We start from the raw sequence: 57,671 nt of genomic DNA, 5'->3' as shown, positions 1-57,671 counted from the left end.
CGCATTTTCCGATTCAAAGGTATAGCCTAAAAGGCGAGCAGCATCGCCTTCACCCACGGTCATAATCTCTACAGGGCCCTCGATATTACTCGACAGGACAGGCACCCTGGCGACCATGGCCTCGGCTACAGTCAAGCCAAACCCTTCATACCTGGAGGGCTGAATGAACAGGTCAAAATTGCAAAGGTTGTCATAGACCCACTCTCTTGGGCGATTCCCTTCAAAAACCACTAGGTCGTCCACGCCCAAGGTCGTCGCCAATTCCTGCAGCATTTCCCTGCTAGACCCGTCTCCGACAAAATGCATCTTGAAATTTGTCGCACACAGGTTCTGTTTTCTGATTACCGCCAGGGCATTCAGCAAGATATCCTGCCCCTTCTGCTTGACATATAGCCGCGAGACTTGGACAAAATGCAACAAACCATCGTTAAAGAGCCCATTCCTTTCGCGATTGATTCTTTCGCAAGGAATTCCGTTTTCTACAAGGATGGTTTGCATCCCCGCCTGCCGCCATTCATCTTCAACGACCTTTGAAATTGCATAGCAGGCCTTAAAAAACCTCGATTCGACAAAATTGTTCGTCGTATTGTGAATCGTGCGGACCATAGTCCATTTTCCCAAGACAAGTCGGGCAATCTTGTCGTAATGGACATGGACTATTTCAGGGCGGACCTTCCTCAGATAGTAATTCAATTTCAAAAGCGGCAACGGGTTCTTGCTCTTAAGGTTCCGATGGCAACAATAGATGCGGATACGCTTGTCAAGGCGGTTCACGATAGAACTGTCAAGCATGTCATTTATGACAATCAGAGAAATATCATTCCCGTCAACCTGCTGGTTGACAATATCCACCAGCATGTTCTCTATGCCACCCGTACCGAGGCCCCACAAAAGGTGAGCGATTCTCATGATTTCTCTCTATTTCCAGTATACATTATTCAATGTATGGGGAGAAGTCCTCTCCTTGGCGGGCGGCGGTGTCATATAGTCGCCAAACATCTGCGTCAGCCACTCATCGTAAGAAGATATAATTTCAAAAGTTTCCTTTTCAAACGGAACCTTCTCGTACTTTTCAAAGACTTCCCTTGGGCAGATCGACCTATAAGAGCACGAAAGGTCCGAACTGAAGGCAAAGCCCACAAATTTTGCATTGCGGTTCGTCAAGCGGTTTACAAGAGCGTACTCCCTATCCACGATATTTTTCATGGATATCGGCAGACAGAGCAGCTTCAAGACCCTAATCAGGATCCGCTTTATAAAGGAGTTCTTTTTTCCGGGCTTAACCAGCTTTATCCGGAACAATTTTTTGAGAAAATCAAGCTTCTTGATAAAATTGATACATTCCTGCTTCGTGTCAAACAAATAATCGCACGGGAATATGTCTATGTTGACACCAATATTCTGCATCGACACGTTCTCTTCCAGAACCGTTCTCGTGTCGGCAACCTTCAAGAACGGATAGTAATACCCATTGTCTTTTCGGCAATCATAGACACGATAAAAACCGTTTTCGCTCTTATAGGATGCCACGAACTTCTCATAATCATCGCGAAGCATAGCAATGTCAATGTCGTCATCCCAAGGAATATAGCCCTTGTGTCTGACCGCCCCTAGCAAGCTACCATAAATCAAGGTATAACGAATATTGTTCTTTTCGCAAAAAAGATGCACATCCTTCAAGATGTCTACTTGAATCTGCTTCATTTCTTCTAAAGAAATCGGTTTCATGAGCAACCTTCCCGTTTACCTTCAATACTTGAATCTACGCAAAAATGTAGCAATAAATGGTAAAAAAATGCAATATTTTCCAAACACGGCCCCTCAATTTCCCTCTTTCTACGGGTCAAATCATTTGTTTTCCCCCAAAATTACTATCTTGAATTCTATTCAACATCACTGTCGGAATCTTGTTTACAAACAGCCCTATGAAAAAAACACTTTTTTGCATTCTACCCCTCCTGGGGCTGTTCCTCGGGTGCGAATCCAACTCAACCTCTTCGCAAGAATCCGAGGCGCCCCAGCCAAGAGTTGACACGCTTGTCGTCATGGACACAGTGCACCTTTCCCGAACAGATACCGTCGTCATATCTAAAAAAGATACCCTAGTTGTTTCAAAAACAGATTCCGTAGTCGTATCCAAAATTGATACTATGGTCGTATCGAAACAAGATACCGTAGTCCTATCCAAAACCGACACCATAGTCGTAATGGACACCGTCCTCACTCCCGCCGCCGACACAGGCACCGGCATATTGGACTTCTATCCCGACGCAGTCATGATTCCCATCCTGGGAAACCTCACCCATCAGAAAAGAGACGCAAACTTTACCCTCCGAGAAAAGCAGATTGTCCTTCTCCATTTTACCGACATCCATGGCCATGAAGAAAACCTGCGAAGAATAAAGGAATTCTACGACCACTATTCAAAGTATATCGACATCGTCATCCATTCCGGGGACGCCCTTTATGACAAATGGTACAATTCATTTGATTTTTGGGACAATGCGGGTGCAGAGAAATTTCTTAACGTGCTAGGGAATCACGACGTAAACTTTGTCGACAAGGACGGCAACCCGATAGAAGTGACCCAGAAGGAAGTCTACGACCGCTTTTTCGCCCCCTACTTATCAAGCTGGAATGTCATCACACCCCAGAATGCCGCCGAAAACGGCCTTATGTACTACTACAAGGACATAAACAAGGGTACAGACAAGGAACGGGCCAAATTAAGACTGGTTGTCCTTGACGAATACCATTGGGATGACGCCCAGATAGAATGGCTTCAGGGGGTTCTTGATGATGCGCTGACAAATGACTTTGCCGTGGTTATTAGCCGCCACGAAAGTTTCCCCATAAACAAATATGAAAACTGCCCGTTCGTTTCTATGGAAACGTTCAAATGCACACGCCCGATGACCGAGGCACAAATCGCCGTCAACGATTTCATGGGCAAGGGCGGAGAATTCGTGGCATGGCTCGGCGGGCACCACCACCAGGACGATATCGGCACACTTCAAGATTACCCACACCAAATCGCATTCAATGGTGATGTCGCAAGTATGAACCACATTGGATGGAGCGATTCCTGGCGAAAAATGGGGACAAGGTCCCAGGACTGCTTTACACTGATCGGGATTGACCGCTTTGAAAAGGTCATCCGGTTCGTCCGTATCGGCGCCGACACCGACCGCTATGAGCGATCAAAGAAATCCATGAGCATCAACTACTCAACAGCAAAAATGATCTATTCCGACTGATCTTCCTTTTCCCTGTAGAATTCTTGCAACTTTATCAACATCAAGCAAATGATGAAGAAATAATTGAGTTCTAGCCCGAGGAAAGTCGAGAGGCTATAGCCGCAAATAACCGCTATCGGCATAGTAATTCCACTACGGCCAAACAACTTTCTCATATGCTTGGCCATGTACACGATGCATGTAATATATGCCATGGCGCCAATAACGCCAAAATCAACCAACACCTGCAACCAGATACTTTCCGCACCAAACAGGTCAGCATCCACCGCCTTGACAAAGCTCCATGTGTAGGCATATCCATTGCCCCAAATAGGCGAATTCAAGAAAAACGGCACAATGATGGCGAATTGCATCAAACGCATCTCCAGGCTGCTCCCCGTCACGGCAGTATCCGAATGAATAACGGAATCAACAAGCACCATCACCCAACCGCCTAATAGGAAAACTCCTCCACCAATCAGCCCTATTTTCAACAAGGCAAAACGATTACCCTTTAAGGACTCATTCATAATCGGAATCATCAGAATAAACGCCGCGATAAATACCGACCTAGATCCGGTCAACCAGGGCATCAGCAGGCAGGCCACCATAAGAACATTTATAAAGAAATAATTCTTCCCTATAAATTTTCTCGCCTCGAACAGGAAATACCCAAAAACACCCATCGCAAGCCCCATTGACATCGGCGTATCAAAAATACTCTGCAATCGCTTTATTCCAAACCGGACTTCAGTATAATCAATAACATTTTCGTTGACGACATACATTTGCAAAAGCCGATCTATTATCACATTCTCGCCAAGTGCAAGTTCCACCAGTGCGTAAATAGTGCAAAAACCAAAATATGCGCAGTACGAATACAACAGCAACTTCATGTGTTTTTCTTCTTCTAGTACGCACCAAACCACAAAGGGGAAAACATAGATAGTATTCAGGACAAACACCGTACTAGGCCAATGCGGTTCAGCAAGCACATTGGTTATCGCATACGACAAGGCGACAAACACACTGGGAACAAAGAACGGATACGTCTTTATCTTTGATAAGAAATTGCACTTTAGAGGCAACAGGGCCGTCAGGCCAAGACAGCAGCAGTCTAAAATCGAAAATACCTGGCGGTCTACCACCGGGAACATATGCAAAAAAAGAGAAAGTGGTGCAAGCAGCAAAACCGCAAGGCGGTAATTCACCAGGGCAAAAGCCACATATGCACCGACCACATACGAAATCATCTTTTCTTATTCACCCCTTTCATGTCCAGGAGCCAATAGATTTTCTGAAATATGCGCCGAGCCAACAGAACCACTTTGTAAGGAGCACCGCAAGCAATGCAATACTGGAAAATTCTGTCTTTCCCGCGCACGGTGCAGTCCTTTAACGGGTTGAACCTATACGCCCGAATATGCCTCAACAGATGCGGGATTTTATCCTCAAGCGCACAATTACCGGCACTCTTGACCTTTACCAAGAAATTGTAGCTGCTAACAGCAAGCCTTGCGATAGCGACATTTTCAAGAGCAAACGCTTTGGCCGCCTCTACATTTTTTTCAAGTTCTTCTATCAGTACAAACTGGGACACATTGAGATTGGCGTTAACAATACTCCCCAACCGCTGCCGATAATGGTAGGAATCCATACCCGAAAAGGCAAGCTTTTCAACACGGGTGAGGATGTTCCTTGCAACAGGGATATCCTCAAAAGGCTGCTTGGGATAATGCAGGTATTCTATCAAGTCCTTACGGTACAACTTATTGCACGCCCATGCGGTCAAATGGCCGTTAAAGAAGTTCTTTAAAATCTCTGGCGATTCCCAGAAGGTTCTCTTGTCAGAAAAGGAGGTTCGTTCCTGCGCCCACCCGTTTTCCCAATCAATCAGCGCATTGCATACCGAAATCTGCGCATCGTATTCCAGGCATGCACCTAGCATTTCCTGGAACATATCCGGCTCACACCAGTCATCGCTATCGATAAATCCGAAGTAATCGCCCTTCGCTACGGCAATACCCGCATTACGCGCATCACCAAGGCCCCCGTTCGCCTTATGCACGACCTTGATTCGCGCATCCTTCTCGGCCCATGCATCACACATTTCGGGGCAACGGTCCGGCGAGCCGTCATCAACCAGGATGATTTCCAGATTCCTGTACGTCTGTCCGACAATGCTTTCTACGCATTGGTTCAGGTACTCCTCGACCTTATAAACAGGAACGATAACCGAAATCAAAGGCTGTGCTTGCAGCATCCTCGTTACCTATAAACAGACATCATCTGTTCCAAATAGCGATCCTTGGAAAAATGCCCGCGAATCGGTTCTACATCAAAGGAATAATCCTTATCAAGCATCATGCGAATCTTTTTTTCAAGATCTCCCGCATCGCCCATTCTAAAAAGTTCACCGGTCTTCCCGGGCTCAATCAATTCCGGAATGCCGCCAACATTAGCCCCCAACACAGGCGTTCCCAGGCAAAGTGGTTCTATCACCGAGAATGGGTTGTTCTCGTACCATTCGCTCGGCACAACACTGAACTTAGATTTGAGCAGAATAGACTTGCAAGTTTCCCAGTCGCAGTGGCCCATAAAGCGAATCTGTGCCGATTGCACATATTTCGCCTTGAGTTCCGTTTCAAGCGGCCCCGTACCCAAGACATACAACGGAATCGCGATTTTTGACGCCACCTGCAACAGTGTCTCCACGCCTTTCTCCGCCGAAAGTCGACCGACATAGCAGTAACAATTCTCTCGTTCCATATTGTCGTGCGAAAACTTGGAATCGTCGACAAAATTATGGAAGGCCACCAGCTTCAACGCATCAAAACCGCCCTGTTCCATCTTGGCCTTCATAAAATTGCTCGGGCAAATAAACATATCGACGCTGTTTTCCAAGCGCTCGCGGTTCCAGGCCACAGCCTCTTTCTCAGCAATCTTGCTAGCCAGCCAGTTGTTCTTGAGGCATTTTTTTGCAGTGCAGTTTCGCTTGTCACCGCCAATGCAGTCTTCGCAAATTTTACCATTGCAGAAACACGTATAGGCAGGGCACACCAGCTTGTAGTCGTGCAACGTCCACACCACCCTAATTCCGCGCGCATGTGCAATTTCTGCTATCACGGGCGAAAGCTGCGTATGGACGTTGTTCAGGTGCAGCACATCGGGCTTAAATTCGTCGAGCAGCGACGTAAACTTCTTTACCGTTTCTGCATCGCCGAACGGGCGGCGAAACGCCTTAAAAAAAGCGGCAATCTTCTTAGGAGAAAAAGCAACCTCACTCGGCCAATAGAAATTCCACGGGTTTTCCAGGTTTTCGGGAAAATCCATTGAAAAAAAAGCAACCTCGTACCCAGCGGCCCTCAACAGGTTTTCGAGTTCTATCGAATATACACAATCTCCGCCACGGCGGTAGTAGAACTTGTTTGCCAGCAAGACCCGCATCGCACCAGTTACCCTTCAATTCTCAGGTCGCCCTGACGCGGATCCTGGCCAACATCGAACGTCGGGAACTTGGAACAGTCGATTTCCTTGCCGAACAGGCTCTTAAGTTTCGCCGTAAGTACCCACGGGGCCACGTGCGCAATGTACTTTTTCATCACCGGAGCGGCGGTTCCCACCATCCAGCAGTTCTTGGGGCAGGTGCGCACCTTTTCGCGGACCTTCTGCGCCTGTTCGCTGAACCAGATCTCCTCGAAGTTCTTTGCATTGTGGATGTTGCCCATACTCTCCTGCCAGTAACGCGGCTCCAGGCCGTTGCAAGGGTAAACTTCGCCCCACGGATCCGTAAAGAAGTTCACGGAGCCCGCTTCGCACGGGAGCATGCGCTTGCCGCCCTGAATATACTTGATGAGTCCCAGGTTGAAGAAAGCACGGAACCACGACTTCGGGTGGTTCTCCTTGAGCAGACGGTTCACCAACTTGCCAATATTTTCGCAGAGTTCTTCCTTGTTGCTAATCTGGTTGTCTTCCTTGTGGAAGTAGTAACTGTTGTGGAAGGCCGCCGTCGCAAACTCGAAATTCATCGAGAGCGCAAGCTCGTAAAGCGGAATTAAGTCGTTACTATTCCAGTTGCTGAGCGTCTGACCAAAGCCGATATCCTTCACGCCCATTTCATGGAGCGTCTTGAGCGTCTTCATGCCGCGTTCAAAGCCGTCGTCGCGGCCGCGCAAGAAGTTGTTCGTCCCTTCGAGGCCTTCGATACTCACGCGGATGCCGATGTTCGGGAACCGCTCGGCAAGTTTGATCACGCGGTCCACCCACCAGCCGCTCGTGCTAATCACAATGCGCGGGGCCTTAGTGAAAAGGACTTCAACAATGTCTTCCAAATCCTGACGGATAAACGGTTCGCCGCCGGTTACGTTCGCAAACTTGAGTTGCGGAAGGATTTCCAAGTCCTTCGCCTGGATTTCTTCGCTCTTCTTGGTCGGGTTCTTCCAGATGTTGCACATCTTGCAGCGCATCTGGCAACGATACGTCGTAATCACCGACACGTCGGTAGGCATCTGAATTTTACTAGAGCCGCAATTACAATTCGCGCAACCCATAACAACTTCCTCTATATCCTATTTCAGCAGACTCTTGTACAAGTCCATTGTCTGGTCAGCAATTTTATCCCAGTCATAATGTTCCTTGACAATCTGCCTGAAATCACACTTTACCGGGTTTTCCATGAAGTGGCGCATTTTCTTCGCCAGTTCATCGACATCACCCAGTTCATAAAAGCATTCCTCGGGCAAGGGAACTTCCATATTAGCGGGAATATCGCTCGCCACCACATTCCTGTTGTAGCCGAGAGCCTCAAGCAACACTATCGGTAGGCCTTCATGGTAACTCGGAATCACGAACAGAGAAGCGTTTTCAAAAAGCACCTGCAGTTCCTCGCCATGAATAAATCCCGGAAGAATCGCGCCAACCTCAGCAGCATCCGCCTTCATCTTGTTCACGTACTCAGATTCAAAATCCTCCGCACCAGCAATGACAAGCGACACGTCCTTGAGTTCCATCTTCTTGTACGCGGCAATCAAGTCATGGAAGCCCTTTTCCTTGACAAAGCGCCCGAGCGCAAAGATATAGCGCTTGCCCACAAGGCCGTACTTGCCGAGCCACTGCTGACGTTTGTCTTCGGAGAGCGTCGGCAACAAGGTCACACCATTGTTAATCCTGGCGGTCTTGTTGCAATGGTATTTCTTCTGGAGCCAACGTTCCAGGAGGTCCGAAATCACAATAACGCGATTAGAAAACTTTGTCCCTACGTATTCGCTCAAGCGAAGAATAGACTTGGCCAGCAAGCCCCACTTGGCCCGGTTGTAATCCTGACCATGGTGGGTATAGACCGCCTTCAAGCCGAAAAGTCTGAACAGGGGTGCAACAAACGAAGGGCCAATGGCATGCAAATGTACAATGTCCGGCTTCCAGGCGACCACCTTGAGGAAGCACCGGAACGTATGGACAATGGTCTCAATACCCGAAATCTTGGGAGCATAGACCGGGACCACTTGCACACCCTTATATTCGTAAGGGTCCTTCTGAGGCGTATAGGCCTTTCTCGCAAAAACGACAACCCTCGCCCCTCGTTCCACAATCCGCGGATACAACTGCTGACAATGGGTTTCAATTCCACCCATGATATCAGGAATACCGCGTGTACCAACTACTGCTATTTTCAAAACCCTTACTCCGCCTTGCCCTTACCGATGCTCGAAACCTCGAAGCCGATCTTCCTCAGGGCGTCGGCATCCAGGATGTTTCGTCCATCAAAGACAAATGCGGGCTTCGCCATGCCCTTGTAGATGCGGTTCCAGTCGAGTTCGGCAAAGCACTTCCATTCGGTGCACACGACCACGGCATGGGCGCCTTCGGCGGCCTTGTACGGGTCCTCTTCGAACTGTACCTGGTCAAGCACGTCCTTCAAATCGCGCTTGGCATCGGGAATTGCCTTCGGGTCAGTCACGACCGGCTGTGCATGTTCGGCGAGCAAGTCGCGCACCACGAGGTTCGCGGGGCTTTCGCGGGTATCGCCGGTGTTCGCCTTGAAGGCAAACCCGAACACGGCAATCTTCTTCCCTGCAATCGTGTTGAACATGGTCTCGAGCATGCGGTCCACCACGCGGTGGGTCTGCCACTCGTTGATCTTCACGACGCTTTCCCAGTAGGCGGCGACTTCGGGGAGGCCATAGTAACCGCACAGGTACACGAGGTTCAAAATATCCTTCTTGAAGCAGGAGCCGCCAAAACCGATGGATGCCTTCAGGAACTTGGGCCCGATGCGGCGGTCCTTGCCCATCACGTAGGCGACTTCGTCCACGTCGGCGCCGGTCTTTTCGCAGAGAGCGCTGATGGAGTTGATGGAGCTGATGCGCTGCGCGAGGAACGCGTTCGCGGTAAGCTTCGTGAGTTCGGAACTCCAGAGGTTCGTCGTGAGGATGCGGTCACGCGGCACCCAGTGGGCATACACGTCCACGAGCTTCTGGCAGGCGGCGAGACCCGATTCCGTCTGGTGACTACCGATGAGCACGCGGTCCGGTTCGAACAGGTCGTTGATGGCGGTACCTTCGGCGAGGAATTCGGGGTTGCTGAGCACCTCGAAGTGCAGGCCCTTGTCGTTAGAATTCAGGATGCGTTCCATCGCGGCGGCCGTACGCACCGGGAGGGTCGACTTCTCGACGATAATCTTGCCTTCGTCGGCAATTTCCAGAATGTTACGCGCGGTCTTTTCCCAGTACTGCAGGTCGGATGCCTTACCGGCACCGTGACCGAAGGTCTTGGTCGGGGTATTCACCGAAACGAAGATGATGTCCGCTTCCTTGATGGCAGCCGGAATATCGGTGCTAAAGAAGAGATTACGGCCACGGGCGCGCTTCACCACGTCGTCGAGGCCGGGTTCAAAAATCGGGAGATTGTCGCTGTTCCAGGCATCGATTCGGGCCTGGTTGATATCGACTACGGTAACCTTCACGTCGGGACACTTGTCGGCAATAACAGTCATAGTGGGGCCGCCAACATAGCCCGCGCCAATGCAAAGAATCTTGGTATTGTAGTTCATGATTTTACAAATTTAGCAATTCACGAACTGCGGGGAACGCACCATTTCAAAACATGTACACAAAGGCCCGAAATAGCAAAGGAAAAATACTGCACTTAAGTGCAGCAAATGTTATCCAAATCACACCATTTTGAACAAGGTGTTTTCAGGCCCAATCTGCCTACTTGAAATTCGCCGTCAGGGCGTCGATTTCACCAGGCATAATCGTGCGCGTCACATCCGTCACGCCGTCGCTCCAGCCGGTAAATACACCGCCGTTCACCCCTTCCGCAGAAACAATCACTGGGGTTCCCTTGAAGAATGTCGCCTTTACCGCGGGCCTGTCGAGCGGGAGCCCCTCGACAAGCACGCGACCGCTCCCGCTTGCCGCAAACGTCACGGGAACGAACTCACCCAAGGCAAAAAATTCCTGCATGTCAAAGAGGATTTCGGACTCGCGGCTCTCTGCGAAATACTTCATATCGTCAAGAACCTGATCCATCCACTTCGCGCTATGCCCCCAGCGTTTCTGGTCACGCGCCACTTCGGCAGAAATCTCGCCCATCATGGCATCGATGCGCGCAAGCACACGCGTCTTTTCGAAGTTCGTGGCCAGGAGCGTCGACATGCGGTTCACAAACTTGTTCGTGAACGACTTGTTTTCCAGCAACTTGCGGAACAGGAACGTAGACTTGGGTCCGTTCGGCCAGTCCGGGCCATCCTCGGCAGCGGCAAACTCGAATATGTTGTTCGTATATTCGCTCATGTCGTTACCGAAGCCGAAATCCATGTCGTACAGGAACCATCTCCAGGGCGTCGCCGGGTTGCGCACTCGCCACTTTTTCAGGTTGTTCGAGGGCCAGTCGCGGTTGTTCGCGTAAATTTCCGTCTGCTGGTAGTTTATGAAGTTGTCCACGTCGATTTTCGTCGCCACGTACCGGTAGTTTTCATCGCTATCGAGCGGGTGCGATTCCAGCCAGTCCAGAAGTTCCACGTAATCCGAAGATTCCCCGCTGCTCACCGAATTGTCCGCCTTCAGCAAGTCAATTTCGTCCGGGTCATAGCCGTAGTGCGTCTCGAAGTAGTAGCGGTTCGAACGCTCGCGGATGTTCTGGATTCCATAGTACTCGCCGTTATAAAAGACGATTGCGGGCCTGCTGCGCTGGTAATCCACGCCGAGGCCTTCGGAGAGCGAGCTCGCGAGGTCGTCGTGAATGTAGTCCTGTCCGAAATTCCCTACGCGAAGGATAAATCCCTTGAACGTCGTCAGCTGCGGGAACGCGGGGAACAGCGGGTATTTCAGGCGGTTATCGCCGTACTTTTCACGGAACACGATAGCGACAGACTTCTTGTCGTTCGCCCTGCTGTAGTTCCCGAAAATCTGGAAGCCTGCGTCCTTCGCGAATGCGGGCGAGTTTACTCCCGGCTCAAACAGCTCGACAGTCACGGGGAGTTCGCGGTCGGACCAGTAGTTCGCACCGTAATGCGGAATCTTTTCCTGGGCATCGGGGCCGTCCATGTAGAGGCCCGTATCCGGGTCAAAGAGCGAGAGCGGGTTTGCGGTAATGAACACGCTGGCAATAGTCGGCTGTTCCTCGAACACGTAGGTGCGGGTTTCCACGTCGCCCGGGTACATTCCCGGCACGAAGGAGGCGCAGCGCAAGACCGTAGTCGAAGAAACCGTCAGTGACTGAGCCTCGGGCGCATTCCCGTCGGGCAGCGCACCGCCCTGCACGCAACGCACATGCGCGTCCGCATCGAAAGCGACGGTGAAGGGTTCCTTGTAGAATCCCGAGGGAGGCAGTTTGTCCGTAATTGCGGGTGAGCGTTCGGAATATACGACCGACATGAAGGCGCCGCCGTAAGGGCTCGGGTCCGCAAACCCGTATGTCGCCGCACCCTCGGGCGATACACCGAAGGACCACGTCTTGCCCACAGGCATTGCGGGGTACGCGATGGAATCCACAATCGCGCCATCCTCATTCATCAGGTAGAGGCTTCCCCCCTTGTGGTGCAGCTTGAAATTCGCGTGAGGTTCGTGCCCGCGGTTGCGCGCGATAAACGAGGTCACCTTCATATCCACCTCCTTCATCTCGTTCGACTCTGGGCTGAACCTCGTACCGTATATATTCTGCAAATCCGGAAGTCTTGTCCCCTGCGGAAGCCCAATGGCATACGTGGTATTTGAATCGCCCGTACCCTCGATAACGGCTTCCCACCCGAGCCAGTCGTCCACATCGGGTTGCGCCAGGCGGAAAGCAAGCTTACGGCCCGCAGTCACGTACCCTGTCAGGAGAATCTCGTTCGCTGCGGAAATATCGACCACGTCGTCCTTCGAAGAGGAACCCGTCCCCACGAACACGGCAATCGATGTCCAGCCAAGTTCCTCGTTCTCGCCAAACTGCATACGGCTACCGAAAGCACGACTGCCGTTCTCGGTAAAGCACACCTTCGATTTTCCCGGAAGATTGTCCGCACGGCTCTCGCCCGCCACGGGTTCGCTCTGTGCGTCGGTCCATTTCCAGCAGCCGGGCCCAATCAGGTCCGTTGAGTCGTGAGGAGCCTCGTAGTCGGGAAGGTCCTTGCCCGAAAGGTACAGCACCATGAATCCCTGCGCCGGCACGGGCACATTCCCGAACGCCCACTTCCTGGGTTGCGAGAGGTCATCGGTCAAGTAGAGTCCAGACAAGTTCACAGGTGTTTCCGCCGGGTTAAAAAACTCGACCCATCCCGCATCGCCACCCTCGTGGTCCTTGAACGAGATGTTTACCGGGTCGATTTCCGTCACGACCACCGGGGAACCGCCTACATACGGAACTGTAACTTCGCCCGACGCGGAGCTGGCGGGCACTTCAACCGACGCACCCGAACCGCTGTCATCGGAACACGACAGCACCAGCGCGGAAAGGACTGCCAGGGGGAAAAGGGATTTACGCCTACACACCATATCCCGAATATATATAAAACGAAAATATAAAGATGCGGATTACCCAGCCAATAGTTACCGGAAACCATCTTCACACCGGAAAGTGTGATTTGCATTACGGATTGGCAGAAGATTGACCGGACTTGCGACGGGGCCTACGGACCACGAAGAGGGCGGCACCGGTAAGCACGAGCGACACCGAGACAATCTTCCCGACGGGGAAGGCCTCGGAAAACACCAGGGCACCCGCAAGCGTAGGGACGGCAGCCCCCACGGCAGCACTGAACGGGACAATGAACAGCGCACGACCGCGCGAAAAGGAAATCTGCGAATAGAGGAACGCTATGCCGTATGTCGCGATGTAACCCAGCGTGCGGAAATCGAGCAACAGGCTCGCTACCGAGGAAATCTCGATATGGTCAAGGTCGAAGTCCATCGCGAGGCTCTTGTAGAATGCCGCAGAGAGCCCGAAGCCCACGCCCATGATGAACGAATCCACCATCTCGCGGTCCTTTACAAACAAGTGAGCAAAGAGTGTCACCGCGCACAGGCCGCCCGCATAGGCCCAGAGCATCCCGATATTCTGCACGGCGGTCGATTCTCCCAGACTTTCGACCGAATACAGGAGGCCCGCCACCACAAAGCAGATGGCGACCACTATGCGCTTCGTGAGCGCTTCCTTCAATATGCAAAAGCCCATGAGCGCCGTAAGGACCGGATTTAAGACCATCATCGGCTGCACCTGCGAGAGGTCGTAGCGGGCCATCGCGATGTAGTACCCGAGAGTCGCAAGGCCCGAACAGCAGATGCCCAGCCACCAGAACTTGTTCGTAACGACTCCCTTGAAAAACTCCCAGGGGCGCGACGTTCCGCCGGTGCGCTTGCCGACCGTAGACACGCCCGACTTCTCGAGGATGTTTCCGCAGGCGAACAGGAATGCCGGAGTAATTGTGAGCAACAGGAAGAGCATAGTTAATTAGGAATTAGGAATTAGGAATTAGGAATTTGAATTTCTAGATGTTTTAATCTGTGATTTTATAGTTTTTGTAATAGAAACTAAAATTTTTACAAGTTCCTCACTATCTGAAAACAAACCCTTAAAATCATTTTCGTTTATATATCCTGTTTTACTCATCAATTCAAGCCAATACTGTGTTTCATCAGCTTCTTTTAATGCAATTGATAGTTTTGATAAAAAATCAGGTTTTGACTGAGCTCTTTTCGCTTCTCGTACATTTGCACCTATACTAGTGCCACATTTAAGCATTTGTTTTGACATAACAAACTCATGTCTATCGCTGCAAAGCGATTGATACAAATTCACTATTTTCACAGAAAAATCCATACATTTTTCTTGCAAAATGTTCTTTTCCGTGTTCTTTAAAGCCGTTTCAAGCCCCATTATCCAATTCCTAATTCATAATTCAAAAATCTGAACTATCATAGATTTCCTGATAAATCCAGTAGTTGCCCATCACGCGTTTCACGTAGTCGCGGGTTTCCCAATAGCTGATTTCCTCGGCGCGGATGTCCCAGTTCTTGCCTTCCCCGGCAGCCTGCCAGCGTTTCGTGGGCTTCGGGCCCGCATTGTAGTTCCCGAGCACGTACATGTAGTCATCCTTGTACTGAGCCTTCAAGTCCACGAGGTAACGGATGCCGAGGCGGATGTTCATGTACGGGTTATACAACTGCGACGGGTCGAAGGAATCCATGTATTCCTGCTTCGCGAGCATCTTGCCCGTCGCGGGCATAATCTGCAACAGCCCGCACGCGCCCGCAGGCGATGTAATCTGGTAGTCGAATATGGATTCCTGGCGCATCACGCTATAAACGAAAAACGGGTCTATGCGCGTTCCGGAATGGAACTTCACCTGGTCCTTGTAGGGCAGCGGGAACAGATAATGCAGTACTTCTATCGGGGCGTCGGCAAGCACGCGACGGTCGATATTCGCCTGGAACTGGCGCGCGAGCCTGTAACCCGCGGCAACCTCCCCCATGTCGTAGAACAGCTTGCCATATTCGTACAGGAAGTCGAGCCTCTTCGCATTCTTCCTGCGGGCCTCGTCATACAGGGCAAAGGCCTCGTCGCTAAACCCGTACTGGAACAGCGTCTTGATGCGGTTGTAGCGTTCCGGAGTGTAGGTCGGGTCCTTCGCTCCCTTCTGCAGGTTCTTCACCCAGGCAAGCGTCGCCTCGGGAGTCATAGGCACGCCGCGTGCGTACGGCACCTCGAACTTTTCGAGCAGTTCGTATTCCACAAGTTTCATGCGGCTACGGTGCGCGTAGTAACCCAGCGGGAAATCGCGGATGCAGTCGAGGAAAGCCTCACGCGCAAGGGAATCCTTGTTCTGCTTCATGTACGATTCGGCAAGGAAGTACCTCGCCCCGCTACCGCTCCACAGGAATGGTTCCTTCGCGGCATCGATAAACGCCTTCTCGGCATCGGCAAAACGTTCCTGCTTGAAGTAGATGAACCCGATGCGGAACTTTGCCCACTGGCGTTTCTGGTTGTTCCCGAACCGCCTGTCGGCAAGTTTCTCGAAGGTCACCACAGCGCTGTCGTAGTTCTCTTTCTGCTCGTACTCGAATCCCTTCACCCACAGGCTGTTCGCATTTTCCTTGCTGTACTTGTTAGCGCTCTGCAGCATGGAATCGAGCCTGCGGATTTCCTTCGTGTTCTTTGGGGCAAAACTCCTGAGAAGGCGGAGCGCCGCCTGGATCCACACGGGGCGAGCCTCCACGGAATCCACCAGGAACTTGTACTGCGCAATCGCCTCGTCACTGCGGCCCACCGCCTTGAGCGCCTCGCCGCGCTTGCTCCACAGCACAATGCGCGTGTTCAGGTCGAGCGTGCTCCTGAAAAGTTTCTGTTGCAGCGAATCTTCGGACGGCGCCACCGCCGATTCCGGGTGTTCCGCCACCAAGCCCTCATCAAGAATCCGTATGGAATCGAGAAGCCCGAGGCATGCCCCCGCTTCTTCCTTTGCGCAGGCCATCTTCGCGTATGCCACCTTCTCTGCGAGCGATTCCGGGAAGGCCTGCACCTTGCGGAGCCGCCTGATTGCCGCAAATGCGGAATCCCTGTACGGGGTCGATGTCGCGAGCAGTTGCATGTAGTAGCGCTTCGCCTGCTTTTCCTGCTTGTCCTGTTCCAGGTAAGACGCGTAGCGGTACTTGAGGGCGGCGGCATCGTCGCCCTTCGGGAACTTCTCGAGGAAAGCCTTCAGGGAATCCGCCTGCATTTTTTCCGAAAGCGTCGAGTCGGCAAGCGCCGCCTCCACGCGGAGCCTTGCCGCCGTGCGCGCGAAAGACTCGTTCTTCGAGAGTTTCGCCCCCAGGTTCAGGGCGGCACGCATCCCAGCAAAATCGCCCTGCCGGGATTTCGCCTTTGCCATGCGCAAGACTACTTCCGCTTCCAGTTTCGGGTCGCGCCCCCTCAGGGAATCGTAGGTCGTGTACGCGCTATCCCACTTTTCGGTGTAGTAATAATACGCGGCGCGGGCATAGTCGCGCACATTGCGGGCAAGCGAAGTATCTTCCATGCTACGCTTCGCGCGGTCGGCACGGATTACGCGGTTATGGAAATCGTCCGAAGGAATCTGCTCGAGTGCGGCATACGGGTCCAGCGGGATATCGTTCTCGGCTGCGGCGGCTTCGCCCACATTCGCGCTGTCCGCCTTGCCGTCGCCTTTTTCACCCGAAGCTTCGCACGCGACAATCAGCAATAGAACAGGAAAGAACCGGCGAAAGAACACCGAACCACTAAGTATCACCATGCACCTCGTTTCCAACTTGGCCAATAAAGCTCGATATCCCGAGGTCGGTAATGGTCTGCGCGTACTTCCTGTACATGTAGCCGTTCACGCTGTTCGTGTCGTCCATCTGCAGCACGGCAAGCGCACTCTCGCGGACATCCTCGAAGTTTATCGAGCGTATAATCTTCTTTGTCGCCATCACGCTCCAGGGCGTCATGGAAAGTTCATCGACTCCAAGCCCCACGAGCAACAGGACGCTCATCGGGTCGGAGCCCATTTCTCCGCAGACCGCAACCGGGATGCCTTCCCTGTGGGCAGCATTCACCGTATGGTAAATCATGTTCAGCACCGCGGGGTGGTGCGGCTGGAACATGTCGGTAATGAGTTCGTTCGTGCGGTCCACGGCGAGCGTAAACTGGATAAGGTCGTTTGTACCGATGCTGAAAAAGTCGGCCTCCTTCGCCAGCAGGTCTACAAGTACCACCGCGGCAGGCACTTCAATCATGATGCCCACCTTCACCGTAGCGCACTTGATTCCTTCCGCCTCCAGTTCCTCGGAACAGCGGCGGATGCACGCCTTCGCACGGCGCAGTTCCTCGAGTCCCGAAATCATCGGGAGCAATATGCGCAAGTTACCCTTGGTATTCGCCTTGAGGAGCGCCTTCAGCTGCGTGCAGAAAATATCCTCGCGGTCGAGGCACACGCGGATGGAGCGCCAGCCCATGAAGGGGTTCGCCTCGTTGGTCGCAGTAATGCCCGAGACTAGTTTATCGCCACCCGCGTCGAGCGTACGGATGGTCACCGGGCAAGGAGCCATCGTGTCGAGAATCTGCCTGTAAGCTTCGGTCTGTTCTTCCTCGGTCGGGGCGCTGTACTGCAAGAACAGGAACTCGGAACGGTATAGCCCGACGCCCGTCGCGCCGTAATCCATCACCTTCTCCGCCTCGGTAGGCAGTTCTATGTTTGCATGTAAAGTAATGTACTTGCCATCGCGGGTCATCGGCTCAAGCCTGCGCATGGTAAACAGTTCCCTGCGCTGGCGTTCGAACACCTCCACACGTTCACGGAACCTGCGGATGTCGTCCTCGTTCGGGTTTACGATGACAAGGCCGCCCGAGCCGTCCACGATAATCGTGTCGTCGGGCTTCACCGCCGTGACAACGTTGCGCAGGCCCGACACAGCCGGTATCTGCAGGGAGCGCGCAAGAATCGCCACGTGGCTCGTACGGCCACCGGTATCCATCAAAAGCGCGCGGGCCTGGCCCGGCTTGAGCGCCATCAGGAAGCTCGGCAGAATCTCGTGCGCGACAATCACCGCGCCGTCCTCGCCAGACACTTCCTCCAAGGCCGGTTCGGCCTCGTCCATCGTCGACATGAGCCTGTTGTACAGGTCGCGCAGGTCGGCCGCCTTGTCGCGCATCGCGGGCGAATCGATTTTCTCGAACTTGTCGATGTAGTCCCCGAGCACCACGTGCACCGCCCAGCGGGCATTTTTGTGGCCTTCGCGAATCATCTTCAGGACACCGTTCATGAGGCCCGGGTCCTGCAATATCATCAGGTGCGTCGAGAATATGAGGCTATCGTGCACGCCCGTGCGCGTCTCGGAAATTTCCTTGATCTGCGAAATTTCCTTGGAGGTGCGGGTCACCGCCCTGCGGAACAACTGTTCTTCCGCCTGCACGCGCGACTCGGGAATGTCCTCCTCGACGACGGTAATCTCGCGGCTCGCCACCTGGAACGCACGGCCCATGACGAGGCCGGGAGATGCGGGAATACCCACAAGGACCTGACGTGCAGGCCTTGTCCCGAAAGACTTCTCCGTGCCGGTATCAGCCGGGTTCTTCGTTGAAATTGTCATGGAAAAGCGTTTCCAACCTTTGCACGACTTCCTGCTCGTCCTCGCCGTCCACCTCGAAGCGGACTTCGGAACCCATCGGGATAGCGAGCATCATCACGTTCAAGATGCTCTTGGCGTTCGCCCTAGAGCCCTCGAACATAATGAACACGTCGCTCTTCGCGGGGCCGGTAATGTCGACAATCATGCCGGCGGGCCTCGCGTGTATCCCGAGCTTATTCGTGACTGTAAGAACCTTCTCTATCATCGTTTCCTCAGAAAATATCCACGTTCACGTCCAGACCGTCATGCAGGATCACGCGGAACAGGCTGTCTGCCGAATGGACCGTCTTGACCAGGTCGTCGTGCAGTTTCCTATCAGAAAGGAGTATGCCCACAGTATTGTCCTTGGACTGCACCTTCGCGATCAGGTCGTCGAGATGCTTGGTTACGCCTTCCAGCTGGCCAACCAGCGCATCGGCATGGCCTATAGTCTTATCGGCGTTGGCAAAGAGATTGTCAATAGGCGGCTTCACGCCGTCAACAAGCGCGTCTACCTTGCCCATGACCTCGTTCAGGCTGGCGAGACTCTTCTTCAACTGCGGGTCGGTCGTGTTGACCATGGTCATCAGGCGGTCTTCCAGGTTTTCGGCCTTCGTGAGAAGCGTCCTGAAACGTTCCTGGAAATCGGGATTCGCAATCGTGCCGTTGAGTGCCGACTTCACGGATTCAAGAAGCACCTTCGTGCTGTCGCAGACCTCGCCCGCAAGGCCGAGCGCTTCGGCAATACCGGCGTCGAACTGGCCGTTGATGGTATCGCCCGGGGCAAAATAGGCTTCCTCGTCGCCGAGAATCATGCCAATCTGGCGTTCACCCATGATACCGATGTTCTGCACGCGGATTTCGGAATCCTTCGGAATCTTCACGTCGGTACGGAGGCGTATACGCACCACCACGCGGTGGCCGGCAAGGCTAATGTCCTCTACCTTGCCCATCTTGACGCCATTCACCTTCACGGGGTCATCGAGCACAAGCGTACTCACCTGCGTAAAGCGGAGATAGAATGTATTGAAAGTTTCGCGAGGATCCTTTTCGTTCAAGAAGAACATTCCGAACACAAGAATCACGATAGCCAAGAGGACAACGAGGCCAACGGAGAAGTATAGAGCGGAATTCTTTTTCATTTAACGTTCAATCTAGCATATTTTTGTACGCACATGTGCCGGAATCGCCACAAACAGGGCAAAAACTACCCGTCCACGTGCGTAATCGGGCTATTGTTCTCGATGCCGTTCACGTGACGGTCGAGCCAGTCGTAAAGGAGCGCGTCACGTTCCTCCTTCGGGAGCAGGAACTTCTCGCGGCCTTCCTTCTGCATGTACACGTCGAGGTAGGTCATGAGCACGCCACCCGCGACCGAGACGTTCATCGATTCGGTAATGCCGTACTGCGGCAGCTTGAACTCGTAGTCGGCATGCGCGAGCGTATCGGGGTGGTTCCCGTGGAACTCGCTCCCGAGGTAGAATGCCGTAGGCTGGCTCAAATCCAGGTCAAGCACGGAATTCGTGGTGTTGGTGCTCGCGACCGCAATCTTGTAGCCCTTCGCGCGCAGCTTCTCCATGCAGAGCATGCGCTTCTTGTACAGGTACAGGCTCATCCACTTGTAGCTGCCCTTGAGGATAGACTTGTTCACGCTGTAGGCGTTGTCCTCCTCGATAATGTGCACGTCCTGCAGGCCGAACACTTCCGCGGTACGGATAACGGCAGAAATGTTGTGCGGGTCGAACAGGTCTTCCAGCACCATGCAAAAATGCCTCGTGCGGCGGTCCACCACGGAGGTCAGCAGTTCCTTGCGGCGGTCAGTCACGCGCGCCAGGAGGGATTCCAGACTTTCTTTCTCTTTTTCGCTCATTTTGCCTGAGTCCTTGTATCTTCAAATATTATGGGAACGCTCTCGCGTTTCTGCTTCTCGCGTTCACGCTTCAGCCTTTCGAAGTCGCCCAGTTTCCACGGGGCTCCGTTCACCACGTTCTCGAAATCTATCACGTACTGCACGTTATCGAACGACTTGAGTTTCGCGCTGTTCAGCATGGGTTCCTTGTCACCCCCGAAGTAGCGGCCCGAAGCCTTCTTGATATCCTTCACGATATGGTCTATCTTGTCGTTCACCACGCTCTTGAACACCTGCATCTGCATGATGGAATTCAGCACGGAATTGCCCGGGAAAACGATGGCCGTCAGCTTGTACCTGATTTCGTTTTTCGAAATCTCGTCCATGTCGAGATACGCAATTGCGGTTCCGTGCAGCGACCACCGAAGCACCTTCGCGTGCCCGTACCCGAAAAAGAGGTTGCGCATGCCGAGCTTCTGCCCCGCGCTATCTTGCAGGGCCCAGTAGAACTCGCCCGAAAGGCTGCGGCCGTTACTGCCGTTAAAATACCTGCGGTTCTTGCTCGTATATTCGAGAGTGTAGTTCGTGCCCAGGTATGCATTGATGAGGTCTGCCGTAAAGGGCATGTTGTCGAACAGGTAACTGATGACGTTCTGGCCCAGCGGGAGCGTGCCCTTGTTCTCGTAGATGGCGCGGTACCTGCGGCCAAGCCTCGCATAGACTTCGGGGACCATCGGTGCACCCGGAGTGGGGGCAAACCCTCGCTTCGTTACCTCGTGGTACGGTGCGCAGAATTCTTCGTTGTACTTGAGATGCGGCCAGGGGTGCTTATCGCCGGCGGAACAACCGGGATAGTCGATGTTGAGGCAAGTCTTGAGACCGGAGCAGAGCGAGCGCAGGTCGTCCTCGTTACCGAGCTGTTTCAGGAGTCTGTTGCGGACAACCGAATCCGCCCCGAGCATGTTGTCGGAACCCGCAGCATGGGAGCATACGCCCGCAAGCATCACGAGCAGTGTCGCGACAGTCAGACGGGAAAGATATTCCGAAACGACCCTGAACATAGACTACCTGATATCGAGACTATCGAGCGGGACAACCGTAAAGGGCTTCAGGGCCTCAAGCTTTGCGACCGGACCCACTACAGATATCGTCATCTTGTCCTTGGCGTAGTACTTCGCAATCATCGCCTTCACCTGGTCGGCGGTCACGGCATTGATTTCCTTCACGTAGTCGAGGTAATGGTCCGGACTCTTGCCCAGCAGTTCATCGCCCGCAAAAATTGCCGCCGTCGATGACGGGGAATCGAACAGGCCGGGAAGGCTTTCCACGAGAGTCTTCTTCGCCATCGCGAGTTCCTCTTCCGTGGGGCCATCCTTCGCAAGTTTCTCGATTTCCTCGAACACGAGCTTCAGCGCGAACGCGGCGGATTCCACCTTCGTCTGCAGGCTGATCGAAATCATCGCCGTATCGCGGTAGTCGTTGCCCGCACGGCTGCTGATGTGGTAGGCAAGGCCCTCGTCGCTACGTACGCGCGTCATGAGGCGCGAGGCAAAACTGCCGCCACCGAGAATGAAGTTCGCGACAGCCGTCGGGTAGTAATCCGGATGCGGTCGCTTCACGAAGGGCTGGTTCATCGAGATATTCGCCTGCGTGATATCCTTGTCCACCACGTAGGTGCCCGGCTTGTTCAGGAACACGAGCGGCTGCGGGGCACTGTAGGGAGAAGGCTTCGCCTTCGCATCGGCCGACTTGCGAAGCGTCGCGAAGAATTCCTTGAGCATGGCAACCGCGGAGTCGCGTTTCACGTCACCCGACAGCGCGAACACGATGTGCTTGGACGCGAAGGTAGATACCGAAAGGCGCTTCATGTCGTTAACGGAAACCTTCTTGTATTCTTCGAGAGTTGGGTCCCACAGCCTCGGGTTCGGGGCATAGTTGACCTTGGTCCTCAAGGCCGAAAGCACCTTCGCGGGAGTGTCGTAACGCTGTTCGTGGGAGGTCACGTAGTTCGTCTTCACGATTTCAAGCTGCTTCGCGTCGAATGCGGGAGAAGAAATTACCTTCCCCGCCATATCCAGCATGGAAGCGAAGTCCTTCGAAAGGCAATCTATCGAGAAACTGGAAATCCAGGTACCGGAGCTTGTAGAAAGGCCCGCACTGATAAACTCGAGCGTATCGTCGAGGGCGTGCGCCGATATGTGCGTACTGCCACCACGGCGGAACATGGCGCCTACCATCCCGGAGGCGGCAGCATCCTTGATGGTCGAAGCGACTTCCGGATTATCGAAATACACGGAGAGGTTCACCAGCGGGAGGCTAGAATCGGCAACGATGTAACCGGAAATGCCTTCGGCAATTTCTACGCGGTAGTCCTTCGGGTAGGGCGCCACGTACTTGTATTCCGGGTAGACAATATCCTTGTAGGATGCCGGCAGCGTGGGCCCCTTCTCGGTATCCGCAGGTGCGGCGGCCGCTTGCACGGGTGCTGATTCCACGGCCGGGGCGGGCGCGGGCTGCGCCACGGGTTCGGCGGACGGTTCCGGTGCCGAGGAGCACGCCACAATGCAGGCGACCCCACTCACCAGGCCAAACAATGAACTATAAACTTTTCGCATTGTCTATAATATAGATTTTAATGCCTGCGGGAGTGGCTTCTTCCAAGTTGGAGTATTGATTTTCGCGTCGACCCGCCCTTTTTTAGAAAAAGGCGTTATATTACTTATTGAGCCCCTCCGGTGGATATCAACTCGGTGTCGCAAACGCGAGCCGCCCGTCTCCAAGAGAGACAAATCCACCCGAAGGGCTTTTCTCTATTCTCCTTAAAACCAAGGGACGGCACGTGGTGTGCCGCCCCTTTGGTTTTAAGTTTTACGAGACCGTTCGTTCGTCGTTTCAGGTTTTGAAACCTACGGTTCCTCACTCACTTTCGCCTGCGACGACTCGTTAAATAAACCTAAGCCGAGTGCAGCAGAAACAAGTTTACTTGTTTCTATTGTTGAGGCGCCGGTTTATGCGATAACATCGCAATACGAGTCGCCTACGGCTCACGAACCAAGGGACGGCTCGTGGTGTGCCGCCCCTTTGGTTTTAAGACTTACAAAAGAGCGTGCGAGTCTCGTCCGAAGCCAACATAAATAAGAGAGAGCGTCGCCACAGGCCCTTAGCTGAAACGGCCGGCGAGTTGCTTGCGGTGGCGGCCGCGCTCCGACACGACAGCCTCTATCAGGAACAGGAGGGCGGCTAGCCCGAGGAAAATCTGGTAGCGGTCCTGATAGTTTTCCATGCGGTCGGACGCCTGTTCCTTCTTCTCCATGCCCGCAATCTCGGTCAACACCTTCTGCAACTGGAACTCGCCCGGGCTCGCGTAGAAATACAGCGCACCGGTCACACTCGCAATCTCCTGGAGCGTCCCTTCCTCAAGGCGCGTCGTCACGATATTCCCCTGCATGTCCTTCTTGTAGGCGACATCGCCATTGCGCGACTTCACCGGTATGGGCACGCCCTCGCGACTGCCGATACCGATGGTATAAATCTTGATACCCATCTCTGCCGCTTCCTTCGCGGCATTCACGGCGGCATCCTCGAGTTCCTCGCCGTCACTCATCAATATCATCACGGAGTACTTGCCCGCCCCGCCAGAATTCCTGAACAGGCTCATCCCCTTGCGGATGGCATTTTCCAGGTTCGTACCCGGCATGAGCCAGCCCGGATTCAGCTCCCGGAGCATCATCTGCACAGTTCCATAGTCAAGCGTCAATGGCACCATCACCTGCGCCTCGCCGCTGAACGCGACCAGGCCCACGCGGTCACCCGAAAGACTTTCCAGGAACGACGAAATCTCGTGGCGACTGCGCACCAAGCGGTTCGGCTTCACGTCCTCGGCCAGCATCGAGAGCGAAATATCCTGCAGAAGCACAAGGTCGAGACCCCTGCGCTCGATATGCTCCATCTTGCGGCCCCACTGCGGGCGGGCAAGAGCCACGAACAGGAAGGCAAGCGCCAGCAGGAGCAAGAAAACCTTCACGAGCCTGCGCCACGGCGATACGCTCGTCGAGAGTTTCGGGAGCATCGAGAGCGAGACAAACCTTGCGGCAAGTTTCTTGCGACGGCGGTAGGCATAGTAGAACAGCAGCGCAAATAGCGGGAGCGTAAACAGGCACCACAAGAAGTTCGGTTCAGCAAAACGCATCAAATCCTCCGGAATCGGAAAACTGCGGGCACGCGTCCCGCGACACCCTGAATATACAAAAAACAGCCTTTTTTGCCCCGTTTTTTGCATTATTTTGCCCAATAATCACAAAAAAATGCTTTTTTCGAATAAATTGTTATTATTGTTAAGCAAAAGATATATTTTACTTATCGGACAGTGATTATGGGAATAGACGCTTTTAGAATCGAAATCGACATTATCAGCGTTATCGTGTACCTGATGATATGGTACGGCAACAGGGAACGTGCTGTCCTGGAGAAATCGGCACGCGCATTCCAGTGCCTTGTAGAAACATCCATCCTATTCAGCGTGATGAACTCGCTCGGGCTACTCGTTCCCGAATCAAACATTCCCATTATCAGGCTTATCAATAGTTTCAAGATCATCGCCTGTATCTGCATGGGCTGCTGCTGGTTCCTTTCCGTTTTCTACTCGACATCGGCAAATACCTACACGTTGCGCAAGTGGCTCATCCCCATCATAGGCCCGAGCGTCATCGTCAGCGCAATCGCCCTCGTCGACGCGCTGATGCACCTGACGGATGGACCAACCGACATGAATCCCTACCTATGGGCCTTGCTGAACATGCTTTCCATCCTCTACATTGCAGCGGCATCCGGACTCTGCCTAAAAAAGGCAAGCAAATGCACCAACAAGCTCCATAGGCGGTGTTTCTACATAATCGCAATCGTCATGCTCATCCCGCTACTCACCCTGATCCTGCAGGCGAAATTCTACGAGCTCCCCATAACCTCGACAGTATTCGTCCTCGTTACCCTGTTTATCCACATGTACCGCACCCGACAGCATATTACCGTAGACCTAACAACAAGGCTCAACAACACGAACAAGCTGTCGTCGTACCTGGAATCCATCACGCAGAGCCAGGACCCGGCCAAGAGGCTATTCCTTCTCAAGATAGAGATAGACAATTTCAAGGCAAGGAAAAAGAAGCACGGCAAAAAGGCCTGCGTGGTCGCCCTCCAGAAACTTGCGACATTCCTGCGCGAGCAGAGCGTCCAGCGCGGCACGTTTATCGCCCGCTACGGCAAGGCGACCTTCGCGATTGTTACCGAATGCAGCGACTTCGCAGAAATCGAGGCATTTGCAAACAAGCTGATTGCAGCAAGCGCATCGAGTACGGAACTCCTGCAGGGTCCGTGGCCCATCACGTTCAGCATACACTGGTCAGAATACGGCACGTCCGAGACTCGCACAATAGACACGTTCCTCGAGAAAGCCGAAAGCAACTGCATCAAGCCCGCGACACCGCTATAATTACGGAATGCGCACGAAGCGCGTATTCGCGAGCAGCAGCTCCAGCAGAATCAGGAAGGCTCCCGCCAGGAGCCACGGGTAGAACTTCTCGGCATACCGCGCGTAGGCGACCGTCTCGATTTCGGTCTTCTCGAGCTGGTCAATTTCCGAGTAGATTTCCTCGAGCTGTTCCTTGTTCTCGGCGCGGTAGAACTTGCCTCCCGTCTTTGCGGCGACTTCCTTGAGGGTAGATTCGTCAACCTCCTCTTCGGGAGTGATGTCGCGTTCGCCCCACGAGATTTCGCCCGTCCAAGGGTTCTGCTGGAAGGCGAGAATCTTGCCCCTCCTCTTGCCTACGCCCACGGTATAGACCTTCACGCCCAGCGACTGCGCCACATCCGCGGCACGGACCGGCGAAATCACGCTCGCATTGTCGCGCCCGTCAGTCAGGAGCACCACCACCTTCGATTTTGCCTCGGACTTCTGCAGGCGTGCAAGCGCGTTCATCAGGCCATCGCCAATCGCCGTGCGACCCGCGATAATGGAATCCTTCGCAAGCTCGTCCGTTGCCTTCAATATCTCGAGCAGGCTCCCGTAATCGAGCGTAAGCGGGCACTGCGTCACGGCACGGCTACCGAAGGCAGAAAGCCCAATACGGTCGCTGTGGCGCTTCTGGATAAAGTCCGCAATCACCCCCTGCGCGTAACCCATACGGCTATATTTCCAGTATTCACCGGAATTGAGGATGCGTTCGGCGTTCATCACTCCGAGCTTCGCCTGCTCCGCGCGGGTCAGCATGTCGAGCGTGCCCATGGAACCCGAAACGTCGAGTGCGAGCATGATATCCACACCATCTGTATTTGTGTATTCCACTTCCATCGCATTCTGCGGGCGGGCAAGCGCCACCACGAAGCAGCAGAGGGCCGCAAGGCGCAACGCGGGCACAATGTGGCGCAGACGCACACGACGGCTCGGAACAGCCCGCTTCGCTATGGAAAGGGCAGGAAACTTGATGGTTCTCTTACGTTTGCGCTGGCGATACACGTACAGGGCTATAAGTACAGGAACAAAAACGAGCAGCCAGAAGGCTTCGGGATTCTGAAAATGAAGTGCACCAATATCCATTCTAAACTCCAAAAAAGCCGGGATTCAAGTCCCGCGACAAAGAATATACAAAAGCCGAGAGTCGCGGGCAAGTTCATACAATTATGCCTACAAAAAAACCGCAGCCTTGCGGGCCACGGTTCTCTTAAAAGAGTCTGCTAGTGAATTACTTCACGGTCACGGAGTGGATCTTGCCGTCGACGCGCACGAGGAACGTGCCCCTGTTGGCGACAGAGATGCCCTGCGTTGCACCGGAGATCTTGCCGGCCTTCACGACCTTGCCCTGCATGTTGAACACGGCGTAGTCGGAACCGACCTTGGCGCCAAGCACCTGGATCTGGGAACCAGAAGCGATGACCTTCGCGCTCGGGGTGAGAGAACGGAACACGAATGCATCCGTACCCGGGTTGGTGCCGCACTGGGTGGCAGGAACCGTAATACCGGTAATCAAGACCGGGTCAATCACCTGCTTATTGGCATCGAGGAATTCAATCGCCTTGATGGAGACAGAACCGAAACCACCCTTGGCGTCCTTGACTTCCCACTTGAGGCCCTTGACCACCTTGATGATATCTTCACCCGAGGGAGCGGTGGAAACATTGACCCAGTCAAGAATATCGATAGACTGGCTGTTGGTACCCTTGAAACCGAACTGGTCCGGAGTAAGGTCATAAGTCACGGCCGTGTAATCGTCCGTAGGATCCACATAAATGCCAGGTTCAGCCCCCGCTTCGGCAGTTGCCTCGTTGAGGATTGCCATACGGATGGGGCCCTTGGTCTTGGCGGTCACACGGACATACTTGACTTTCAAAGCATCGAGGTTAACGCCCTTCTTGTCATTAGAGAGGAACGACATGGCGATACCGGCGCTCGGGTACTTGAGTTCGCACTGAGCCGGAGTATTCTTGCACACATCAGCCTTGGCCTGCGTCCATTCCGGTTCCGGACCGATTTCCATGGTGGCCTCTGCAGTAATTTCGCAGCCGGTCTTGTAGAGCGGAGACGTACCCGAATCCGGAGACATCACGGTACCGATACCGAGCTTGTCGTGGTATGCACCCCAGTTCCAGAATCCGGAAACACCGACCGTAGAATCCCTGGAAGCCTGCTGCACGCCTTCGGCAGTAGAAACACCGCTGGCGAGGCTCGGGTCCGGAGTGAACTGGGTAAAGCCCGTCATGTCGTAGAAGTTGGGCATGTTACCCGTGATGAGGAGGAGGTAGAGGATGTTGAGAGTGGAGGGGTAGTACTTTTCACCGGAATTGCTGCCTTCTCCACAGCCGCTAGCAGTTTTGCAGCTCTTCAGGTTGGAAAGTGTCTTGTACACCGATTCCATGAAGTCCTTGGAAGCAGCGTCGTCAAAGGAAGACGCAGCCATGCCCATACCACCCGAGAAGGTAGAAGAGACGAAGTTGCGCTTTTCGGAGGTCACTGCCTGACCGCTTACAAAATAGCCGGAGTTGATGCCGCTAGCCGTACGGGCAGTCGGAATCATCCAGTCGTTAATCTTCTTGTTGAAGGCCTGTGCCTTGGTATCACCGTACCAGTAGTAAGCCCAAGCCATGCGCCACGGAGTACGGGCAGCATCGTCGAAGAAGCCCGGATCTTCGTCCTGCGCAACAGATGCACTTGTTTTGGTCGGCTTATGGTCTCCCCAAGAGCACCAGTCAGGCACGAGGCCGGACTTACTGTTCTGGCAAGCGTTCAGGTCGGTATAGGCTTGAGAAATCACGTTATTCCAGGAACCGCCTGCCACGTCCTGGAAAAGTTTGAAGTTGGCTGTAGTGGCATAGCTGGGGTTGAATGCATCGTTCCAGGCGTTACCCGGCTTGATCTGGCTGCCATTGATATCGTTCGAGGCAATCCAGCTGATAAGCGACTTGGCATTGTTGAGGTAATTACCGCCCCACTGCTTGGAAGCCATGATAAGGGCGAGGGCCGCATCGAAGTCAGCGTCAGATGCAGAACCTGTTCCGCCACTACAACCGATACGCCAGTTCATACCGCCGTTTCCATTCACGGCATTGTTTGTCCAGGTTTTGTAGAGCTTGTCAAACATGCCCTGTTCATCCATATACACGGTAATCAACATGCCGTAGGCAATAGCTTCAGAAACCGTAGAGCAGGTACCTTCGGGAGCAAGCACCCAGGCACTTCCATCGCCCTTATCCTGGTACCAGGCCTGCTTCCACAGATTGAAGTGGTCCTTGATGACCTGGGTATCCGCGAACGGGATCGTGTAGCCGTGAGGGCTCTTCATGTTCTGCGGGAACGGGAACGAGCCCGCCATGGCAGAAGTTGCGGCCAGGGCGGCCACGCACACTGTTGCTTTAAAGAAGTTTTTCATCAACATCCTCTTTTTTTGTTGTTATTCCCACCCATCTAAAATATAATTTGATTGAACAAAAACCGCCACCCCAATCATGTAATAAATAACTTGCACTCGGCGACAAAAAGTTCCGTTTTTTCGCAAAAACAGGCAAGTACGGTAAAGATTTTTAAACCTTCGCAGAGAGATGTGAGCGGGAGCACACCGGGGCAGGACTATTTTGCCTGCTCAAGGCGCTTCTTGCGCTTCTTGTTCCAGACCTTGAACTCCATGTAGAGCGTGCTCACCGTGTAGACGAACAGCATAAAGAGGAGCGTGTTCTTGGGAGTGTTCAGGTTGCATATACCCCAAGCAATCGTGATGAGCGGCAGGTGGATTAGGTAAGGGTAGAAACTCGCGCGGCCCACCTTGCGCACGATGCCGATGCAGAAGAACCGCGCCATGAATCCCTTGCTAGAAAGGAGCGAGAGCACGAACAGCCCGTAGATGAACACGGCGACGCTATGGTGGATAAAGTAGTTCACGCCGGGATTGAACGAGGGCGACATGAGGAACAGGCTCCCGTAGAGGGCGGCAAGGAGCAACGCCTGAACGATTCCGCTCACGTAGTCCTTCTTGAGGAACTCGAAGAAGCCTTCCTTGTACAGGCGGAAGATGACCATGCCGAAGATGTACTCGAACACGCGCACGGGCGCGAACATGTGGAAGAACCTGTACTTTTCATCGTAACTGTCGAACCAGAGGTTGCCCGAAAGCCCGAAAGTCACCGCCCACGCGATGCCCGGGACGAACACCGCGAAGAAGAGAATCCAGAGGGTGCGGCGATTCTGCCTAAAGAGCCAGCGGCTGAACCACGGCGTGATGGCATAGCACATGAAGAAACTCGTGAGCGACCAGCTGGGTTCGTTGAGTTTCATACCTAGGTCGGGAACGATGGACCACGTGAGCGAAAGATGCAGGAGCAGGCTACGCCAGGGGTGGAACATCTTCGCGAGCCCCGCCGAGGCGCAATCGACGATTTCGCCTGGGCCGGGCAAGTGCGTGTAGCCGCTGAACTTGAACACGAGCACCACGAACATGAGGAGGGTCATGAAGAAGTGGAGCCGGTATAGCTTCGCTATACGGGCGAACATGAACGGGATTACCGGTATGCGGCGTTCCGGGTCGCTGAACTTGCTTGCAAAGAGGAACCCCGCGAACACGTAGAATATGCCTGCCGCAAATGCCGGGGCGGTAAAGACGGGCATGAGCCAGGTGTTGTTTGCCATGTAGGCGAGCGCATTCGAGCTCCCCAGATGGAGCATCACGATGTTTATGCTCGCGAGAAGGCGCAGGCCATCAATCGCCGGAAAGTAATCCGGCTTTTTCGCACCTGTGTTCAGGGAATTCTCTGCCATCGTGCGCTAAATTTAGAAAAAAAACAGTAATGCACACCGAAGGTGTGCCCGTGCGCTTAATCGCCTCCACCCTAAAATACCTACCCTATCCTAGGCGATTATGCGCGCGTCGGGAGGGTCTTAGGGAGGGGGAGTAGTACGGACCCTCCCTAGTCTCTTACTTCACCATAATCTTCTGCACGGCGATCTCGCGCCCGACAACCGCGCGCAATACGTAGAGCCCGAGCACCGGCCTCTCGAGGCTTACCTCGTTACGCCCGTTTTCGGCCTTGAAACTTGCGGTATTCACGACGTGGCCCTTCGTATCCACAAGGTCCACGCGCGCATTCGCACCCGCAAGGCCCTCGCCCACATCGAATCCCACCTGCAGTGCAGAGCCCAGATCATGAGCGCGCAAGCCCTGCAAAGTGCTCGCGACAACCTTCCTTGCAGACTTCGCCACACGGATGTTCGCGGACTTCGCCGTCGTGGAGAGCATCACCTGCAGTTTTTCGCCGTCGTGCATTTCGGTAGTCACGCCATCGACCGTCACGAACACGCGAAGCCCGCTCGCGAGAATTCCGTCGATACCCGCAAACTTCAGGTAACCTGCACGCGCGCTTGTCGCCGAAAGTTCCACGTTCCATTCGTATGCGTCTTCGCCCAAAGCCTTCACGCTCTTTGCCAGGCGCCTGCCCGCATCCACGATGCTGAGGTTCACGCGGTTGCCCATGCCGGCAGGCGGTTCTTCGGAATCCCACGCAGCCTTGCCCGCGCCGAGCATGTTCCAGCTGTCCATCTTGCCGTTCGCATCGGAAAGTTCCACCTGCAACGCCCAGCCGTCGGCGCCGGCCGCCTTCGCAAGCACGCCCTTCTTGTTGAGTGACTTCACATGAACTATTTCGCCATCCTCGTTCACGAAATCGACAAAGGCCGGCGTTGCCGGAAGACTCCAATCCATCTCCGGACCGCGATTGAGTTTTACCCACACAGCCTCGTAAGGCTCAAGTTCCTCCACAGCTTCAGGCGGGTCGTACTGACCGGTTTGCTTGTTCCAGCGCCAGAATTCCAACTCAGGCTTTTCTTCCCGATTTTCCTGGCCAGCAACGCCAATCTTCATCTTCCAGCCATAGGGGTTGGCCACCATGTTCCAGCCGGTATTCACGCTATCGAGATGCCACACGGCCTCGCCGGTAAAGGCTTCGTCCTTGAGCACAAGCGGACGGCCTTCAAGCGAGTGATACCAATACCCCCTCACGTGTTCCGGGGAGTCCTTCTTCGTAAACTCCTTGTACTGCCAGTACTTGCCATAAATAGCGAATTCGTCCCACCAGTAGAACACCTCATTGTCATTCCACTCGTATTTCTCGAAATCGACATTCGAAAGCGCAACCATCTGCCAGCAGTCACCACAATCGTTCTCGATTACGTCTTTCACCTCGAAAGTCCATTCGCGCACGTCCGGATTGTCGCCCTTCCCGTTGTATATCTTTGCGACTACATGGTACATGCCCGCGGCAAGCGGGTACTTTTCCCACGTGAACACCTCGGGCCAACCGCCGTTCGGGAATTCCATCAGGGTATCCAGCAGCGGTTCGTCGCTCAAGTTCTCAAGCATCACGCTCACGAAGGGCGCTCCCTCCTCGTTCACGAAATCGTCCGTCTTCACGGCTAGCTGGATAGCGTTACCCGACCAGAACAGCGCCGGGTAGACAACCTCGACTTCCTCCTGTTTTTCGCCATCATCATCCACGCCGTTTACATCCTCGAAGCCCGCGGGGAATATGGCAAGCGCAATCGAACGACTTTCTGTAAGGGCATTGGCATTCTCACCCAAAGCCTTTTCAAACCGGGCATTAAGCGATTCCCAGTTCTCGCCCAAGCTAAAGTATCCATCGCCATCCACGGGAATGTCCATACCCGCAAAAGCAATCTTCTTCAGTTCAGTTTCGTTGGTTGTAAACGTCATCTCGGCGCGGACCTTCCAGCCCTTGAAATCGCTACCGTCCGTAGTCACGGGGTTGCGCGAGAAAATCTGCATCACCTTGCCCGCCCGGAGCGAAATGGGCTGGCTTCCGCCGGAGTAACTCATCATGTCGATTTGTGAGCCCTTATTCTCGACTGTTTCGCCATCGTAACTGATAAGTTCTATGATGGTCTGGTCGTAATCGATTCCCTTCCCGAAGAACGCATAGGCAAACTCTTCGGTCGTTTCCTCCTGCGCCTCGCCCGGCATAAGCTTAAAGACGTAGTCGCCGTCGTACGCCTCGTCCGCAGAGAACTTCTTGTACGGACCGTTGTCGTTCGAACTTTCCCAATGAACAGGGTCGCGGTCAGCATTCGGCTGTTCTAGACTAGCCGCAAATTCGAGCCACGCCGTATTCGTGATTGCTCCAGATTCATCCGTCACGAACTCGAACTCGTTAGTACCCATCCGGTAATTATTAAACTGTCCAAGCATGCGCTCCTCGCTTTCGGTAAGGCATCCCGACTCGATGCAGTCAAGCATGAACACAATCCTGTGCACGTTGGAGACTCCCGCATTTACACCGTAGTAAGTCGATGCGACATACGGATAAACGCGAGAAGTGTCAGCAATCCATTCCACCGAGGTGTTCCCATAATCTGCATTGAAACGGTTCAGGACATCGGCAAACGCCTGGCCCTGCATGTACTCTTTCTCAATGATACCCACGGAGACCGCTTCGCGCGCATCTCCACCCAACATGTAGGTGTCCGAGTTAAAGTTGTCCGTCGCCACCGCATTCCCGGCTGCGCTTCGGTAGTTGCCGTGGGCATAGGCCTTGGGAGCGAAGGTGGTTTCCCCGTTTTCATCATCCAACACAGAAAGCTCGCCAAAGGTATTGAATTCGTATGCACAGGATATATGTTCCAGGCCCTGCTCATTATCCGGCATATATGGCTTCAGGTAATCGCAGTAAGCTTCACCAAACATGCCAGAAGCGGAATCATTGACGGCTTCGGTGTAATGGAAATTCGAGACTATACTTATATCGTTCGCATTCTTGGAAAGGGAATCAGAGAATACAGCCAAACCTGCAAGATAACCCGCCTTGCAATGTTGCGGGCCCCTTTCCAATGAACAAGTGATATCGCTAGAGGTGTAGGTGGAATGGAACCACACCATCGTATTGTACGTAAGCGAGCCGACAAGTCCGCCCAGGTAAGACATTTGCTTTTTTCCCGCAGAAGCATCGTCGCTCAACAAAGATCTGTCAAGCCCCACCCGGCGCAGTTCGACACGCCCTGTATGACCAACAATTCCACCTATGTGCGCTTCAACCATGGCAACCTCCTCGACAAAGTGATGGGCGCCATCCCAGAGGTATGCGTTGTTCGACACGCTAAGGCCATCTACGGAGACGCCGACCGCAAACATATTAGACACGCTGCCCGCAAGGCCTCCAATCGCGACCGAAGAAGGATAAATTAAATCGACAGCGTCATTCAAGTCCATATCGGGAACAGAACGGACCTGAATGGAGCTTCCCTCGAAATCCGTCACATAAAGCCCGACCGACGACGAAACGAAAAGGCCCGCTACAGGGGCACTTATGGCCGCGTTTGCAACATAGACATTATTCACTTCGGGTTCATTCACAGCCGTGCCAAAAAGGCTCGCAAAGGTAAGGGATTCCAGACGAATGTTCTCGAACCGGACGTTCTGAATGGAACCAATCAGGTTTCCGCCAAACGAAGCCTCATCAGAAAGCGAGGTATAACAGATTCCCCTAATCGTATAGATACCGTCTTCCGCACTTGTAAGTTTTATCTGAGACGTAATATCAAACTCGAATGGCTTGAAATATTCGTTACACGACCGCGTCTGCCCGTCATAACCGCCGAAGTCGATATCCGAAGCAAGCAACAACGCTTCTGGCTGAACGTTAGAATTATAGAGAAGTTCGCCAATAAACTCATATGCCGTTTGGTAACCCTCCGGAGAATCCCATTTTTCGAAACACGACTCGCCCGAGTCCGGTTCGTACGATGCATTCTGCTGCGACAACTGGATTGCAGCATTATAATTGACATCCCGCGTCAGTTTTACGCAATAGAACTTGGACGCACCTTCCTGCTCATCCGAAAGGCCCGCAGCCCAGGGGGTAGCTATGAGAATAGAAAACGCCAACGCGACAGCTGTCTTAAAGAGGGTAGATTTCCCGGCCATCTGGAAACTCCTGTTTTTACTGTATGTAAGTAAATGTATAATAAATGGAACGGGCTCGCAAACAAAAAAGAAAGGCCGGGAGCAAATCCCGGCACAGATTACAGGCAAGACGGCCTAGCGTATCACGGTGGACATGTTTATGGACTGCGTGGAGCCCTTGAACTGCCAGGACACCTGCACGTTCACCTGCTTGGCGTAGACGTGCCTTATTGTATCGGCGCCAGTATAGTACGACACACTTTTCGCGGTATAATCCTCAACCGGCGACACAGTCACAGTCGGGGTATAAGCGATAGTGGAGTGGCCACCACCGACCTTTTCGCCTCGGTCCCAGGAACGCGAAATATCGTCCCACTCCCATACATAGTTACCTTCCTTGATATGTTCGTCTCCAGAAGCAACGCTCGTCGGGTCGGGAATGGACGCGATGCCGATACGGTTCAGGGAATCGATGACCTGTTGCGCCACCTCGATGGCACCGTCACGGCCGCGGATACGGAGCAAAGCCTCGCGGTTGCCCGTCTGCATGTGGAGAATCGCCATGTACAAAAGACCGAGAACTACCGCGGAGATAAGCACCTCCGTGATACCGAAACCTTTCTTGCTCTTTATTAACTTATCCATAACACACCTACGGTTCAAACCAGCTCGCACCAGAATCGTAACTCAACTCATAATACATAGAGAACTTTGTCGGGGACTTGATTGAAACCGCATAACGGTCGGTACCACCATAACGCACCATGAGACACGACGTTGGAATCGGGGATACCCCTATTTTCGGAACGAGAGTCACGACGGTCGCCGGTGTCGTCTTGGCACCAGTCAAGTCCGGACAATTTTTATCCGTAACAAAAGCGTTCGACGATTCAAGAGTCATCTCGTCAACCGTATCACCAAAATTGGTACAAATTCCGTTACCATCAACAGCATTGCACTTGTAGAGCCTCAACGTCTTATTGCCGCTTTCAACATTGACTGCCAGTTTCTCGTTCAACCGCGTAGCCTCGTTCGCCGCCCGCTGCATGAAAGCGGTCACGTTGATACCGGCGTCCTTGATTCGGCTGTTCGCAACCGCACTGCGCAGGCTAGCCACCCCGATACCGGAAAGAATGCCCATGATGGCGACCACCACGAGGACCTCAACCAGGGTAAAACCGAGCTTTCTAGAACAGTTGACCATATTTCCTAGACTCCGACAAAACAACAATCCATTGACACTCAACAAGTTAGCAATTTCACGAATTTTCAGGGTACAAAAATCCGGAGCCCGGCGCCAAAACAGGACCGGGCTCTTTCTAATATATATAAAATTTCGGGAAAAGGGTAAAAATTTATTTACCCGTAAGAAAAAAGTGATTATTTCTTCTTTTTCTTGCCCTTTTTCTTCAGTTCGCCGAAGGTAGACTTACCGTTGTAGCAGGTCACGGCGCCCTTCGCGCACTTGGACGGGTAGTCGGACTGCTCGTTCTGGAACACTTCCTTCGCAATCTCCTTGGCGGCCTCGTTCGTGCCATCAAGGTAGGTAATCGTGTACTGGATGTCGGTATTGCGGGTCCAGACGAAAACCTCGGCATTGAGCTGGAAATCGTGGTTGCTGCCCGAAATCTTGAACCCGTAGGGGATTTCCTCGATGGAGAACAGGGAAAGGGTGGGCGGTTCGAATTCCAGGTCGTCCCAGTCGGCATCGAGACCTTCGTTGCGGGCCTTGAACCAGCCGGCAGGGTCGCCCTCCATGGCATCTTCCATAGCCATATTGATGGAGGAAGCGTAGCTATCGCGGAGCGAGGCGAGCTGTTCCTTGAATTCCTTCTCGTTGTCGTCTGCAGAGAAGGCGTTTATGGCAAGAGCCATGACAGCGGAAATAAGCACTAAGTGTTTCATGTTTCTTAATCTAGCAAATTTTTCCCGGAATGGTTCTTTTTTGTAAGATTCTGCCGAAAAATGCCTTGACAAAAGGACAACAAACGGAAAAATGGCGAAATTTCCTATATTTGGCAGGCACACCTGCCCGGGTGGTGGAATGGTAGACACTGGGGACTTAAAATCCCTTGGGGGCAACCTCGTGCGGGTTCAAGTCCCGCCCCGGGCATTAACCTTGGGAATGACCATGATCGAATTTTACCCGAACAGCATCTACTACCCCCGCGAAGCCGTGGAAGAAAAGCTCGCGAAGGGTGAACTCGAACGCACCGAGAAGCACCTCATGGGCTGGACGGAACGCCACCGCGGCGAAATCTGGGACTGCGCCCGCGACGACTCGGAAAACCCGAGCGACGAAGTGCTGCTCGACAACCTCCGCGCCCTGCTGCTGTGCAAGGGCAGCCTGCAGCCTGCCGCCGAGATGGGCGACATGATCCGCGAAATCACGAAGGAAGTTTGGTACCGTAACGAAGACGCACCCGAGGCTCCCGACCAGGTTGCCGCGGAATGGCGCGCGAAATACCTGACCAAGTGGCGCGAGGCCCGCATGTTCGAGGCGTTCATCCTCATCGAGAAGCGCACCGAACAACTGCTGAAGATTCTCAAGGGGTAATTAGTCGGCAGTCGGCAGAGTTTGCTGGAGGGCCTTAGGGAGGGCTAGCCGTGCGTGCGCCCGCCCTAATCTCATAGTGGGTCAATAAACGGCGCGGAAACGGATGGGGAGCCAGATTTCGGTCGTGCCGTACTCGCTTTTCCTATACCGCCAGTAATACTCGATATGCCTCTGCAGGGTGTCCTTGAGGCTCTCGTCTTCGGCGTTCGTGTACTCAATCTCGTTGCACGTGATGCGTCCGAGCGAATCGATGGTCATGCGGATGCCCACGATGACATCTTCCGCATCGCGGTGCTTCTTGAAGTACGGGCGCGCAAGCCAGTGGAGTCCCGCCGCACGGCCCGAAAAATACGTAGCCACTTTTTTGATGTCGCGATCCGCGCTGTTCTCGAGCACGAGAATGCTTTCGCTGTCGGGCATCACGACGCGCCCGGTAAACGCCTTCGGTTCCTCGGGTGCAGGCTGTTCTTCGACGGGCGGTTCCGGAACGGCTACCGTGAACAACTCCCTAAAGCCGGAATAGAAGAGGAATATCGCCAGGACGGCAACTACGACAAACGAAAAAAAGTAAGGGAGCAACTTCTGCATACGGCCTACTCGATGGCCTTTACGCAAAGCTGGATAGTTTTCTTGTTATTGAAATAGTTCCACGTGGGTTCGAACACGATGGAAACCTTGCGCGAACCGCCCAGGAGAGGCTTGCACTTGCGAAGCCCGAACGCGATAGCCGAGAACGAGGGGCTACCCGCCTGCGAGATTTCCATTTGGAGGTGTCCGCCGCGGAGTTCCTTCACCCGATGGACGGTCACGCCCTCGGCACGGAACACGGGATACGGGAAGTTCCCCCCGAACGGTTCCATCTTGTCAAAATAGTCAAGCACCGTCTTCTCGATGCGGTGGCGCGTGCCTTCCACAATCAGTTCGCCGAGCGCCACGTCGATATCGTAGGCATGCGGTTCGTTGGTATCGAACGCCTCGCCGGTATAGCCCTGCTCTTCGGCAGAAGCGGCCAGGCGTTCGCGCAGTTCGGGAATTTTGTCGGCTGGGAGCGAGAAGCCCGCGGCGTTCGCGTGCCCGCCCCAGCGCTCAAACAGGTCGCGGCATTCAAAGAGCGCCTTGTGCCAGTTGAAACCGGGGACCGCGCGCGCACTCGCGTGCGCCATGCCCTCGTCAATCGAGAGCACCGCGGTCGGGCGGCAAAATTCCTGCGCCAGCTTTGCAGATACAATCCCGATAACGCCCACGTGCCAGCCGGCGCCATCCACCACGAGCACCTTTGGAATCTTGTCGCCGTAGATTTCCTTCACGCGGGTAAGCGCCATGTCGGTAATCTCTGCTTCCTTCGCCTTCCTCTGCGCGTTCCATTCCTTCAGTTCCGCCATCAGGTCCGGAGCATTCGCCACGTCGGTACACATGAGCAACTTGAGCGCGGGGTCCGGCTTTTCCATACGGCCGGGTGCGTTCAGGAGCGGCGCAATCTTGTACATCACATCGATGCCGCCGACCGCGCTCCCCGGTTTCATGAGCGAGGAATACAGAGCCTGCACTCCGGGCAACTGGCTGTTCTGGAGCCTTGCAAGTCCGGTCTTGGTAAAGAAGCGATTTTCGGGAGTCATCTGCACGAGGTCGGCAAGCGTCCCGAGGGCAACAAGTTCGAGCAAGTTCCTGGGAGATTCCATCCCGAGCCGTTCGAACAGCGCGCATATAAACTTGTACGAAACCCCCACCCCGCAGAGTTCGGGATTCGGGTACATGTCCCCCTGCTGGTGCGGGTCGAGCAGCACGTCGCACGGAGGGAGCGCGTCCCCCGAGGGCTGATGGTGGTCAATGACCATCACCGACATCCCGAGTTCCTTCGCGCGGGCGATTTCCACATTCGCTGTAATGCCCGTATCCACGGTCACCAGGTTGCGTGCACCCGCATTGTACATTTCTTCCACGGCGGCAATGGAAAGCCCGTAGCCGTCGCCGAACCTGTTCGGGAGCCTCCACTCCGACTCAATCCCTATCTGCGCGAAGCACCTCGAAAGGAGCGTCACCGAGGTCATGCCGTCCAGGTCGTAGTCCCCGAAAATAAACACCTTCCCTTTCTTCTCGCGCACCGCGAGAATCCAGCTCACTGCATCTTCCATGCCCTTCATGAGCCAGGGGGAAAGTTCTGCACCGCAGCCGTCGTCCAGAATCCGGTTTGCCGCAGATGCGGTACGGATCCCTCTGGATACGAGAAGCCTCGCTACCAGATGCGGGATTTCCAGTTCCCGCGCAAGCGTCGAAGCTACGGTGTCGTTCATTACTTGTAACCCTCGAAAAGCTTTATGGCGAGCGACTGCAGGCACATCATCGCAGTACTGCGGCGGCTCGCTATCCTTTCCATAGTTTCTTGCACAGTGGCAAGCGCCATCTCGAGTGCATCCGCATCTACCCGCGGGAACGCATCCATGTCCATACCCGCCATGGTATCGGGCAGGCGCACCGCCGCACCGGACTGCTTGCGCAGGATGTCGGCGATAAGGAACGAGAGCACTTCCAAAAAGCCGTTCGCCTCAGAGACTTCGGTCAGGTCGTTTTCCGCAAGCTCCTCGAAAAGCGCGCTATAGTCGTTCTTGAGGCTCTTCACGATAAAGTCCGACGCCAGGCCGCAAAGCGCTTTCGCATTTTCCAGATAGAAGAACGCCTTGCCGGGAGACCCGAGCGAAAGCCCTATCACGTCACGGGACACCTGATCCTCGTCGGCATCGTCGCCCAGCATGCGGAGGGTTTCCTCCTTCACCTCGGCGTCGGTAAGCGACGACAGGTGAATCGCAAGGCAACGGGAACGTATCGTCGGGAGCAGCCTTTCGCGCGAGGCCACGGTCAACACGAAGTACGTATCGGGCGGGACCTCCTCGAGCGTCTTGAGGAAGGCATTCGAGGCGGCATCGTTCATGCGGTCCGCCTCAGCGACAATCACCACGCGGGTACGGTCGCCCTTCATCACGAACGTCGACTTCATGGCGCGGATGAGATTCACCGAAATCTCGGCACCCGCATCGAAGATGTCGGTGCGGTACGGGTTAGCAACAATCTGCTCGATATAGCCCTGCTTGATATCCTGAAGCGTCTTCGCGCGGCTCCCCGCCTTCACGTCTTCGGCGGACTTGGCCTGCGCCTCGGCGGCCGTAAGCGGAAACACCCAGTTGTCGGCGGCTCCCGGGTCGGCGGCCATCTTGCAGCCGAAGCACTGCCCGCATGGGCGCTCGAACATGTCGGTGCACTGGAGCGCCTTCGAGAGTTCCATGGCAAGCGCCTTCTTGCCGATTCCCGGAGTACCGTCAATGACGACCGCCTGAGGGAAGCGGTTCTCGCACAGCGCCGCCATCAGGCGGATGCGCTGGCGTTCCTGCGACGCGGGACCATTTAAGCGATACTTGATCATTTCGTCTTCAACCACTGTAGCGGATCCACCGTCTGGGTGCCTTCGCTAACTTGAAAGTACAATTTAATTCCATTTAGACTCGCGATATCGCCCGCCTCGCCAATTTCTTCGCAATTACGCACCTCTTTTCCCTCCTGCACGCGAATGGAGCGCAGGTGGCCGTACACGGAATACGTACCCCCCTCGTGCTCGATAATCACGGAAGGGCCTCGCCCGTCAATTTCTGCGACCATCACGACAGTCCCTGCCGCAGCGGCACGTATGGCGGCCCCGCGCTTGCCGCGAATCTCTACGCCCAGGTTGCGCGTGGCGATATGCAATACCGGATGTTCCTGCAGGCCATAGTTGCTTATGATTTCGCCTTCCAGAGGCATGCACTTCGGCCCCTTGACCGAGCCCGCGATAGTCTTCTTGGGCTTTTCCACGACCTTCTTTTCTTTCTGCTTTTTCTGCTTCGCCTTCCGGGCGGCCTCGGCCTTCTTCGCTTCCTCGATTTCCTTCTTGCGCTTCGCTTCCAACTTCGCGATAAGGGCCTGCATCACCTTCTGGTTGCGTTCGAATTCCTGCAGCGCGCGCTGTTGCATCGCCTTGTCGTGCTTGAGGTTCAGGAGCATGCGCTCCTGGTTGCCCATCTGGCTTACAAGCCCCTTCTCTTCCCGCGCCTTCTTTTCGCGCAGGCCGTTCAGTTCCACCAGGTGCTCTTCCGACTCGCGCTTTTTCTCGTCGCGTTCCGTAACCATCGCCGTCAGGATTTCCACCTGCATTCGGTCCTCGTTCAGCACGTGGTGCACCCAGTACGCCTGCCGCCTCGGGTCACCTTCGCGGGAAAGCAGCCGGTACAGGACTTCCGCCTCGCTGTAGCGGCCGTTTACATACAACTTGCGCACGCGCACCTTCATAGCTTCCTTACGCACGTGGATTTTCTGGTCAAGGGAATCTATATCCCGCTTGAGCTGTTCCACCGCCTGCTGCACGAGTTTCTCGTTTTTCGAAAGTTCGGTGATGTAGACGCGCGTCTGGTTCAGGTTCTGGTCCAAAAGCGAAATCGTATTCAGCACGCCCTTCTCTTCTGTTTCCAGGAGCACGAGTTCCTCGCGCTTTTTCGCAAGGTCGGACTCAAGCTTTTTGAGGGCGTTGCGCTGCTCCTTGATCTGGGCGTCCGTCTTTTTCGGGGCAGCACCCGCAAGGCCTACAAGCAAGCAGAGAAAAACGACCAGCAGACGCATGGCTTATTCCCGTTCGCTCCGTTTCGCAAGCAGGAATTCCTGGACGGTGCGGTAACTGAAGTATGCGGAAACGAGCGTGACCAGGCAAACCACAAGTCCAAGGAGCGCCCAGAGCCCGCCAATGTTTTCGCCAACAAGGGGAATTGCCCTGCCGATAGATTCAACAATCACAAGAAGGATCGATACGGCAAAGCCGCTACCGACAAGCCCCTGCATCATGCCCTCGAGCACGAACGGGAACTCGATAAAGAACGGGCTTCCGCCGGCGTACTTCATGTTCTCGACCAGGAGCTTGCGTGACAGGAGCGAAAGCCGCACCGAGTTGCAGATAATGAGCGAGAGCGTCACCAGCAAAAGGAGGCTCAGACAAACAGGCCAGAACACCATCCGGAACTTCCATTCCGAAACGCGGGTCGCCCAGTCCACCGGGGCCTGCACCTCCTCGAAGTATTCCAGGCGCGAGAGGGCTGCAATGAATTCCGTAAGGTCTGCCGGATTCTGGTTTCCCGGCACAAGAGACACGCGGAAAAACGGCGGTATGGGGTTCTCGTCCACAAGGTCGAGCATCTCGCCCGAAAAATGCCTGCGGAAATCGGCCAGCGCGGAATCAGCGCTCACGTACTCGACGCGTTCCACGCCCCTGAAATGTTCAAGTCTCTGCCTTACCGCCTGTACGGAATCCTCGCTCACCGTCTCGGGCAGGAAAGCCTCGACCGTATAGAGAGAACTTTCGGCAGAAAGCACGCGAAAAACGCCCCCAAGCACCGTGAGCGATGCCGCGAGAAGGAGCGAGCACAGGAAAATCGTGAGAAGCGACGGCAATATGACCGTGCGATGCTGCTTCCATCCACGAAAAGATTCCGATATTAGGTACCCGAGTTGTCCGAACACGCGTTGAATATAACTAAATTTTCAATGCTTCACGGGGCATCTATGAAACATATCGCATTAAAGATTACAGCGTTCATCTTCGGGATTGCACTATGGCTTTACGTCGTGTCGCTCAACACGTTCAAGGTTGAGCTGGATATCCCCGTGCGCCTCGTGAAACTCCCGGAAATGCTCGCCATCGCCTCGAAACCGCCGCACACCATGCGCATCACCCTGGAAGGCGCTCCGTTCGACCTCATGCGCCTGCGTTCCAAGGTCATGCAGGGCGATACGACCGCAGCGGCCATCATCGTGGACCTCCAGGATGCAGAACTCGGCGCCACCCGCAAGCCTATCGGCGAAAAGAACTTCTCGGCACCAAACTTTTCAAACATCAAGTTCATTGAACCCGACAACCAGCTCCTGTTCATAGACCTAGACCTCGACACGCGAATCGAACGCAACGTGCCCGTGCGCTCCATGGTCACCTTCGATGCGGCAACGGGCTACCTGCTTACCGACGAGCCCAAGCTGGAACCGGACTTTATCACGGTTTCCGGCGCAAGGAACGTCATCACGCGCATCATCGAAATCCCGACAGACTCCGTATCGTTCAGCGGGCTCGTTCATGACACGACGTACTCTATCCCGCTCGATTTCAAGCAGTTCCCCGCACACGTATCTCTGGGCGACTCGCTCACGAGCATTTCGGTCAACATCCAGAAAATCGGCAAGAAGTTCTATCGCGATATCCCGGTGCAGCTTATCGGCATGTTCGACCGTGAAACGTACAGGCTTAACCCGCCCAACGTATCCGTCGAAATAACCGGCGGCGAAGGCACGCTCGATTCCATCAGCAACACGAGCATCGAACTGTTCGTGGAATTCAACCGCTTCCAGATCGAAGATGTCGACAGCCTCACGCCCACCGTAAAGCTCACGCTCCCCTCGGGCGTGAACCGCGAGATGTCCATCAAGGCCATACAGCTCTCGCCCGACAAGGTGTCGCTGCAAGATATCAAGAAACTCGCCGCACCCGCCGATTCGCTGGACGAGGATGCCGAGGAGAAACTTGAATGATTTGGCTCGGAATTGAATCCAGTTGTGACGAGACCGCCTGCGCAGTACTGCAGGACGACCCCCTCAAGGTAATTTCCAACCCGCTCTACAGCCAGATAGACGAGCACGCCCTGTACGGCGGTGTCGTTCCCGAAATCGCAGCACGCGCCCACCTGCAGAAGATTGCCCCCATCGCGGAGGCCGCCGTCAAGGAAGCGGGTATCGAACTCAAGGATATCGACGCGATTGCCTACACCACAGGCCCCGGGCTCATGGGCCCGCTACTTGTAGGGGCGAGTTTCGCAAGGGGCCTCGCCCGCGACCTAAACATCCCGGCATACGGCATCAACCACCTCGAGGGCCATCTCGCAGCCGCATGGCTCAGCAACCCAGATATCGAGCCGCCGTTCCTCACGCTCACCGTATCGGGCGGGCACACGGAACTCGTGATGGAAGAACCCGGATTCAAGTACACGAGCATCGGACGCACCCGCGACGACGCCGCAGGCGAAGCGTTCGACAAGTGTGGCAAACTGCTCGGCCTCAAGTACCCCGCAGGGGCAACCATCAGCAGGCTCGGCCAAAACGGCAACCGCAAGTTCGTCGAATTCCCGAGGGCGCTCCACTCGCACGACAACTGCGAATTTTCGTTCAGCGGGCTCAAGACCGCAGTGCTGCGCTACACCGAGACGCACGACCCGGAATATATCCAGAAAAACCTGTGCGACATCTGCGCCTCGCTGGAAGATGCAATCGTCGGGAGTCTTGTGGAAAAAACAATCAACGCGCTCAAGAAGACCCGCATGAAGACGCTCGTCGTCGGTGGCGGGGTAAGCGCGAACGCATGGCTGCGCAACCGCCTGCAGGACTACTGCGGCAGACACGGAATCCGGTTCTGCATCCCTGACAGGAGCCTCAGCACCGATAACGGCGCGATGATTGCCGCAGCAGCCATCAGGCGCAACAAGCAAGGGCTCCTCAAGTCCATCGACGTGGTAAAGCCCTGGATGCCGCTCGCACTCTAGCCCCCTAGTGCCGGCGGAAAATGCGATTTTTATCACAGGCACGCAGAAATAACTTTTCTTTTATCCTAAATGATGTTATATTGTGGATATGATTTTCGGGAAACTACATAAGACGTTCGCATTTGCCGGTGCCACCCTGTGTGCTCTCGCACTTGGCGCATTTGCCGAAGAGCCTCCCCAGGATCTCTCGAAAGGCGTGAGCGACGCACAGATTTTCCGTCCCGAAAAGCGCGAAACAAAGGTCGAACTCGTCGATTCCAGCAAGGCAAATTCCATACACCTGAACGTCGACATCTTCGGTAGCCTGGACGTGCAGTCGTACTACATCCTGTGGGACCGCATGGAAATCTCCGATGACCTGAAGAAGATGATGACGACCCGCGATTTTGCACGCGACGAGTTCTTTATGCAGAACATCGACCGCGAGCAGTTCGAACAGGAACGCATGCTGCAGCTCTTCGAAGACCGCAAGCGTGAATTCTTCACAATCTTCCCCGAAGAAGCCCTCAAGGAACTGCAGGAGCAGAAGGAAGACGAAGAATAGGCCCGATTCGTCATCCCCGGCTTGTCCGAGGATCTTCACTTGAATATGTTTTCTTGCGAACGTAATTTTAATGAGTGGCACCTGTGCGGATTTGGCGACGCACCTGCATTTCTTTTCGCTTCCCTAGAAAGCACGCATAGCCTGATGAAGGCACGCGCCTCCGCGGGTGAAATCGTACCCGGCACGCTCATTGTCGCCGACACGCAGACAGCCGGCCGCGGGCGTCACGAACGCACATGGGCCTCCCCCGCCGGCAAGAACCTTTACTTCAATATCATCATCCCGCTGGAAGGTATTCCGCTTGCTTCGGCCCCGCAAATCACGCAGGTTGCATCGCTCACATTCGCCGAAGTATTCCGCGACCTGCAAGAAAGTTCCAACGCGCAAGGGCTTGGCAACAGCGACATCGGGAAAATCACCGTCAAGTGGCCGAACGACATCCTGTGCGGCAAGCACAAGTTCTGCGGGATACTCGCTGAATTAGTTTATATAAAAAGAACTGTCATCCCCGCGAAGGCGGGGATCTCCACTAACATTCCGCCTGCTCCCGCCATCAGCATGGGGGTAGGCATCAACGTGAACAGCGACCCCGCAGACTACGCGCACCTCGGGCGCGCCGTCACCACCCTCAGGGATATCTGCGGGCAAAGCGTCAACCGTGAAAAACTGTTGCAGTCGCTTATCGCAAGCCTGGAACGCGCCATCGGGCAGTTCCGCGCCTTCGGGATATCGCCGTGGGTCGCCGCCTGGCGCAAGATGGACCAGTTTATAGGCGCCCGCGGGACCGTCGTCGTGAACAACCATTGCACCGATGAAAACCGCGACAGCGGCACAGGCGCCATAAAGAAAACAGGCCGCATCATCGACATGAACGCCGATGGCAGCCTGCTATTCGAATGCGATGACGGGACTATGGAAACCGTTTATTCCGCAGATCTGGAAATCTAGCCTACAGTTTCCGCTTAAAGTACATACTCCCGATGAGCGATACGGCGAGCACCACGATCATCGCGGTAAGCCCCATCTCGGCAAGCGGAGTCTTGTCACCCGCAACGCCCGACTCTATAAGAATCACGAACACGACGGCAATCACCGCGCCCACGCTTCCCATCTGCTGGAACATCTTGACCTTGTCTTCGGTCGTGAACTTTCCGTCGGTTTTCTTAATAAAGGGCATTGACGTCACCTCCCATGCAAATCCACACGATGAGCCCCGCCATCACAAGCACGCTTATCGCGACATTCGCCAGGAAAAAATCGCGGTTCATGGCATCCAGGTCATCGGATTTTCTGAACAAATGAATATAAAGAACTGCTGCGGCCATGAGCCCGGTCACCACCCACCAGGGGATACCCATATTCCATACGAACCCGAAGGCTACGCAGAGCGCGAGCATGGCAATGTGGCTCCAGAAGGCAATTTGCAGGGCGCGCTTGCGGCCAAAACGCGCGGGCACGGAATGCAGTCCCATCTGGCGGTCAATTTCCTCGTCCTGCGTGGCGTAGATGATGTCAAAGCCGCCCATCCAGAGCATGAGAATCACGAGCAAGAATATCGGGAACACCGCAAACTCGCCCCGAATGGCAATCCAGGCGCCGAGCGGGCTCATCCCTATCGCAAACCCCAAGAACCAGTGGCATAGCCAGCTGAAACGCTTCCAGTAGGAATAGGAAAGCAGCAAAAGCCATACCGGCAAGGCGAGCATGCCTGCGAGAGGCTGCAACAGGAACGCGAACGCAACGAACAGCACGCCGTTTATGGCAAGGAACGCAATTACCGATTTTTTCGAAAGGCGGCCCGCAGGCAGGTGGCGCTTCGCCGTACGTGGGTTTTTCGCGTCGATATCGGCATCGGCAATGCGGTTGAAACTCATCGCGCTGTTGCGGGCGGTCACCATGCAACCGACAATCAGGAGCACGATGCGTGCAGTCTCGGCAGCAGTCATGTCGCGGAACCCGTTCGCCGCCACCCACATGGAACCAAGCGCGAAGGGCATCGCGAAAAGCGAATGGCTAAAGCGCACCATGTGCCCGAATTCTAATATCTTCTTCAGCATATAGGGCCCCCGAGCACATTTTGCGACCCGCCATCCGCGGGCAATTTCTGACTGGCGGAACTATTCCATGGTTTCACAATCTCGGCGCAGTCTTCCGCCGACGCCGCACCCAGATGTTTCAGGATTTTCGCGACAACAGTATCCACGAGTTCCTCGATGCTTGCAGGCTTGCTATAGAACTGCGGGGAAGCAGGAATCACCACAGCGCCCGCCCGCGTCACGCGCGCCATATTCTCGATATGGATCAGGTTGTAGGGCATCTCACGGGGGACAATTACCAGGGAGCGGCGTTCCTTGAGGCATACGTCCGCACTGCGTACCAGCAGGTTGTCCGAGGTCCCTGCAGCGATGCGACCGAGCGTGCCCATGGAGCAGGGCACCACAGCCATGCCTGCATAGTCGGCAGACCCGCTCGCGCATTCCGCAAAAAAATCATCGACATCGAAAGTGCGGTCCGCATAGTCGAAAAGCGCCTGCTGACCTTCGAACTTTACAACATCGCAGCCAGGCGCCGTCACCACAAGCGAAACCTCATGCCCGAGGCGCTTCAGGTGCATCGCCGTGCGGGTAGCATATATCGCCCCGCTGGCCCCCGTCACTCCGAGGATATAGCGGCTCACGCATCACCTCCCGCCGGAATAGACTTCCGGCGCAGAAGCACACGGTACGCCACCCCGAAAAAACAGGGCTTCACGTGCACAAGCTCGAAGCCGTTCCTTTCGGCGAGCGCCACAAAGTCCGCCACCGGCAAAAAACGCAATATGGAATTCACCAGATATTCATACGCATCGCGCTTGCTGAAAAAAGCTCCCAGCACCGGGATAAACAGCGGGGCCAGCGCCTTGTAGAAAAACTTGTTAAACACGTTCCGCGGGGAGAAAAATTCAAGCACCTGCAGGTAGCCGCCATCCGTGAGCACGCGTGCGGATTCCTTCAGGCCGCCCTCCGCATCGGGCAGGTTGCGCATCCCGAACCCGTTCAGAATCACGTCGAACGAGCCGTCCGCAAACGGCATCTTCATCGCATCGAGCTGCACGGGAACCGCAGTCGTCTTCTTGCCCGCGGCGCCCTTCAGCATGCCATACGAAAAATCGCCCAGAATGGCCACGTCCTGCACGCCGTTGAACTTCTCGTACGTAACCGCAAAATCGCCCGTACCGCCACACAGGTCCAGCAAGCGTTTTCCGGGGCGCATCCGCCGAATCTCGCGGCAGCACGCACGGCGCCACAAGATATCCTGGCCACAACTCAAGAAGTGGTTCAAGAAATCGTAGCGGTTCGCGATACCGTCGAACATCTTTCGCACGGGGCTATTCATGCGCACAAATCTAGAAATATCCCGCGGGCATTCACGTACCCGTGACAAACATTCGCACGATAAACAAAAACGCGGACTTAAAAGCCCGCGCAATTCCATCGTCAAGCGAAAGCCTTACTTAAAGTTGGCCGTAATCGTCGAACCTTCCGTGATGTTCACGAGGTGCGGGTTGTCAGTAGAACCGTCAGACCATCCGGTAAACACGGCCCCATTCGAAGGCACAGCTGTCACCTCCATCTGGTTTCCGCTAAAGAACTTGCCCGTGTACTTGGTAGAAGTTGCGGTGCTACCCGGGAGCTTCATGCCTTCCATCAGCACGGAGCCGTTCCCGTTCGACGAAATCGTCATATTGACCATTTCGCCCAGGCCAAACTCGCTCTTGTACTGCTGCAGCATATCGCTGTCGCGCTGGCGAGCCCATTCCGTTATGCTCGAATTCGATACGGTGAACGAACCGTAGCCGCGCTCCTTCTGGCCATTTGCCGCCAAATCCCTTTCCGCTTCGGTTTCATCAATCGAGCCCGCCATCTTCGCACGGACCTTCTCGATGACATCGGCGTTTAGGTAATTCTGCAACATGACGGCAGCATGGTTGAGGAACAGGCGCTTGAAGTCGGGATTCTTGATGAGGCGTACGTAGAACACGTGGAAGCAGTGTCTCTTGTCGCCCGTGAAGGCCTTGTCGTTGCTCGTATAGCACTTGCCACTGCTACGGCCACCCTGCTTGACCCAGTCAAACATGTTCGTACTCTGGCCAAAGCCCTGCACGTTCCAATCCCAGTTGAATCCGTGGTCAAGGTCGTAAACCATGAACTTCCACATGTTATCCGGGCTGCGCCAGGCACGCACGTTGTTGTTCGGCCAGTCACCGTTATGGATATACATCTCGGCAGCCATGTAATCTGCAAAGTTGCCGACATCCATCATCGTCTTGAGCTGTGCATAGGATGCATTGTTGTCGCCACTGAAATCGTTGTCCGCGGCAAGTTCAAGCATGGAGATGTACTCGTCGGGCGTACCATTGCTTGCCGTAACCGTCTCGGTAAGGTGCTTGACCATCGTCACGGTAGAAGCCTCGATGCCGTAGTTCGATTCGACATAGTTCTTGTTGAAACGTTCGCGCATGTCGTGGATGCCGAAGTACTTGCCGTTGTAGAACACCACCACCTGGCGGCTGCGCTGGTAATCGACACCGCTGCCTTCAAGGATTGCACCACCCAGGGCATCGGCAAAGTAGTCGCTCACAAAACGGTTACCATTGTTGCGGAGGTTGAATCCCTTGTACTTGTCGTTTTCGCTCTTGCGTGTATCGAACAGAGAGTAATGCAGCCAGCCATCCTGGTATTCTTCCCTCATCACGATAGCGACGGACTTCTTGCGTTCCAGACGGCTGTAGTTACCCATCATGGAAATTCCCGCTTCGATATCCCATGCAGACTTGTCCGAGGAACTGCCGTTGGGGAAGTATTCCACGTGCACAGGGAATTCGACATCCTCGTACAGGCCAGAGGGAGCCGATTCCGGGCTGCTTGCGTTCGTGTGGCCAGGTTCCGGCTGAATGTAATGCTTGTTGAAGAAATCCGGATTCACGCTCACCGCCACCACGGGCATGTTCACCTGTTCGCCCACAAAGAACGTCTTCGTGACCACCTGCGTGCTGAGCGAGCCATCCTTGAAGACGGCGCAACGGAGCGTCGTGTTCTTGTCGAACGTCTTTGCAGAATTGAATTCCTGGGAGTTCGCGCCCGGAGCGGAGCCGTCCTCGGTGCAGCGCAGCTTCACGCCACTCGGCAGGGACGGCGGATTGATTGTTACCGGATCATTGTAGAAACCGCCCTTGATCTGGCTCAGGTCGAGTTCCGGAGCAAGCGCGTCATAAGCGGTCGAGCCGGTATTGGGCTTTTCGGGAGTCGGCTTGTCGAAATACTTCCAGATGCCACCGTCGGTAATACCCCAGCTCAGGTCACCCTTCGTGATTTCGGGGAATGCAACGGAATCGCGGATGCCGTAGGCGGCATCGATCAGGTAAACCGTTCCGCCGGCCTTGTCCATCTTCCAGCTGGTGTGGGTACGGGCGTGCATGTCGCCGTTATCTGCGCCCTTGACTTCGGTAATATTCTTCTTGTCGCAGAACACGATGCGGAAGGACTTCGCAGCGATAAGCTCGTCGCCGAAAACCCACTTGCGGGGCTTCTCAAGGCTTTCGACAAGCGCATAACCCTTCAGGTTCGCAGCGACATCGCCCGCGTTGTATATTTCCACCCATGCGGGGTCCTCGCCGGATTCATCCAGCCACGAAAGGTTCAGCGGGGAAATTTCAGTAATGCGGAGTGCAGAGTTGCCCACCCAGTGGGGCGTCGTATCCTTGGGCACAACGACATGAACCGTGTCAAAGATTGTATCACCATTAACAATCTTGCGAACGGTGTCGATTTCAATCGCAGACGAGGAACCCGGTTTATCCGAACCCGGCTGGGAATCGCTAGAAGAGGGATCGTCACCCGATAACGGAGGAACAACCGGGCTGTCGCTACCTTCATCGGAGGAACAGGCATAGAGCCCAAGGCAAAGTGTCCCGACTGCAAGGAGGTTCCTAATCTGAAATTTCTTTCGCATATTCAAGCCTATAAAATGTTAAGCCCCACGGAGCAAAGCGCCGCGCACAACCAATCGAACATCCTACCCTAAATTTAGAAGAATATTCTAGAAAATCAAAATTTTTTCGGTAATATTCTATTTACCCTTGACAAATATCACGTTTTCTTCTATCTTTGGCTTACCAAATGGTTCTGTAGCTCAGTTGGTAGAGCAGTGGACTGAAAATCCGCGTGTCGTTGGTTCAATTCCAATCGGAACCACGAAGGCCCCCGACCCAAAGTCGGGGGTTTTCTTTTTTGCAAAAAACACCGAAAAACAAAAAAACGGGGCCCATTATCCCGGGTCCCGTAAATTTTTTGCAATATAAACGCGAACGGTCTTCGTGAGCCGGAGGCGACTTGTCCTAACGAGTCGTCGAAGGCGAAAGCGAGCGCAAACCGGAGACACTGCACTAGAATCTAGCGCGAGCGGTCTTATACTGCAGCAGCCTCGAACTTCGCGCGCGCCTGCCTGAAGCACTCGAAAACATCGTCCCAGTGCTCCACAAGCACGTCGATGAGTTCCGGCTGGAACTGCGCTCCGCGCTGCTTGATGAATTCTTCCTTGACCTTCTCCTCGGGCCACGCGGGCTTGTAGCAGCGCGGGCTCGAGAGGGCATCCAGAACGTCGGCCACGGCGCAGATACGGCCTGCCAGCGGGATTTCCTCGCCCTTGAGTCCACGCGGGTAGCCCTTGCCGTCCCAGCGCTCGTGATGCGAGCCCGCAAGCGTCGCCGCAAAGCGCAACAGGTCGCGCTTCGACTTCATGAGGGTTTCCTCGCCCTTGATGGCGTGGGACTTCATCACCTCGTATTCCTCGTCGGTGAACCGGCCCGGCTTGTTCAGGATGGCATCGGGAATGGCGACCTTCCCCAGGTCGTGCATCGGGGCGGCAAGGCGAATGCGCTGCGCCTCCTCTTCGTTGAGCCCGTAGTACTGCGCCAGCTTGTAAGAAATTTCGGCCACGCGCTGGATATGGTCCCCCGTCTCGCGGCTCCTGGATTCGGAAACGTCGCCCAGGATGTGGATCAGTTCTTCCTGCGTCGCCTCGAGTTCATCCTTGGAGTCTTCGACCTCCGAGGTCAGTCGGGCGGATTCTACAGTCTTTGCAGAATACACGGCGGTAAGCGAGAGGCGTTCCAGATCCTGGTTCGAAAATACCTTCTCCTCGCCCTGCTTGTTTATCGCCTGGAAAACCCCCATCACCTTTCCCTGCGAATCGAACAGGGGCACGGTCATCACGGACGTCGTGCGGTAGTGGGTCTTCTCGTCGCTGCGATGGTCGAACCTCGGGTCAAGGTAGGCATCGGGAATCAGCAACGGCTGGCCGTTCTTCACAGACCAGCCCACAAAACCAGCCGCAATCGGAATGCGAAGCTCGCTCACCCCATGAGCGACCTTCGTCCACAGTTCCCCGTGCTCCTCGTCGGTAAGCCACAGGGAGCAGCGGTCCGCCTGGACAAGGGAACGACCCATGTCGGCCATAAGCACGAGCAGGTTGTCCATCTTCCTTTCCGCGGCGATTTTCGGCATGTAGGAGAACAGGAGGTCAAGGACCCGCTTGTTCTCCACCACAGTATTTTCTGCAATTGTCTCCATATTGAAAAATTTAATTAATATTCATTCCCGCCAAAGACAATCGCCCAAATTCCATTGACGAAATGGCGTGAGTTTTTTATTGTTGGCGTTGAATCCGGAGGAATAGGCTAATTGGTAAGTCAGCGGTCTTGAAAACCGCCGCCGTAAGGCTTGGGGGTTCGAGTCCCTCTTCCTCCGCTATCTCGGCACCTTCGGTGCCAGTTATTAGTCAATAGTTACTAGTTATTCGAATTGCGGGTTTCGAGAAGCATATCGAAGCCCGCTTTTTTATTTGGAACTCGGAACTAGTAACTCAATCGCCATAATTGCCATCCCATTCCATCCGGCAGTCCGCCACGAAGTCCATCGTCGCGGATACGGGCTCGTCGTAAAGGAGCGTGCACACCTTCGTATCGAGCACCGTCCCGCGGCGCAGGGCATGCACGCACGCCCCCGTAGTCGCCCCGGTCGTGTAAACGTCGTCCACCACAAAGATAGTCCCCCGCGAAGGCATATTCCTCGGCAGTTTCGGCTCGAACGCGCCCGCCACATTATAGCCGCGCTCCTCGCGCGAAAGCTTGGTCTGCGACACCCTGAAGTTCGTACGTGAAAGCCAGTTGCAAACACGACCCCCGGTGCAGGTGGCGAGCGCCGCCGCAATCTTCTGCGCCTGGTTGTACCCGCGTTCCCTGAACCTCGAACTGTGCAGGGGGACAGGCACAAAGTAGAACGGCCTTGCAAGCAACGCCATGCTCTGCGCGATTTCGCCCCCCTTCACCGCGGTAGATCGCCTTACCAGGTACGACGCCATTCCCGGAAGCCCCCTGTACTTGAGCGCATGCACGAGCCTGCGCGTAAGCGGACGCACGGGGAACATGCACATAGCATCGGGCGAAGGGAACGAATATGCCAGCGCCTCGCGGGCAAGTTCTTCCCTGCAGGCAGAACACAGCCAGGGGTCCAGCTGTTCCGATGCCCGGCCGCAGCCCAGGCACTCCATACCAAAAAGAAAGTTTGTACAACGACGGATAATTTCCATAATGAAACCGCCCTCCTATACCTATAAACGGTTTCAAACGGAAAATGAGCCAAAACGCCTGTTTTTTTTACTGACGCCAACCCTGGAATCGCATGCAGAGGATTCCGCCCACAAGCACCATACAGGTAAGGGCGAACGACCCGCCGTACGAAAGGAACGGGAGCGGAAGCCCCGTCACGGGCATGAGCCCGATAGTCATCGCGATGTTCACTATCATGTGGAACAGGAATATGGTACAGGCCCCCATGGTAATGAGCGTAATGAAGGGGTCCGCGAACAACTTGCACGTGGAACTCGCCCGCCACAGGAACAGCGTGTAGAGCGAGAGTATGAACAGGCAGCCCGCAAAGCCGAACTGTTCCCCGAGCACGCTGAAAATGAAGTCGGTGTGTTCTTCGGGCAAGAACGCGAGGTTTGTCTGCGTGCCCTGACCAAAGCCCTTGCCCGTAAGGCCGCCCGAACCAATCGCGGTAAGCGACTGCAGCACCTGGTAACCGTCACCCTTAGGGTCGCTCGTCGGGTCGAGGAACGTATGCACGCGCTTCTGCTGGTGAGGTTCCAGCATATTCCACGCCATCGAGCTCGCGTAACCCGCAAGGATGTTCGCCGCAAGAAAAAGCACCGTCAGCACCTTCGGGAGCCTGCGGCGTACCAACGCGAACACCACCGCGCAAATCAGGAGGCCCCATAGCACCTGGAATACGATGTCCTGGGAATGCGAGAACAGCACCGAAAGCACCGGGCTTGCAAGCAGGAACATGTCGGTGAGCGTAAGGCCCGCAAAGAAGAACGCCACGTACGTGACCGCGATGAACACGAGGGCCGTACTCAGGTCGGGTTGCTTGAGCACCAGCGCGAAAGGCACAATGAACAACAGGGCAGGAACCACGAAGGTCTTTACCTTGTAGAGGCTCACCGGGTGGCGCGAAAGCCAGTACGATATCGTGAGCAGGTAGGCAATCTTCGCGAATTCGGAAGGCTGCAGCTTGAATAGCCCGAGGTCAATCCAACGGCCCGCGCCCTTCACCACGTCACCCGCCACGAACAGCACCACGAAGAGAAACACCAGGGACAAAATATACAGGGGGACCGTCGCCCTTTTCAGCCAGTCAATCTTCAGGAACACGATACCCGCGGCCAAGACGCACCCGCCAGCAAAGTAGAGAATCTGCTTGAACCAGAGAGTCTCGTAAAAAGGCAGGTTGTCGCTCGCCGTCGCCGAATACACCAGGCAGACGCCACACGTCATGAGGGCAAGCGTTATGCCGAGGAACAGCCAATCCACTCTCCTGGTATTGTCGAGGAAATGGTTCAGTTTCATTTCTTCGCCTCCTCTTCAAGCCCGAAATACGCCATCATCACCTTGCGCGCAATCGGGGCCGCCTTCGCGCCGCCACCGCCTGCCGCCTCGAGAATCACGGCGACCGCGATTTGCGGGTCATAGAGCGGGGCCACAGCCGCATACCAGGCGTGAGTCTTCTCGCCCTTCTTCCATTCGCCGGAACCCGTCTTCGCGCCCACCCGGATACCCGGGAGCGCGCCGCGCTTGCCCGTGCCGCCCGGATGGTTCACCACGGAATCCATCGCCGCAAGGAGAATCCTGTGCGTTTCCGGCTTCATCTTCCCGGGCCGCACTATCTCGGGTTCGAATTCCTTCACCACGTTGCCCTTGTAGTCGCGCAGTTCCTTCATGAGGTGCGGGCGGTAAACACCCTTGTTCGTCGCAAGCGAGCCGATGAACGTCGCCTGCTGCAGCGGGGTAACCAATTGCCCCTGCCCAATCGAGAGGTTCAGGATAAGTCCGCGCGCCCATCGCCAACCGAGCCTCTTGTTCCTTTCGTTAAACGACACCGAATCCGGGAGCCAGCCGCTCTTCTCGCCCGGAATGTCAATGCCGAGCGGTTGCTCGCCGTAGCCGAAGCGGCGCCCGAACTCGTTGATGCGGGCCATGTCGATATCGAGACCCGCCTGGTAGAAGAACACGTCACACGAAAGCCTCAATGCATGCACCACGTTCAGGTTGCCGTGCACGCCCCAGCACTTCTGGTAACGCGAACCGAACTGGTAGCCACCCGTACAGGATTTCGGGTAATACTTCGTCTCCGAAAGTATTCCGCTCTCGAGCCCCGCGCCGGCGGTCACAAGCTTGAACACCGATGCAGGGGGGTACGTTCCCGAAATCGCACGGTTCGTGAGCGGGCGCATGGAATCGAGCGCCACTTGTGCCCAGCCCTTGTTGCGTTCGCGCTTCTTCAACGAGAAAATGTTCGGGTCGAGGCGCGGCGAACTCACCATGGCGAGGATCTCGCCATTGCGCGGGTCAATCGCCACGAGCGCACCCTTCACGCTGTCGGCAATCGCCTCTTCCGCCACCTTCTGCAACTTGAGGTCAATCGTAGAAACCAGGTGCAGTCCCGGGACAGGCGGTTCACTCTCCACACCGCGCACCAGGCCCACCTCGCGGCCCATCGCGTTCACTTCCACAAGCTTCAGGCCGTTCTTGCCTCGGAACTCGCTATCGTAATGCTGCTCGAGCCCCTTCTGGCCGATACGGTCGCCCTGCGAATAGTCCGCAAACTCGGGCAACTTCAGCTGTTCTTCCGAAATCTCGCTCGTGTAGCCGAGCACGTGCGAAGCGAGCGTCCCGTAAGGGTACTCGCGTCTCGATTCGATGAGCGTCGTAACGCCCGGGAGTTCGCTCGAGTGTTCCTCGATTATCGCCACCTGCTCGGGCGATGCGTCCTCGAGAATGCGAATCGGGCGGTTCTTAATCCAGTGCGCCCTCTGGAAAGCCGTATCGAGCGAAAGCGAGTCGAACATGCGTTCGCCGTTCTTGTCCACAATCTGCAAGAGGCGGTTGAAAATAATCGCGCGGGCAGAATCCCTGCGCGGCAAGTGCATCGCCTGCAAGGCAATCTGGTAAGAGGGGCGGTTTTGCACCATCACTTCGCCATTGCGGTCGTAAATGAACCCGCGTTCCGCCACAAGCACAACACGGCGCAGGCGGTTGTTCTCAGAGCGCTGGAAGTTCTCGTCGTAATCGAGATACTGCAAGCTAAAGAGTCGAACCAGGAGAATGGTAAAAAGAATCACCACGCCGGCCATGAACACCAGCACGTTCCAGTTCCTGGTCTGGACGCTGTCGTTATCCGACATGCTAAGCATGGCGTTTCTTCTTTCCGACAGACAAGTGGAACACAACGGCCCCGATAACCATCGTATAGGCGCATT

The 57,671-nt window shown here is 54.8% G+C and carries 48 protein-coding genes and 3 tRNA genes (2 of these 51 only partly in view); 10 read left to right on the top strand and 41 right to left on the bottom strand.

The window, feature by feature from the left end:
- Positions 1–909: the 5' portion of a glycosyltransferase gene (locus BUA44_RS01885; protein WP_072807851.1), read on the bottom strand. It extends 156 nt beyond the left edge of the window; 909 of the gene's 1,065 nt are visible here — the first part of the coding sequence; it begins with the start codon at positions 907–909; its stop codon lies off the left edge, out of view.
- Positions 910–918: 9 nt separating this feature from the next.
- Complete coding sequence (locus tag BUA44_RS01880) at positions 919–1,728, bottom strand: LicD family protein (RefSeq protein WP_083579425.1); 810 nt, start codon at positions 1,726–1,728, stop codon at positions 919–921.
- Positions 1,729–2,150: 422 nt separating this feature from the next.
- On the opposite strand from BUA44_RS01880, the gene BUA44_RS01875 reads away from it, so the two are divergent.
- Entirely contained in the window at positions 2,151–3,257 is a 1,107-nt protein-coding gene (locus tag BUA44_RS01875; protein ID WP_178348721.1) for a metallophosphoesterase family protein, read from the top strand.
- On the opposite strand, the gene BUA44_RS01870 is transcribed toward BUA44_RS01875, so the two are convergent.
- From BUA44_RS01870 to BUA44_RS01790, 17 genes are all read right to left on the bottom strand, one after another.
- Positions 3,245–4,489: an O-antigen ligase family protein gene (locus tag BUA44_RS01870; protein ID WP_072807848.1), complete on the bottom strand. Its 1,245-nt coding sequence runs from the start codon at positions 4,487–4,489 to the stop codon at positions 3,245–3,247. The genes BUA44_RS01875 and BUA44_RS01870 overlap by 13 nt on opposite strands.
- On the bottom strand, positions 4,486–5,499 hold the full coding sequence (locus tag BUA44_RS01865; RefSeq protein ID WP_072807847.1) for a glycosyltransferase family 2 protein: 1,014 nt from the start codon (positions 5,497–5,499) through the stop codon (positions 4,486–4,488). The genes BUA44_RS01870 and BUA44_RS01865 overlap by 4 nt, the downstream gene beginning before the upstream one ends.
- A 5-nt stretch (positions 5,500–5,504) precedes the next feature.
- Complete coding sequence (locus BUA44_RS01860; RefSeq protein WP_072807846.1) at positions 5,505–6,683, bottom strand: glycosyltransferase; 1,179 nt, start codon at positions 6,681–6,683, stop codon at positions 5,505–5,507.
- Between the two features lie 8 nt (positions 6,684–6,691).
- Entirely contained in the window at positions 6,692–7,786 is a 1,095-nt protein-coding gene (locus BUA44_RS01855) for a radical SAM protein (protein ID WP_217650360.1), read from the bottom strand.
- An 18-nt stretch (positions 7,787–7,804) separates the two neighbouring features.
- Positions 7,805–8,908 carry a glycosyltransferase family 4 protein gene (locus BUA44_RS01850; RefSeq protein ID WP_072807844.1) on the bottom strand — a complete coding sequence of 368 codons (1,104 nt, stop codon included), beginning with the start codon at positions 8,906–8,908 and terminating at the stop codon, positions 7,805–7,807.
- 5 nt (positions 8,909–8,913) lie between these two features.
- The gene (locus BUA44_RS01845) at positions 8,914–10,284 is read right to left on the bottom strand and encodes a UDP-glucose 6-dehydrogenase (protein ID WP_072807843.1); all 1,371 of its coding nucleotides are present in this window, start codon (positions 10,282–10,284) and stop codon (positions 8,914–8,916) included.
- 160 nt (positions 10,285–10,444) lie between these two features.
- Positions 10,445–13,210 (bottom strand): CotH kinase family protein, encoded by a 2,766-nt coding sequence (locus BUA44_RS01840; protein WP_072807842.1) that lies wholly within the window; start codon positions 13,208–13,210, stop codon positions 10,445–10,447.
- A gap of 94 nt (positions 13,211–13,304) precedes the next feature.
- Positions 13,305–14,159: an EamA family transporter gene (locus tag BUA44_RS01835; protein ID WP_072807841.1), complete on the bottom strand. Its 855-nt coding sequence runs from the start codon at positions 14,157–14,159 to the stop codon at positions 13,305–13,307.
- 27 nt (positions 14,160–14,186) lie between these two features.
- Positions 14,187–14,591 (bottom strand): four helix bundle protein, encoded by a 405-nt coding sequence (locus BUA44_RS01830; RefSeq protein ID WP_072807840.1) that lies wholly within the window; start codon positions 14,589–14,591, stop codon positions 14,187–14,189.
- A 22-nt stretch (positions 14,592–14,613) separates the two neighbouring features.
- Positions 14,614–16,965 (bottom strand): lytic transglycosylase domain-containing protein, encoded by a 2,352-nt coding sequence (locus BUA44_RS01825; RefSeq protein WP_072807839.1) that lies wholly within the window; start codon positions 16,963–16,965, stop codon positions 14,614–14,616.
- Positions 16,952–18,802 (bottom strand): phosphoenolpyruvate--protein phosphotransferase, encoded by a 1,851-nt coding sequence (gene ptsP / locus BUA44_RS01820; protein WP_072807838.1) that lies wholly within the window; start codon positions 18,800–18,802, stop codon positions 16,952–16,954. Before ptsP ends, BUA44_RS01825 begins: the two co-directional genes overlap by 14 nt.
- Positions 18,774–19,046 carry an HPr family phosphocarrier protein gene (locus tag BUA44_RS01815; RefSeq protein WP_072807837.1) on the bottom strand — a complete coding sequence of 91 codons (273 nt, stop codon included), beginning with the start codon at positions 19,044–19,046 and terminating at the stop codon, positions 18,774–18,776. The genes ptsP and BUA44_RS01815 overlap by 29 nt, the downstream gene beginning before the upstream one ends.
- A 7-nt stretch (positions 19,047–19,053) precedes the next feature.
- Positions 19,054–19,962: an MlaD family protein gene (locus BUA44_RS01810; RefSeq protein WP_072807836.1), complete on the bottom strand. Its 909-nt coding sequence runs from the start codon at positions 19,960–19,962 to the stop codon at positions 19,054–19,056.
- A gap of 65 nt (positions 19,963–20,027) precedes the next feature.
- Positions 20,028–20,690: a TrmH family RNA methyltransferase gene (locus BUA44_RS01805; RefSeq protein WP_254794673.1), complete on the bottom strand. Its 663-nt coding sequence runs from the start codon at positions 20,688–20,690 to the stop codon at positions 20,028–20,030.
- The gene (locus BUA44_RS01800) at positions 20,687–21,730 is read right to left on the bottom strand and encodes a hypothetical protein (protein ID WP_143151819.1); all 1,044 of its coding nucleotides are present in this window, start codon (positions 21,728–21,730) and stop codon (positions 20,687–20,689) included. Before BUA44_RS01800 ends, BUA44_RS01805 begins: the two co-directional genes overlap by 4 nt.
- A gap of 3 nt (positions 21,731–21,733) precedes the next feature.
- Positions 21,734–23,284 (bottom strand): M16 family metallopeptidase, encoded by a 1,551-nt coding sequence (locus BUA44_RS01795; protein ID WP_083579423.1) that lies wholly within the window; start codon positions 23,282–23,284, stop codon positions 21,734–21,736.
- Positions 23,285–23,829: 545 nt separating this feature from the next.
- Complete coding sequence (locus BUA44_RS01790) at positions 23,830–24,858, bottom strand: vWA domain-containing protein (RefSeq protein ID WP_072807833.1); 1,029 nt, start codon at positions 24,856–24,858, stop codon at positions 23,830–23,832.
- 183 nt (positions 24,859–25,041) lie between these two features.
- On the opposite strand from BUA44_RS01790, the gene BUA44_RS01785 reads away from it, so the two are divergent.
- Complete coding sequence (locus BUA44_RS01785) at positions 25,042–26,157, top strand: diguanylate cyclase domain-containing protein (RefSeq protein WP_072807832.1); 1,116 nt, start codon at positions 25,042–25,044, stop codon at positions 26,155–26,157.
- On the opposite strand, the gene BUA44_RS01780 is transcribed toward BUA44_RS01785, so the two are convergent.
- From BUA44_RS01780 to BUA44_RS01750, 7 genes are all read right to left on the bottom strand, one after another.
- Complete coding sequence (locus tag BUA44_RS01780) at positions 26,158–27,261, bottom strand: vWA domain-containing protein (RefSeq protein WP_072807831.1); 1,104 nt, start codon at positions 27,259–27,261, stop codon at positions 26,158–26,160.
- Positions 27,262–27,406: 145 nt separating this feature from the next.
- Positions 27,407–29,587: a glycosyl hydrolase family 8 gene (locus BUA44_RS01775; RefSeq protein ID WP_255370419.1), complete on the bottom strand. Its 2,181-nt coding sequence runs from the start codon at positions 29,585–29,587 to the stop codon at positions 27,407–27,409.
- 197 nt (positions 29,588–29,784) lie between these two features.
- On the bottom strand, positions 29,785–30,966 hold the full coding sequence (locus BUA44_RS01770) for an acyltransferase family protein (protein WP_072807829.1): 1,182 nt from the start codon (positions 30,964–30,966) through the stop codon (positions 29,785–29,787).
- 157 nt (positions 30,967–31,123) lie between these two features.
- Positions 31,124–35,137 carry a hypothetical protein gene (locus BUA44_RS14990; protein ID WP_083579422.1) on the bottom strand — a complete coding sequence of 1,338 codons (4,014 nt, stop codon included), beginning with the start codon at positions 35,135–35,137 and terminating at the stop codon, positions 31,124–31,126.
- 114 nt (positions 35,138–35,251) lie between these two features.
- Complete coding sequence (locus tag BUA44_RS01760) at positions 35,252–35,761, bottom strand: type IV pilus modification PilV family protein (RefSeq protein WP_072807828.1); 510 nt, start codon at positions 35,759–35,761, stop codon at positions 35,252–35,254.
- A gap of 7 nt (positions 35,762–35,768) precedes the next feature.
- Entirely contained in the window at positions 35,769–36,320 is a 552-nt protein-coding gene (locus tag BUA44_RS01755; RefSeq protein WP_072807827.1) for a prepilin-type N-terminal cleavage/methylation domain-containing protein, read from the bottom strand.
- A 176-nt stretch (positions 36,321–36,496) separates the two neighbouring features.
- Positions 36,497–37,021 (bottom strand): hypothetical protein, encoded by a 525-nt coding sequence (locus tag BUA44_RS01750; RefSeq protein ID WP_097036203.1) that lies wholly within the window; start codon positions 37,019–37,021, stop codon positions 36,497–36,499.
- A gap of 125 nt (positions 37,022–37,146) precedes the next feature.
- Between BUA44_RS01750 and BUA44_RS01745 the strand changes: the two genes are divergently transcribed.
- Both BUA44_RS01745 and BUA44_RS01740 read left to right on the top strand, forming a co-directional pair.
- Positions 37,147–37,229, top strand: a tRNA-Leu gene (locus BUA44_RS01745).
- An 18-nt stretch (positions 37,230–37,247) separates the two neighbouring features.
- Positions 37,248–37,673: a hypothetical protein gene (locus tag BUA44_RS01740; RefSeq protein ID WP_139258829.1), complete on the top strand. Its 426-nt coding sequence runs from the start codon at positions 37,248–37,250 to the stop codon at positions 37,671–37,673.
- An 81-nt stretch (positions 37,674–37,754) separates the two neighbouring features.
- Here BUA44_RS01740 and BUA44_RS01735 read toward each other — a convergent pair whose 3' ends face one another.
- The 5 genes from BUA44_RS01735 to BUA44_RS01715 are packed head-to-tail and all read right to left on the bottom strand — an operon-like array spanning position 37,755 to position 43,205.
- On the bottom strand, positions 37,755–38,261 hold the full coding sequence (locus BUA44_RS01735; protein WP_072807824.1) for a hypothetical protein: 507 nt from the start codon (positions 38,259–38,261) through the stop codon (positions 37,755–37,757).
- Positions 38,262–38,266: 5 nt separating this feature from the next.
- Entirely contained in the window at positions 38,267–39,964 is a 1,698-nt protein-coding gene (gene recJ / locus BUA44_RS01730; RefSeq protein WP_072807823.1) for a single-stranded-DNA-specific exonuclease RecJ, read from the bottom strand.
- Positions 39,964–41,088, bottom strand: a complete 1,125-nt coding sequence (locus BUA44_RS01725) for a DNA polymerase III subunit delta' (protein WP_072808008.1) — start codon at positions 41,086–41,088, stop codon at positions 39,964–39,966. Before BUA44_RS01725 ends, recJ begins: the two co-directional genes overlap by 1 nt.
- The gene (locus BUA44_RS01720; RefSeq protein WP_072807822.1) at positions 41,085–42,314 is read right to left on the bottom strand and encodes a murein hydrolase activator EnvC family protein; all 1,230 of its coding nucleotides are present in this window, start codon (positions 42,312–42,314) and stop codon (positions 41,085–41,087) included. The genes BUA44_RS01725 and BUA44_RS01720 overlap by 4 nt, the downstream gene beginning before the upstream one ends.
- Positions 42,315–42,317: 3 nt before the next feature.
- On the bottom strand, positions 42,318–43,205 hold the full coding sequence (locus BUA44_RS01715) for a cell division protein FtsX (RefSeq protein ID WP_072807821.1): 888 nt from the start codon (positions 43,203–43,205) through the stop codon (positions 42,318–42,320).
- A 42-nt stretch (positions 43,206–43,247) separates the two neighbouring features.
- Here BUA44_RS01715 and BUA44_RS01710 point away from each other — a divergent pair, with 42 nt between their 5' ends.
- The 4 genes from BUA44_RS01710 (at position 43,248) to BUA44_RS01695 (ending at position 46,760) form a co-directional block, all read left to right on the top strand.
- Entirely contained in the window at positions 43,248–44,264 is a 1,017-nt protein-coding gene (locus tag BUA44_RS01710) for a CdaR family protein (protein WP_072807820.1), read from the top strand.
- Positions 44,261–45,268 (top strand): tRNA (adenosine(37)-N6)-threonylcarbamoyltransferase complex transferase subunit TsaD, encoded by a 1,008-nt coding sequence (tsaD, locus tag BUA44_RS01705; RefSeq protein WP_072807819.1) that lies wholly within the window; start codon positions 44,261–44,263, stop codon positions 45,266–45,268. Before BUA44_RS01710 ends, tsaD begins: the two co-directional genes overlap by 4 nt.
- 88 nt (positions 45,269–45,356) lie before the next feature.
- On the top strand, positions 45,357–45,812 hold the full coding sequence (locus tag BUA44_RS01700; protein ID WP_072808005.1) for a hypothetical protein: 456 nt from the start codon (positions 45,357–45,359) through the stop codon (positions 45,810–45,812).
- A 45-nt stretch (positions 45,813–45,857) separates the two neighbouring features.
- Positions 45,858–46,760, top strand: a complete 903-nt coding sequence (locus tag BUA44_RS01695; protein WP_072808003.1) for a biotin--[acetyl-CoA-carboxylase] ligase — start codon at positions 45,858–45,860, stop codon at positions 46,758–46,760.
- Between the two features lies 1 nt (position 46,761).
- Here BUA44_RS01695 and BUA44_RS01690 read toward each other — a convergent pair whose 3' ends face one another.
- The 5 genes from BUA44_RS01690 to BUA44_RS01670 form a co-directional block, all read right to left on the bottom strand.
- Positions 46,762–46,989, bottom strand: a complete 228-nt coding sequence (locus BUA44_RS01690) for a hypothetical protein (RefSeq protein ID WP_072807818.1) — start codon at positions 46,987–46,989, stop codon at positions 46,762–46,764.
- Positions 46,976–47,869 (bottom strand): 4-hydroxybenzoate octaprenyltransferase, encoded by an 894-nt coding sequence (locus BUA44_RS01685; RefSeq protein ID WP_072807817.1) that lies wholly within the window; start codon positions 47,867–47,869, stop codon positions 46,976–46,978. The genes BUA44_RS01690 and BUA44_RS01685 overlap by 14 nt, the downstream gene beginning before the upstream one ends.
- Positions 47,863–48,489, bottom strand: coding sequence for a UbiX family flavin prenyltransferase (locus BUA44_RS01680; RefSeq protein WP_072807816.1), 627 nt, complete (start codon positions 48,487–48,489; stop codon positions 47,863–47,865). Before BUA44_RS01680 ends, BUA44_RS01685 begins: the two co-directional genes overlap by 7 nt.
- Positions 48,486–49,187, bottom strand: coding sequence for a ubiquinone/menaquinone biosynthesis methyltransferase (locus BUA44_RS01675; protein ID WP_072807815.1), 702 nt, complete (start codon positions 49,185–49,187; stop codon positions 48,486–48,488). Before BUA44_RS01675 ends, BUA44_RS01680 begins: the two co-directional genes overlap by 4 nt.
- 114 nt (positions 49,188–49,301) lie before the next feature.
- Complete coding sequence (locus tag BUA44_RS01670; RefSeq protein WP_072807814.1) at positions 49,302–51,803, bottom strand: CotH kinase family protein; 2,502 nt, start codon at positions 51,801–51,803, stop codon at positions 49,302–49,304.
- A gap of 169 nt (positions 51,804–51,972) precedes the next feature.
- Between BUA44_RS01670 and BUA44_RS01665 the strand changes: the two genes are divergently transcribed.
- Positions 51,973–52,045 (top strand) — tRNA-Phe (locus BUA44_RS01665).
- A 213-nt stretch (positions 52,046–52,258) separates the two neighbouring features.
- Here BUA44_RS01665 and BUA44_RS01660 read toward each other — a convergent pair.
- Positions 52,259–53,422 carry an HD domain-containing phosphohydrolase gene (locus BUA44_RS01660; RefSeq protein ID WP_072807813.1) on the bottom strand — a complete coding sequence of 388 codons (1,164 nt, stop codon included), beginning with the start codon at positions 53,420–53,422 and terminating at the stop codon, positions 52,259–52,261.
- A 96-nt stretch (positions 53,423–53,518) separates the two neighbouring features.
- On the opposite strand from BUA44_RS01660, the gene BUA44_RS01655 reads away from it, so the two are divergent.
- Positions 53,519–53,599: transfer RNA gene (locus BUA44_RS01655), tRNA-Ser, on the top strand.
- 115 nt (positions 53,600–53,714) lie between these two features.
- Here BUA44_RS01655 and BUA44_RS01650 read toward each other — a convergent pair.
- From BUA44_RS01650 to mreD, 4 genes are all read right to left on the bottom strand, one after another.
- On the bottom strand, positions 53,715–54,440 hold the full coding sequence (locus BUA44_RS01650) for a ComF family protein (RefSeq protein ID WP_072807812.1): 726 nt from the start codon (positions 54,438–54,440) through the stop codon (positions 53,715–53,717).
- 67 nt (positions 54,441–54,507) lie between these two features.
- The gene (gene rodA, locus BUA44_RS01645; protein ID WP_072807811.1) at positions 54,508–55,761 is read right to left on the bottom strand and encodes a rod shape-determining protein RodA; all 1,254 of its coding nucleotides are present in this window, start codon (positions 55,759–55,761) and stop codon (positions 54,508–54,510) included.
- Positions 55,758–57,605, bottom strand: a complete 1,848-nt coding sequence (mrdA, locus tag BUA44_RS01640; protein WP_072807810.1) for a penicillin-binding protein 2 — start codon at positions 57,603–57,605, stop codon at positions 55,758–55,760. Before mrdA ends, rodA begins: the two co-directional genes overlap by 4 nt.
- Positions 57,598–57,671 carry the 3' end of a rod shape-determining protein MreD gene (mreD, locus tag BUA44_RS01635; protein ID WP_072807809.1) on the bottom strand. Its footprint extends 418 nt past the window's final position, so the window shows 74 of its 492 coding nt (coding positions 419–492); its start codon lies off the right edge, out of view; it ends in the stop codon at positions 57,598–57,600. The genes mrdA and mreD overlap by 8 nt, the downstream gene beginning before the upstream one ends.

Origin of the sequence: Fibrobacter sp. UWR3 (assembly GCF_900143055.1) — a bacterium.
In the GTDB taxonomy this organism is placed as follows: Bacteria; Fibrobacterota; Fibrobacteria; order Fibrobacterales; family Fibrobacteraceae; genus Fibrobacter.
The sequence above is the reverse complement of the archived record's forward strand: the minus strand, read 5'-3'. Positions and strand labels throughout refer to the sequence as shown.

Bases quoted from the DNA above. Each gene is read 5' to 3' on its own strand.
- BUA44_RS01880 (WP_083579425.1), bottom strand. From the start codon at position 1,728: ATGAAACCGATTTCTTTAGAAGAAATGAAGCAGATTCAAGTAGACATC.
- BUA44_RS01875 (WP_178348721.1), top strand. From the start codon at position 2,151: ATGGTCGTATCGAAACAAGATACCGTAGTCCTATCCAAAACCGACACC.
- BUA44_RS01870 (WP_072807848.1), bottom strand. From the start codon at position 4,489: ATGATTTCGTATGTGGTCGGTGCATATGTGGCTTTTGCCCTGGTGAAT.
- BUA44_RS01865 (WP_072807847.1), bottom strand. From the start codon at position 5,499: ATGCTGCAAGCACAGCCTTTGATTTCGGTTATCGTTCCTGTTTATAAG.
- BUA44_RS01860 (WP_072807846.1), bottom strand. From the start codon at position 6,683: ATGCGGGTCTTGCTGGCAAACAAGTTCTACTACCGCCGTGGCGGAGAT.
- BUA44_RS01855 (WP_217650360.1), bottom strand. From the start codon at position 7,786: ATGGGTTGCGCGAATTGTAATTGCGGCTCTAGTAAAATTCAGATGCCT.
- BUA44_RS01845 (WP_072807843.1), bottom strand. From the start codon at position 10,284: ATGAACTACAATACCAAGATTCTTTGCATTGGCGCGGGCTATGTTGGC.
- BUA44_RS01840 (WP_072807842.1), bottom strand. From the start codon at position 13,210: ATGGTGTGTAGGCGTAAATCCCTTTTCCCCCTGGCAGTCCTTTCCGCG.
- BUA44_RS01835 (WP_072807841.1), bottom strand. From the start codon at position 14,159: ATGCTCTTCCTGTTGCTCACAATTACTCCGGCATTCCTGTTCGCCTGC.
- BUA44_RS01830 (WP_072807840.1), bottom strand. From the start codon at position 14,591: ATGGGGCTTGAAACGGCTTTAAAGAACACGGAAAAGAACATTTTGCAA.
- BUA44_RS01825 (WP_072807839.1), bottom strand. From the start codon at position 16,965: ATGGTGATACTTAGTGGTTCGGTGTTCTTTCGCCGGTTCTTTCCTGTT.
- ptsP (WP_072807838.1), bottom strand. From the start codon at position 18,802: ATGACAATTTCAACGAAGAACCCGGCTGATACCGGCACGGAGAAGTCT.
- BUA44_RS01815 (WP_072807837.1), bottom strand. From the start codon at position 19,046: ATGATAGAGAAGGTTCTTACAGTCACGAATAAGCTCGGGATACACGCG.
- BUA44_RS01810 (WP_072807836.1), bottom strand. From the start codon at position 19,962: ATGAAAAAGAATTCCGCTCTATACTTCTCCGTTGGCCTCGTTGTCCTC.
- BUA44_RS01805 (WP_254794673.1), bottom strand. From the start codon at position 20,690: ATGAGCGAAAAAGAGAAAGAAAGTCTGGAATCCCTCCTGGCGCGCGTG.
- BUA44_RS01800 (WP_143151819.1), bottom strand. From the start codon at position 21,730: ATGTTCAGGGTCGTTTCGGAATATCTTTCCCGTCTGACTGTCGCGACA.
- BUA44_RS01795 (WP_083579423.1), bottom strand. From the start codon at position 23,284: ATGCGAAAAGTTTATAGTTCATTGTTTGGCCTGGTGAGTGGGGTCGCC.
- BUA44_RS01790 (WP_072807833.1), bottom strand. From the start codon at position 24,858: ATGCGTTTTGCTGAACCGAACTTCTTGTGGTGCCTGTTTACGCTCCCG.
- BUA44_RS01785 (WP_072807832.1), top strand. From the start codon at position 25,042: ATGGGAATAGACGCTTTTAGAATCGAAATCGACATTATCAGCGTTATC.
- BUA44_RS01780 (WP_072807831.1), bottom strand. From the start codon at position 27,261: ATGGATATTGGTGCACTTCATTTTCAGAATCCCGAAGCCTTCTGGCTG.
- BUA44_RS01775 (WP_255370419.1), bottom strand. From the start codon at position 29,587: ATGAAAAACTTCTTTAAAGCAACAGTGTGCGTGGCCGCCCTGGCCGCA.
- BUA44_RS01770 (WP_072807829.1), bottom strand. From the start codon at position 30,966: ATGGCAGAGAATTCCCTGAACACAGGTGCGAAAAAGCCGGATTACTTT.
- BUA44_RS14990 (WP_083579422.1), bottom strand. From the start codon at position 35,137: ATGGCCGGGAAATCTACCCTCTTTAAGACAGCTGTCGCGTTGGCGTTT.
- BUA44_RS01760 (WP_072807828.1), bottom strand. From the start codon at position 35,761: ATGGATAAGTTAATAAAGAGCAAGAAAGGTTTCGGTATCACGGAGGTG.
- BUA44_RS01755 (WP_072807827.1), bottom strand. From the start codon at position 36,320: ATGGTCAACTGTTCTAGAAAGCTCGGTTTTACCCTGGTTGAGGTCCTC.
- BUA44_RS01750 (WP_097036203.1), bottom strand. From the start codon at position 37,021: ATGAAACACTTAGTGCTTATTTCCGCTGTCATGGCTCTTGCCATAAAC.
- BUA44_RS01740 (WP_139258829.1), top strand. From the start codon at position 37,248: ATGATCGAATTTTACCCGAACAGCATCTACTACCCCCGCGAAGCCGTG.
- BUA44_RS01735 (WP_072807824.1), bottom strand. From the start codon at position 38,261: ATGCAGAAGTTGCTCCCTTACTTTTTTTCGTTTGTCGTAGTTGCCGTC.
- recJ (WP_072807823.1), bottom strand. From the start codon at position 39,964: ATGAACGACACCGTAGCTTCGACGCTTGCGCGGGAACTGGAAATCCCG.
- BUA44_RS01725 (WP_072808008.1), bottom strand. From the start codon at position 41,088: ATGATCAAGTATCGCTTAAATGGTCCCGCGTCGCAGGAACGCCAGCGC.
- BUA44_RS01720 (WP_072807822.1), bottom strand. From the start codon at position 42,314: ATGCGTCTGCTGGTCGTTTTTCTCTGCTTGCTTGTAGGCCTTGCGGGT.
- BUA44_RS01710 (WP_072807820.1), top strand. From the start codon at position 43,248: ATGAAACATATCGCATTAAAGATTACAGCGTTCATCTTCGGGATTGCA.
- tsaD (WP_072807819.1), top strand. From the start codon at position 44,261: ATGATTTGGCTCGGAATTGAATCCAGTTGTGACGAGACCGCCTGCGCA.
- BUA44_RS01700 (WP_072808005.1), top strand. From the start codon at position 45,357: ATGATTTTCGGGAAACTACATAAGACGTTCGCATTTGCCGGTGCCACC.
- BUA44_RS01695 (WP_072808003.1), top strand. From the start codon at position 45,858: ATGTTTTCTTGCGAACGTAATTTTAATGAGTGGCACCTGTGCGGATTT.
- BUA44_RS01690 (WP_072807818.1), bottom strand. From the start codon at position 46,989: ATGCCCTTTATTAAGAAAACCGACGGAAAGTTCACGACCGAAGACAAG.
- BUA44_RS01685 (WP_072807817.1), bottom strand. From the start codon at position 47,869: ATGCTGAAGAAGATATTAGAATTCGGGCACATGGTGCGCTTTAGCCAT.
- BUA44_RS01675 (WP_072807815.1), bottom strand. From the start codon at position 49,187: ATGAATAGCCCCGTGCGAAAGATGTTCGACGGTATCGCGAACCGCTAC.
- BUA44_RS01670 (WP_072807814.1), bottom strand. From the start codon at position 51,803: ATGCGAAAGAAATTTCAGATTAGGAACCTCCTTGCAGTCGGGACACTT.
- BUA44_RS01660 (WP_072807813.1), bottom strand. From the start codon at position 53,422: ATGGAGACAATTGCAGAAAATACTGTGGTGGAGAACAAGCGGGTCCTT.
- BUA44_RS01650 (WP_072807812.1), bottom strand. From the start codon at position 54,440: ATGGAAATTATCCGTCGTTGTACAAACTTTCTTTTTGGTATGGAGTGC.
- rodA (WP_072807811.1), bottom strand. From the start codon at position 55,761: ATGAAACTGAACCATTTCCTCGACAATACCAGGAGAGTGGATTGGCTG.
- mrdA (WP_072807810.1), bottom strand. From the start codon at position 57,605: ATGCTTAGCATGTCGGATAACGACAGCGTCCAGACCAGGAACTGGAAC.